Below are 57671 nucleotides of genomic sequence, written 5' to 3' on the forward strand. Positions count from 1 at the left end.
ATATATATTCAAAAATATAACATATTTATTTATGTAAAAGTTAACTTTTTTGAAAATTATTTATTTAAAAATCCCATCATCCATCCGGCATAAAAAAGCCCCTCTGTTCCTTACCGGATCAAGGGGCCTGACATGGGATTCATTTGGAAGCAAGTGCTTCTTGCCGGGGTTTCTCTTTTTTGGAAGGCGTCATTTTCTGGAAGGTGATTTTCAACAACGGCGGTGTGATGATGGTGGTCAAAATCACAACCAAAATCGTGGATGTATACCATTCGGCGGGCAACAGATGCTGACTCAATCCGAGGGACGCAATGATCAAAGCCACTTCCCCGCGTGAAATCATGCCGGAACCAATGCTGATGGAAGAAGCGGTGTTAAATCCGGTCAAACGGGCTCCCAGTCCGCAACCGATCCATTTGGACAAAACAGCCATGATGGAAAGCGTCACAATCAGTCCGATTTGATTGCCGAGCCCGTCAAACGTCACCGGCAAGCCGATGCTCACAAAGAAGATCGGAACAAACACGGAATAAGCAATCGGATTCAATTTTTCCTCAATTTCATGGCGTACTTTGGTTTGCGACAGAGAAAGGCCGGCCGCAAAAGAGCCAATGATTCCGGCAACACCCATTTCTTCCGCCATAAAGGCAAAGGCGAAGCAAATCATCAATGCGGAACTGACCACAATTTCGGATGCGCGAATGCGGGTCATCCATTTCATGGCCCACGGAACGACTTTCCATCCCAGCAAGATAATCAGGGCAAAGAACAAGATTTTTTGACCGATCACCAATCCGAGGCTGACATCCTGCAATCCGGAAAAACTCATCAAAAAGGCCAACAGCACCACCACAATGACATCATCGGCAATGGCCGCGCCCAATATGGTAACACTTTCTTTGGTTTGCAACTTTCCAAGATCCCGCAACGTCTGAACCGTGATGCTGACCGAAGTTGCCGAAAACAGCGCACCTAAAAACCAAGAGGTAAACGGTTCCATCCCGAACCAGGTTCCAATCAGATATCCTCCGACCAACGGGAGAATCACTCCCCCCACCGCCACGGCAAGAGAAGAGGTGCGGCTTTTGTTCAACTCATGAATATCGGTTTCCAGACCGGCCAAGAACATTAACAAGAGCACACCGATTTCGCTCATTTGATGGATCATTTCGCTCTCTTCAATCCATCCCAGCACCGCCGGTCCCAAAATCACACCGACGATCAATTTCCCCAAAACGGCCGGCTGTCCGATCCGGGTGCTCAAATCGCCTGCCAATTTTGTTGCAACCAAAATAAGCAGCAATTGGACAAAAAACATGGTTTCTCCACCTCACCCCTCAAGTTTTTTAAAAATTAAGTCAAAAAGAATAAAGGGAGCCTGCCGGTGACAGACTCCCCCTGAAAAACGAGATATCGTTTTTTTCAGGATAACATAAATACTTTATTTTATCAACAATTAAAATAAAATCATTCATCGCGAAATTAAATCACCCTGAACGATCAAACTTTTTCCGAAACCAACACATCCTTCCCGATTATCCGGATGAACGGGCCGGGCCGTGTCATTTTCGCACAATGTCTTACAAGCGGTTTTCCCCTTTGTCTTGATCGAGCATGAAGTATAAAATGAGTCCGGCAATGGTCATGAAAAAGCCCAGCCATTCGGTTTTTACAAAAAACAGCCCGGGATCCGGGGAAAACACCGGAAAGGAACCGGCGAACAAAACCAATCCGGAAAAAGCCAAAAAATCAGCAAACACTTCTCCCGTTCCCATTTTTCTCTGCCCCTGCCTCCAAAGCCAGTACAAAATCATGCTGTGCAGGACCGCCGCCGGCAAATGAATCCACTGAAGGCTCCAATCCCCATCCCAAAAGACGCGGATCCATTGATTCACCGCCAGTACGACTCCCATCAAAATGCCGGACAGGTCCAAACATCCACGGCGCATCCGTTTTTTCAACCGGAAAAAATAAATTCCCAAATAGACAAGTGCAATCAATACCCCCAACCAATCCCCGTTTCCGGAAGGAGGCAAGTAAACAATGGTCCAATGATATTTTAAAAACAATGAAGGTTCCAAGATCACCGCACTTAATTTCCAAACCAACATTCCCATGGCAATCGCCTGGAGGATAATATCCAAATCCCAAGCCGGCTCCAATTTCTTCTTGATCGCCAACCATCTTGACAATGCCATTCCCAAACCTCCGCCCACAAAAAACACAAGCCACTCCAAGCGAAGCAACATGGGCCCGATTTGTATCCACTCCATCATCATCCCTGCCAATCCAGCGATTTCTTCATGTTCCATGTCCGGGAAATTCTCTTCATGATAAAAAAGCCCGTGAAAATCAACGGGCAGTCCATGCGTTTTGATTTTTTAACCATGCTTGTATGATTTCTTCCCCTTGCCTGAGAAGAACTTCTTCAGCGCGTCCGATCACGGCCAGACAAGCGGCATATTGCGGATCCACTTCCAGCGGGTGACAACGGATTTGACCGACCCGGTCTTCACGGCCTTCCCACCGGGTTAACTGCGGGGAACCATCCCGGTTGGTCACCGTCAAGCGGGTCATCGGAACCGCCAACCCTTCTCCGGTCGCTTTCAAGATCGCTTCTTTCCATGTCCAGTACCGGTAAAATGCCTCTTTTCTTTCCCCCGGGGGTAATTTCTCCCATTCGCTCATTTCCTCTGCGGAAAGCACCCTTTTCACCATCTCACTTTCAACCAGTTCGGGATGGATTTGTTCAATGTCGATGCCGACCGGAGTGTGAAAGGCAATGGCGGTCAGCACCCATTTGCCTGAATGTGAAATATTCACTTCAACGGGTCCTTCATCTGTCACCCGCGGCTTACCGTGGGGCTTTCCGCAAGAAGGACAATCCCGGGAAATCTTTATCTTTCGCGGATCTTTCCCGGTGATCCGGGACAACAACAAACGCAGCAAAGCAAAAGACAAAAGCGACCGTTTTTGATCTTCTTCCTTTTGGTATGAACGAAACCGTTTTAATTCGGTATGATTCAACAGAACGGCAAGCTCCGGGACCGCCGCTGATACCGGCGTTTGATAAACCCAGACCCTTCCGGGGATCCATGAGTCCTGCTTTTGCAACGACAACCGCTCCTTTATCCGTTTACTTTCTCCTTGATGACGCGATTCAGTTCCCGGCTCAACGTCTTGAAAAAGTCATCTTTGTTTCCATGGATAAAAAAATGGTCTCCCGGATAGATGTAATGGCGGAACGAACCGTTCGAATGCCGTTCCCACTCAAGCAGTGCTTCTTCGGAAACATCCGGGTCCCGCTCGCCTCCAAAAGCAATGACCGGACACGAAAGGGGAGCTGCCGGTTTATGAACATAGCGGCTGACCACCGAAAAATCAGCGCGCAAAATCGGTAGCACAATCTCCAGTAACTCCGGATTTTGCCAGACTTCTTCCGGTGTCCCGTTTAATTCGCGCAGTTTTTTGATCAATGCTTCATCATCAGATAAATCGCCGGGGTTCTGCTCCCGGCGCGGCAAATGCGGCGCACGGCAGGCCGCTGCATAAAGCGCAACCGGGGGTTTTCCTTCTTTTTGAAACCGGACGGCCAACTCATAAGCGAGCAATGCCCCCATGCTATATCCAAAAAATGCAAAAGGGAGATCGGGTTGTCCCTTGATTTGCCGGCAAACATCTTCCACCAGGCAAGCCATATCCTCACAAAGCGGTTCGGTCAACCGGCGTCCGCGTCCCGGCAATTCCACCGGGCAAAAGTCGACTTCCACCGGCAAATATGATTTCAAGTCATGATAAATATTTGCCGAGCCGCCTGCATAAGGAAAAGCAAAAAGCCGGAGCTGTTTCAGTTGAGAATCCTTCACGTGTGTCATCCTTTCCGGAAAAATCCTGCTGTGTTCTTAAAAAAGATATTCTTCGTTAAAATGATGCATCCCTTTTTCTTCCTGCACAAAGGTACACGCCCTGTCTGTCTCTCCTTTTTTCCATATGATGATAAAGAAAAGAAAGGAGAGAGATTCTATGCCCGCCAAAAAACATTGGTTAAAGAAAAGCCGTTTGTACAAGGGGAAAATCGTGCGGATCAAACTGATCAGCGGACACACCATCACCGGTATGATCACCGGGGTAAGCAAGGGCGGCATCTACTTCAAACCACTCAGAAAAAGCAGAGACTCACAACTGAAGGCATCTTTTTTCTTCCCCTTTTTTATTCCGTTTGCCGCGATTTTGTTTATTAAACTCCTTATTTTCTAAAAAGAAACCAACCTCAGCCAAAAAGAGAAACCCGATGCAAGGACATAACAGGTGGCATACAGTGCCTGCGTGTTATGTCCTTTTTTGTTTCTTCACTCAGCAAGAATCCTTTCAACGTTTTGGGAAGGCCTCAGTGAATTCCTTTCCGTTCATGATTCAAATAATTTATCACATACAGAGTATCATGAATGTGAAAAACGGGAGGACAATATTCCCTGAAACGGGACATACCATCCTCCCGAAAATCGGATTGATTGATTTAAAAAATTGTCTAACAAACGGTTTCTTTCAGGCTTAGCGGTAAGTCACCCCGTCATATTGAACATATCCGACCGGGTCATGGGTGAAATGAATGACGGCATCACAGCAGTTATCCGGCGTTTTATACGCTTCATCCTCCGGAATGAATTCCCCTTTGATCACGATCGAAGCCCCGACGCGAAGATTGGGGATTTCACTGCCGATTCCCGATTCATCGATGCGAATCGCGACAAACGCCCGGCTGGGAATGTCACTTGCATTTCCATTTTCAATATCCAACACATTGATATTATTCACCAGAATTTGTTGATGTTCATAATCCGAATCATATCCGCGAAGCTCCGCAATCTTTGCAGAAACCGTCACGACAGTGTCCGCCGCTTCAGCTTCATACGTTACGGAAGGTTGGACTGACAAATCCGGCGCGGAAAAAACCGGTTGGGACAAAGAAATGGAGAAAATGAAGACAAAAGCCATCACGACAGACCAATAACGTTTCATGATCATTCCCCCTTTTCGTATCAGTAGGACAATATATAATATACCGAAAAAATGTTTCATTTTTGTCAAAATACATTAAAAAAATGATTTTTTATCCGGTTGATTGCGTCAGGGACCATCCGATGCGTTGCTTTTTTGCCGGCTATTGCATACATATAAATGAACATCCTGAGGCAAAGGGGATCTCTATGTATCCAAAGCATTCAACCACCTCCACCACCCGAGATGGAAACCGGTTTACCGAAGTCCATCATGAAGTTCATCATGAAGTGCACTATGAGAATCAGCCGTTTTTCAGGACGGGCAGGCCTAAGCCGGTAAACCGGAACGGTTTCAACCGGCAAACCGAAATGCCGGATCCGAAAAACAGCCTGGTGATCTTAAACGACTATCTTGAGCCTTTGGTTCCGGAAAACACACAGATCCGGGACAACCTGAAAACCTTGATCCAAGTGATCAACCTGTTCCATCTGCCTGTCATCATGACCTATGGCAGCTTGGGGTTATCGGATGCCTCGCTCATCCCCGAATGGAGAAAACTGCATTCCAAACCCGTCATCATTTCCCGTACCACCGTCAACCCCTGGGATGACTCCTGTTTTACCGGCACCATCCGGCAAGCCGGAAAAAGAAACCTTTTCTGGGCCGGAGCCATTGCAGAGATCAGTTTAACCCTGCCGGCCGCCACTGCCGTCCAACACGGTTACACCTCTTACGCCCTGATGGACGTTTCCTGCTCCCATACCGCCGGCGGCATATGGATGGTCAGCCAGCAATTGCAATCCGCGGGCGTGTTGCTGACCAACGTTTTGGAAGCCGCCGCCCGGATGCAAAAAGACTGGCGGATGCCGGCAGGAAGACAGCTGGAAATCATTCTGCAGGAATATTTAAACCGGCAAATTGAATAATGCGATCCCTCCACATGTCGGCAAGACATGTTTTTTTGTGCAGAATCCAAAGACAGCAGGAGTTTTCCGGATCAAAACGCCGTTTTTACCGGATTTCCCACTCCTTTTCGTTCTTCTTCCGGTTTTACAAGTGCTCCATTGTATGAAAAATGGAGTATATACTCTTTTTATTAATTTATATGGAGTAAATATTTCTGAGCGAGGTGCACGTGATGTTCACTTCTTCCTTTGTAAAACAAACTTCCGGCTCCGCCCGGGCTTATCAAGAAGCTTGCGAATGGTTGCCCGGGGGTGTGACCGCCAATATCAAATATTTTTCACCTTATCCGATCATGATGGAAAAAGCTGACGGGGCTTATGTATGGGATATAGACAAAAACCGTTATATTGACTACAACTTATGTTACGGAGCCCTTGTTTTGGGACACGGTCATCCGGCCGTCAACCGTGCGATCCAAACGGTTTTGAACCAATGGGGAACCACTTCGTTTGGAACCCCCCACGCTTTGGAACAAAAAATGGCCAAACACCTGGCTGACCTGTATCCCGGAATTGAGAAAGTCCGCTATACCCATTCCGGGATGGAAGCAACCCTTTTGGCCATCCGGCTGGCAACCGCATGGACCGGCAAAAAGAAAATCGTCAAGTTTGACGGGCATTATCACGGCAGTTTCGACCAAGTTTTGATCAATGTCCATCCCTCGAACTCCGTTTCCGATGCCATGCCCGTCACCACCTCCGATTCTTACGGATTGTCTGAAGACATTGTGGCGAACACACTGGTTCTCCCTTTTAATGATCTGGATCGGACCGCCGAATTTCTCCGGAAGCATCACGCGGAGATCGGTGCCGTGATCCTGGAACCGGTTCAAGCCGGATACATCCCGCCGGATCCGGAATTTTTAAAAGGCCTCCGGGAAGTGACCCGGGAGTGGAACATGGTGCTCATCTTTGATGAGATCAAAACCGGTTTTCGCGTCAGCTTGGCGGGAGCGCAAGGCTATTACGGGGTCTCCCCCGATCTGACCACACTGGGCAAAGTGTTGGGCGGCGGTTTTCCGGTCGGCGTGGTCGGGGGACGAAAAGACATCCTGGATTTATGCTCCCCCACCCGTGGAACGGACATCTTGTCCATGGAATCGGGTAATGCCGGTGAAAAACCTTTGTTTCACAGCGGGACACACAACGGTCATCCCTTAACCCTTGCAGCCGGATGGGCCACGCTGCAACTTTTGGAAAACCAGAATGTTTATTCAGCTTTGGAAGAGAATACTTTGCGTTTGCGGAGCGGAATGGAGGAAATCTTGAACCGCCACGGTCTCAACGGCAAAACGGTGGGGGTGGGCAGCATCTTTAATCTGGTGTTTACCGACCGTCCTGTCCGACAAGTTTACGATGTGTTAAACTCCAATCGTGACTTACGCAAAAAATTGGATGGTTTCTTATTGGAACAGGGGATTTATGTAAAACCCCTGAACCGCTTTTCCACCTCCGTGGCACACACCCCGGAAATCATGGATGAAACCCTGGAACAATTTGAAAAGGGGGTTTTGAAACTGATCAAACAGGAGATGATGGTTTGACAAAACAATCGGACATTTTTCAAAGAATTCGCCAGAAGAGCAGTCAGATGAGCAAAGCCCAGCGCAAAATCGCCCGCTATATCGAAAACAATCCGGATACTGCCGCTTTTTTGACCACGGCCAAACTGGCAGAACGGGCGGGAGTGGGGGAAGCCACAATTATCCGCTTCTCCACTTTCCTCGGCTATTCCGGATTCACCGATATGCAGCACAGTTTGCAAGAGCAACTGCGAAAACGGATCACCACCGTGGAGAGATTGGATCTGGCCGGTGACATTTATCCCGAGGAGCAGCGGATCGCTTATGAAATCCTGAACGACGACATCGCTAATCTCAACCAAACAATTCAAATGCTGGATGCCAAAGTCTTCGGTGAGGCGGCCAAACAAATCCATCAAGCTGATACCATCACGGTGGTCGCTCTCCGCAGTTCCCACTCATTGGGCTTTTTTCTCACCTTCTACTTGCAACTGTTAAAAAAGCATGCAGAGTTGATCACCGAATCGGACACCATGTTTGAAAAATTGTCCACCCTGACGGAAAAAGACCTGGTGATTGGCATCAGTTTTCCCCGTTACACCTCGCGAACGATCCAAGCCATGCAATTCGTCAGGAAAAGAAACGTGCCGACCTTGGCCATTACGGACGCACACAGCTCCCCATTGGCCGGCGTTTCGGATTTGTGTTTGGTGGCCGCGAGCAACCTGCCGTCGTTTCTGGACTCCTTTGTTGCCCCGTTAAGCTTGATCAACGCACTTCTGACGGCGGCCGCACGGATGAACAAAGCCGAAGTCACCCGCCACCTGAAAAACATGGAATCCTTATGGGAGATGGAAGGCATCTATCACCAGCCGGATTCTCCCAAGAAAGAATGAAAGCCTCCGGTATTGCCGGAGGTTTTTTAATTGCATAAAAAAAGCAGATCCGATGGAAATCGGATCTGCCTGTCCCAAATCCCATTAAGCTTGGTCGGTTTGACGGAATTTGGTGGCGATTTGGGTCAATGCGGTTGAAATGTTTTCCAAGAGCAAGGTGAAGTTTTTCATGTTTTGTTCAGCTTCTTGGAAATCGGAGAAGAAACGTTCTTTGGTCATACCTTTCCATTGACCTTCAAGGCCGGTGATTTGGCTTTTCAAGTGTTGGATGATTTGTTCGCTTTCTTGACGTTTTGCTTGGAATTGTTTTGCAACTTGTTCCACGTGATCCGGATCAATTTGAATTTGAGCCATTCCGTAAAACTCCTTTCATGAATGCCAAAATATATACATTGAAATTATATACAAAAATTATTGTTATAGCAATATTCTTCCTTTTGTTTTTTATATGAAAAGTAGTTAATTATGTTCATCAACACTTTCAGACGGGCTTTTTTCAACAGACGGCCAACGCTGTTTTATCCGTTCCGTCCAAGTAACCGGCGTCCATTCCCCTGAATAAGGAAGCGCTCCTTTCACTTTGGTGTAACGCCGTTTTGCAAAATACCCTTCACCGGCCCGCAAGCTTTGCTGAACCGGCCCCATGGAATAAGCCCTCGACTCCGATGTCGGAATCTTGAAGAACGACAAATCGTTCGGTTCCAGACTTGCAAACAAAAACCCGGTTTCCATGGATTTCACTTCCGCCAGCCAGTTATCACTGCTGTACGGGAAGTTTGAAGGAGTTCCGGAGATGATGATGTAGAAGTTTTTGCTCCGTCCCTGCGTTGCAATTTGGTTCAGCTGATTTTGAAGATCAAAGTTATTCATCCGTTTGCTGAAGTAATCGGCATCGTCGATCACCAGTACAATCGCCGGGCCTTCCTCTTTCTTTTCATTGGCGGCAGCCAAAACGGCTTCAAACCCTTTCGGTTTCACGCGCTTGCTCAATTTCTCATCAATTTGCTTTAAGACTTCCTTCAGTTCCTCTTCATCAGTGGCATATCCCTTCACATGCGGAAGTCCGGTCACCATGGCCAGCCCTTGATCCCCGAGGCGGAAGTCCACTAAATAAAATTCGATTTCATCCGGTGAATAAAAATAGGAAAGGGATAACATCCATGTTTGCAAGAAAGACGTTTTCCCGCCTTCCACCGGGCTTCCGACCACAAAGTAAGGACCGTCCTTCAAACTGACATAAAATGGGGTCAAATCATCCATGGAGATGGCCACCGGCGCTTCCAACGGATTCAAGGAAGTCTTGTTCTCTTCATGTTTGACAATCAGCTCTTGCAGTTCCACCACTTCCGGCAGAGAACCAATTTCTTTCGGACGTTTTCCGGTCCAAGCATCCGAAAGGAGCTGTGCTTTCTCCCGCAATGTCCGGGACCGCTCGATTTCATCCGCACCTTCGGACGGAAGTGCGCTTTGGAATTCCAGCGGAGGCACTTGTCCTTTGACAAACCCGCGTCCTTCCGGCAAACTGACCGGCGGTGTTCTTAAACGGCCCACCGCATAGTAATAATCGCTCGGGTCCGCCAGTTCAAAGGAAACCCCCAGGGAGAAGTTGTTTCTCACCCGGTCAAACATGTCGGTCAATTGGTTCATGGTGACAATGAAGTGGATCCCGAAGCCCACACCGGTACGGAGCAATTTCTCCAATTGATGATGTTCTTCCTCATACGTCGACTTGAAGCTGACATACCCGTCCAGCACCACGATGATGGCCGGAATTTTTTCCGATGCCGACTTGCGGTAAGCTTGGAAGGTTTTCGCACCGGATTCAACGATTTTTTCCCGCCGGCGCTCCATTTCCTGCGTCAGGTAACGGAACAAGCGTTTCACCCGGTCCGGTTCGTCATCCTGAATGATGGCTCCCATATGCGGGAGGTTTGCCAAATCACGGAACATGCGCCCGAAATCCAAGACGTACATATGCACATCATCCGGCGAATGTTCCAGAGCCAGTGACATCAGCAGGTTTTGCACAAACGTGGTTTTACCGGTTCCCGGCATGCCGTATACCGGCAAATGGCCTTCGTTCAGCGGAATGCGCAACGTATCCTGATTTTGGTTTTCCGGGTCGTCAAACAAACCGACTGCCGGTTCCAGCCAGTTTTCTGTCGGCTGCCAGGTTTTCCCGTCCCAACCGGGCGCATTTTCCCCGCGCAACTCTTCCAAGAAGAGCTGTTTGGGCAAAGGCGGGAGCCATGGGCCGCCAACCGGTTCGATCCCCATCTCTTTGGCTTGTTCGGCCAAATAATCCACCAGCACATCCAATTGTTTTTGTGTTCTTCCTTCTTTTTTCTTCTTCTTCACGGACAATGTCCGTTTGGTGCGGTCCACTCTTCTTCCAGTCAAGAGCACTTCCTTGATGGATGCTTCTTGATTTTGCGAAGAACCCGGGCGATAAGGAGCACCGCTCCATGCAAATTGAACCAATTCCAACAACTCATTGCTTCCCACTTGGAAATAACCGCGTCCCGGGTTGGTGATCCAGGCAGCATCCGGGATTTTCAACATTTCACGGCTGTCTGCTTCATCTTGCACCCGCAAACAAATGCGGAAACGGGCGTTACTCCAAATCTTGTCATCCACAACCCCTGCCGGTTTTTGCGTGGCCAAAATCAAGTGAACCCCCAAGGTTCTTCCTTTAGCCGCAATCGAGATCAATTCATTCATGAATTCGGGTTGCTCTTTTTTCAACTCCGCAAATTCGTCGATAATAATCACCAAATGCGGAAGCGGATTTTCTTCGGCATAGCCCGATCTTAAATACTCATCGATATGCTGAATGTTGCCTGCCTCTTTAAAAATCCGTTCGCGCCTCATCAATTCCGCTTTTAACGAAATCTTGGCCCTTTCAATGAGATTTCCGTCCAAGTTGGTAATCACGCCGGCCAAGTGCGGGAGATTTTCAAAAATATTGGACATCCCGCCCCCTTTATAGTCAATCAACAGATAAGCGATATCATGCGGATGATATTTCAACGCTTGTGCCGCGATCAAAGCCTGAATCACTTCACTTTTTCCCGAACCGGTCGTACCGGCGATCAGCCCGTGCGGACCGTGTCCTTGCCGCTCGATCTTATCGTGAATGTTCAAGCGGACTTTCTTCCCGCCGGCGCTCATTCCCACCGCAACCGGCAACGTGTTGGGGAAACGGTTCCGCTCCCAGAGGCGCTTGACATCCATTTCCTCCATCTTCTCAACTTCCAACAAGTCGAACAAAGTCAGCAATTGCGGGATTTGATTGGAACGGTTGGCTTTCAGACGGACCGGAGCCAATGCCCGCGCGGACAAATCCGCAATTTCCAACGAAACATGATCCGGATAAAACTTGTATTCCCATTTGTCCTCTTCTTTTTCGACCTTGGTATAGTTCGTCTCTTTCAGGATGCCGCCTCCCTCATGCACTTCAAGCACGGCCTGACATTGCATGGGCAAAACTTCTTTGGAGTCGGCAAGCAACAAGGTACGCGCACCGACCAAATCCGGCTCTTTCAAAATCAAAGGCAGGATTGCTTCATCTTCCAACAAACCGGGGTCGGAAATGAGAAAAACATAATAAGGGAGTTCCATCCCCATCATTTCCCGGTTTTTGTTCCGTTTCCGGCGGCGCAAAACTTCATACAAGTGATCCACCAGTTCCCGCGCTTCTTCATAATTGGATGCCAAGTACCGCACTTGGCGCTGGTCATCCCAAACATGAGGAAACCACCGGATCCAATCCCAGCGATCGGCCTCTTCCTCGTTATAAAAAGAGACGATTTTCACTTCATCCGGAGAATGGTGCGTCACGATTTGAATGATCAGGTTGCGGAAGGTGCTTAAAATCGAATCCCGGTCTCCGACAACCCCCACCACTTGCCGTTTGTTCAACGGGAGCAACACCGGGACGTCCTCCAAGAGACCGTATTCTTTTTCCAGTTCTTTGGCCTCATCGATGAGCGGTTCCCGCTCGTATTCATCCTGTTTCGGCGCCACGATCGTCAGCGTGGACGGCACATCGCCATTTCCCAACCGCAAAGACAAAAAATCGCTGTCATGCGGCGAACGTTCCCACAAGGAACTGTCTCTCCGCTGCATTCTTCTCAGGCATTCATGCGGCGAAGGATTCCATTTCCGGAGCAGTTCCGCTTGCCGGTTTTCCTTTTGTTCCAGATCCTCTTGGTATTTTTTCAAGAGATTCCGGTATTTCCTCTCCCGTTCGACCAAGTCTTGTTTGTACTTCCTTTTGTTGGACAAATAAGTGAAAAACGGAATGATATACGAAAAAGCCATCATAACGGAAGAGATGATCGAAAACATATACCAACTGGAATTGCCCAATTTCCCCGATGAAATCATGTAAATATACAACCCGATGGTGGTACAGGTCATGAGAATGGGGAAGATTAATTGCACGTAAGAAAAAGTCGGGGCCGTCGGCTTTTTGGGCGGTTCGCTGATCTCAATGACTTCCCGGGGCATCTCTTCCTTGATCCTCGGCGATCTCTGAAAAATAATGCTCATCACTTTCTCTCCTTTACCGGTTTAACCATCGGTCTTCCAAGTTTCAAGAATCCCCTTGATCTCTTCTTTTTCAATCAAGCCCAGCTGTTCGGCCAGATCGTCATGTTTTTCTTCTTCCAACGGCTTTCTTTGAATCCGGAGATAAAACCCGTCCATGACTCCATAGTTTTGAAGCGCCTTTGTTTCATCCATTTTTTCCCAAACGCTGTTTTTGTTTTTGATTTCCAAAACAAACCGGTCCTGTATGTTTTGCAGATGTTCTTCAAGCGCTTCAACCATGATTGGAATCAACTCTCCGACCGGGACATCGGTGGGAAGTTCCAGATCCACCCAGTCCTTTTTTTCGTCGGAACCGTAAATCACAGTGACAATCACACTCAACCGCCGTTCCCTCCTTTCTTTTCAAGAAACCGAAAGGGGGGGAATGAAATGATTCCCCCTCATAAAACGATCGACTCATTTTTGCAGCAATTTCCACATTTTGAAATACTTCACGCCTTTTGACTCCATCATGTGAATTATGTATGTTCCTGCATCCAAAGACAAGGAATGAACATCCTTCTATGACAATTTTTATTTTTTAAAGGAAAAATCTCCGGATTCCATTAATATAAATTTTAATCATTAAATGTATAATAATCAATACGAAAAACTCGTGTATATTTTGTGAATAAGCAATTTTCCCCACGTTGCTTCTTTTTTGCGCAATAAAGGGATGCCGGCCCAAAACCACCGGCATCCCTTTAAAATATTTCCTTTATGAAAAGAAATCTGCCAAGAAACTCAAAATGAGTCCGACGACGCCAAAGTCGGCATCCCCAAATGTGGTTTCACGGAATCCCAAGTCCCCCAACGCCGGCAACAACAGAGCCGGCAAAAAGCTGATGATGAGTCCATTGGCAAACGCGCCCAAGATTGCCCCGCGGCGCCCGCCGGTCGCATTTCCAAACACCCCTGCGGTCGCTCCGGTAAAGAAATGGGGGACAAGTCCCGGAACAATCACCCGCAGGCCGAACAGCGGCAACACAAACATGCTGACCAATCCCGCAACAAAGCTGGATAAAAAGCCGATAATCACGGCATTGGGTGCAAACGGGAACACCGTCGGACAATCCAGAGCCGGCTTGGCATCCGGCACCAGTTTTTCAGCAAATCCTTTGAAAGCGGGGACAATTTCGCCGATCAACATCCGCACCCCGGCCAACACCACATAGACCCCGGCCGCAAAGGTGACAGCCTGAATCAGGGAATACACCAAATAGTTTTGTCCGTCAGAAAGCTGCGACTCTATATACCCCGATCCGGTGAAGAGCGCCACCACAATAAACAGGATCGCCATGGTCAGGGAAACGGCCACTGACGTGTCCCTTAAAAAGCCCAGCTGCTTTGGCACTTTGATCGATTCGGTTGATTTTGACGGGTCCCCGGTCCATTTTCCGACGGCGCCTGCCACCAAATAGCCCACGGAACCAAAATGCCCCACGGCAAAATCGTCGGAACCCGTGATTTTACGGACATACGGGAACAAAATCGCAGGCGAAACCACCATCAAAATCCCCAGAATCACAGAACCGACAATCACCAACAGGGCCCCTTTCAATCCGGCCGTGGACAGAATCACCGCAATCAGACAAGCCATAAACAAGGTATGGTGTCCGGTGAGAAAGACAAATTTAAGCGGGGTAAACCGGGCCAAAACCAGGTTCATGACCATTCCGAAAACCATGATCAAAGCCGTTTGCGTCCCAAATGTGCTTTGAGCAACGGCCACAATGGCTTCATTGTTCGGAATGACCCCCGAAATGGAGAAGGCACGGTTGAACATTTTACCGAACACATCCAGCGAACTGATGATGACATTGCCGCCGGCGGTAATCAGAATAAAGCCGAGCACCGTTTTCAGCGTTCCCGAAATGACTTGAGAAACCTCTTTTTTCTGAAGCAGCAAACCGATCAAGGCAAACACGCCGACAAGGATTGCAGGCGTTGCCAAAATATCGAGAAAAACATTTAAAAATTCCATTTCCATCGCCAACTTCCTGTCCAAAATGTCAATCGAGATAAGGAGCGATTTTGGTTTTGATTTCCTCGAGATTCATTACGTTTTCCAGCGCGACAATGTTGCGGGTTCCATCATCCAGTTGCGTAATGATATCCTGCGCTCCGATATAAAGATCGGCCTCTTCCGAGCGGGCCGTCGCCAGATCAATATGCCCCACTTCCGCTTCTTTACCCAATTCATTCAATGCTTTTTTGACGTTCAGTTCCATGATAAAACTGCTGCCCAGTCCGTTTCCGCATACCACCAGGATTTTCATGATACGCCATCTCCTTTCGAATATTGGTGAATCATCTGCAAAACTTCTTCCGGGGTTTGTGCTTGGATGAGCTTCTCGATCTCCGCTTCATCGGATAACATTTCCGACAGTTGTGCAAGCGCCAGCAAATGGGATTCACTGTCCACCGCCGCCAGCACAAAGAGCAAATGCACCTTTTTCTGTTGCGGAAAAAGCACCCCTTCTTCCAATCGCAAAAAACTCATCGACAGTTGATGAACTCCGTCATCCGGCCGTGCATGAGGAATGGCCACTTTCGGTGCCAACACGACATAAGGTCCCAATTCATGAATCGAATCAATCATGGCTTGGACATATTGTTCTTTGACACAGCCTTTTTGGACCAGAGGCTTTGCAGCCAGCCGGATGGCGTCTTCCCATGAATCGGCCTTCTTGGCCAGTTGAATCGTCTGTTCGGTGATTAATTCGTTCAACATCGGTTTCTGACTCTCCTTTATTGATGAAGGAGCGAAATGGTTTTGCGCGAACAGCGAAGCCAATGCTTTGGACAAACCAGCCCGGTCATGAATGTCCGCGTACTGCTCAATGATGTTCAAGATCTGCTCCTCATTCGTGGAAAAACCGTAAATTTCCCTTGAAACTTCACTTCTTAAACGCATCTTTTCTTCCTGGGTCAAAATCGGCGGAATCAAAAACAATTTGGCCTGAGTCCGCAAGTACACCGTGGAAAAAACCAAGTCACACGGATAACGTTTGGAAAAGAATTCCCTCACTGTCACCGCATCCAAAAACAGGATATCCGGGAACAAATCCCTGAGACCGTGGGTCAGCAAATTGGAGATGGCAATGCCGTTAGGGCAAACCACCACCGCCTTAGGCCGGTTGGTCAATTCCAACCCCTGCCGCCGGAGCCAGCCCCCAAAATGCATGGTGAGGTAAGCCAATTCATCTTCCGGAACGGGTTTCCCCACTTTTTCTTCAAACGGAACAGCACATTTTTTCACCAGGAAATGGAGTGCTTCATGCTCTTCTAAAATAATGTTCTTTAAAGGGTTGGGCAGTGTCAGCCCGTATTTAATCCGGTAATAAGCCGGATCCAGATGCATGGCGATCATCGAAGCCAATTGTTCCTTTTCCGAGAAATAAAGGCATCCGATTTGCTCAAAACGCCTGATCATCTTTTCCGCCAATTCATGCATCGGCTGGTCCGCCTGAGAAAAAATGTTTCCCGACAGCAAAAGCAAAGCGATATAAGCTTGTTCCTGCCTGAAAACCGGATCGGAAAGCGGGATACGGAGCAACTTTTTCAGCAGATTTCCGGCTGCGGCAAATGCTTTTGTATTCGCGATTTCATCCCACTTTTCCGGCCATCGGACCCGGTGTCCCTCTTCGATCCTCCGGATTAAAAACATCAGCAAATACTTCAGCTGGTTCAAATGTTCATCCATATAACGGATATCCAGCCGCTGTTCCGTCTCTTCCAACTGATTTAACACCTGGTCACCGGAAACCCCCGTGTCCTGATCCAACACGGCGTTTAAAAGCATTTCGCCGTTGTCCCAGCGAATGCACTCGATCACAAGCCACCTTAACAAGTTCCTTTTTTTCCATTCCGGGCCGGCAAAACGATACCCGTCTGCCCGTGAATAGATTAAATTCACACCGGCTTTGCGGGCCTTTTTCCTCGCTTCTTTCAGATCGGCCAATGCCGTGTTCCGGCTCACGTCCAGTAAACCGGAGACATGGACGAGCGACCACGGTTCTCTTGCAATCAAAAGCGAGAGTAAGAGCATATTCACTCTTTCATTGCCGGTCCAAACATAATTTTTGTGTTCGACGGCATCCCATCTTTGCAAGTATTCCTCCAATGAAGAAGGGATGACAAATCCATGCTGCCGGACATACCGGATCGCCGGGAGGTTTTCTTCTTTCAACCAGGAATTGATCTTCTCCAAATCATAAGTGATCTGGCGCCGGGACAACCCCAGCCTTTCCTGCAATTGTCTCCATGAACTGCCCGGGCGGGATGCAATTTCACGAAGCAATCGAATACAGCGTTCATCGAGTTGCATGGATCATCCCTTTCTTTCTTCAGTATAAGGAAAAAACGCGGGAAAGAGAAAACGTTTTCATCCCAATTTTTGTCCAACCTCTTTGTACAAATTTGGGTTATGGGTTGTCCAAGTATTGCTGTTTCACCCATTCCCGCAGAACTGCGGCATGGTTGTGGATCGGATCTTTGGCTGCGTAAAGGAGGGTGACATGATCTTCTTGCAAATACCGGCAAATCCGCTCCACCCATTGTCTGCGTCCGGGATCGGCCGCCAACTCCTTCCGGTAAAGCACACGAAACTGCTCAAACCGATCCGGCCGGTGGCCAAACCATCGGCGCAACTCCGGACTCGGTGCAATCTCTTTCATCCATTCATCCAAACGGGCTTGCTCTTTTTTGACTCCGCGGGGCCACAAGCGATCAACCAAAATCCGTTTCCCATCTTCGCGGGCAGGCGGTTCATAGATCCGTTTCATTTTCAATTGATAAACCATTTCCGGCCCTCCTCCTGTTTTCAAATTATTATACCAATCCGTCAAGATCCGATTCCGGCTAAAATGTTCGCCGATTTGACGTGGAATCGCTTTGGCTGTACATTGAAAGGGAAAACAATAAATATCCATCCAAATACACGGATTTAGAGAAAGGGGCATCGCCATGGATGTACTGTCTGCCATCAAAAAGCGACGCGAAATCACAAAATTCAGACCGGATCCCATTCCCGGAGAAGCCATGAACACTTTGCTTCAATCGCTGTATTTGGCCCCGAGCGGCAATAATTTGCCTTCCCGTGAATTTATTGTGATCCAAAACAAAGAAACATTGGCGGCATTGGCTGAAACCACTCCTTATATGAAATGGCTTCAACAAGCATCAGCCGGAATCGCCATCATTTCCAATCCGAAGATCAGCAAATATTGGTTGCAAGACGCCTCCATCGCCGGGGGATACTTATGGCTTACTGCCGCGTCCTTGGGGCTCGGAGCGGCTTGGGGAGCGGTTTATCATTCCGAGGATGAAGCGGAATCGAAAAAAAGAGAGGATTATGCCCGCAAACATTTGAAAATCCCCGGCGATTACTGTGTTGTTGCCATTTTGGGACTGGGTTATCCCGCCCATGAACCGCCGGCCAAAGAAATGATTCCCATGGAACAGGTACTCCATCATGAAACATTTTAACAGGAACATGAAAAAGCCCGGTGGCGGGCTTTTTATTTTGGTTCCCTTTCTGACTTCTTCGGGCAAGTTAATGTTCATTATTTCACAAAAAATAATTATTTAATCACACTGCAAACATTGTAATTACAAGGTTTTTGAAGGGGAAAATCTAAACCCTCGCTTCTTAATGTGAAAGTTTTCACATTATGTCCATTTCTTTTCCCATCTTCCGGAAGTATACTGTAGGTGATGGATCCATCATCCCATGAAACAGTCACCAGCAGGCCGTTGGAATAAAATTGATTTTCTTTGGAAACCATTCATTATTGTATGGAAAACCAGGCCACTTTGACCGGAACGAGGTGTTCCCCATGAATCTGTGGACCCAAACTTATCATCCATTTGATAGCCCTTGGCTGTCGGCGCTGATTGCCGCCGTTCCTATCGCCTTCTTTGTGATATCTCTCACAATGTTACGCTTAAAAGGCCACATTGCGGCTGTATATACCACCTTGATTGCGTTGATGATTGCAATCTTTTTCTATCACATGCCTGTCCAGATGGCTGCCGGCGCCGCCGGTTTTGGCTTTGCATACGGGTTGTGGCCGATTGCCTGGATTGTCATCACCGCCGTCTTGCTGTACAAAATCACGGTCAAGACCGGCCAATTCGATGTCATCCGGTCCAGCATCATCGCCATTTCCCAAGACCAGCGTCTGCAACTGTTGCTGATCGGTTTTTCCTTCAACGCGTTTTTGGAAGGAGCCGCCGGGTTCGGGGTTCCGATCGCCATCTCCGCTGCACTGTTGGTGCAACTAGGTTTCAAACCTTTGCAGGCCGCTTCTCTCTGCCTGATTGCCAATGCGGCCTCCGGGGCTTATGGAGCCATCGGAATTCCGGTGATTGTCGCCGGTCAGGTATCCGGCATCGACAAAATGACGCTCTCCAAAATTCTCGGCATCCAATTGCCTGTCATCTCTTTCCTTGTCCCGTTTCTGATGGTGTGGATGATCGATCGCTTCCGGGGGATCAAAGAAACCTTTCCGGCACTGATGGCCGTGGCCGGCTCCTACACACTTACACAATATCTGACCGTGACGTGGATCGGCCCGGAACTGGCCAATATCACTTCATCGCTCATCAGCATGGGGGCGTTGGTTCTCTTGTCGAGACATTGGAAACCGAAAAAAACATTTCAACTCCAACACGGGGTGCCATCCGCACCGCCGAAGCAGGTCACCCTTTTGGAAGTGGTCAAAGCATGGTCGCCGTTTTACATCTTAACAGGAATCATCGGACTGTGGAGCAGCCATGGTTTTAAGCAATTATTTGATCCCGGCGGGCCGCTGGCTTTTCTGACCACGTATCTGAACATTCCCGGATTGCATCAAAAGATTCTCATCGCACCGCCCATTGCAGAAAAATTGACTCCTTATGATGCCATCTTAAAACTGGATTGGATCTCTTCCACCGGAACCGCCATTTTCTTCTCCGTCCTTTTGACCCTTTGGTTGTTCAGGGTGGATCTGAAAACGACGATTCAACTGGTCAAGGAAACATGGTCGGAACTGTGGAAACCGGTGATCACGATTGGTTTTGTGCTTTCCTTTGCATATGTCGCCAATTATTCAGGCATCTCCTCCACCTTGGGGTTAACCCTTGCCAAAACCGGCGGGCTCTTCCCGTTTTTCTCACCGGTTTTGGGATGGCTCGGCGTTTTCCTGACCGGGTCGGTCGTTGCAAACAACGCCCTGTTTGCCAACTTGCAACTGGTGACCGCACAACAAATCGGGGCATCCCCGGCGTGGTTGGTCGCCGCAAACACCAGCGGGGGGGTGATCGGAAAACTGTTGAGTCCGCAATCCGTGGCCATTGCCACAGCAGCTGTCGGCAAAGCGGGACAGGAATCCGATTTGTTCCGCAAGACGTTAAAAGTCAGCCTTTCCTTCCTGCTGCTGACTTGTATCTTTATCTACCTTTTGAGCTTTCTGTTCCACTAAGCTGAAACAGAAGTGGGGAGTGTTGTACGATGAAAAGAAAAATCGCTTTGATCGGGACCGGATTTGTCGGATCCAGCTATGCTTTTGCGGTGTTGAATCAAGGATTGGCCAATGAACTGGTCCTGATTGACATCAACAAGAAAAAGGCGGAAGGGGATGCGATGGATTTAAACCACGCTTCTCCCTTCGGATCACGCATTTGTGTCCGGGCCGGAGATTATGAGGACTGTCACGATGCCGATCTGGTCGTCATAACCGCCGGGGCTAACCAAAAGCCGGGAGAAACCCGTCTAGATTTGGTCTCTAAGAATGCAAAGATCTTTCAAACCATCGTTGCAGAAGTGATGAAAAGCGGTTTTGACGGCCTGTTTCTGGTCGCCACCAATCCCGTTGACATCCTGTCCTTTCTCACCATGAAATATTCCGGGTTCCCGGCTCACCGCGTCATCGGATCGGGAACTATTCTGGATACGGCACGCTTCCGCTATTTGCTCGGCGAAGCTTACCAAGTCAACCCGCAAAACGTGCACGCCTATATCATTGGCGAACACGGCGACACGGAACTTCCGGTTTGGAGCCATGCCTATATCGGCACCCGTCCGGTCTCCGATTATTTGAAAGAAGGAAAAGGCCCGGACAAAGAGCAGTTGGATCAACTGTTCACCCAAGTGCGGGATGCCGCATACCAGATCATTGATCTGAAAGGGGCCACCTACTACGCGATCGCCATGGGGCTGGTGCGTTTGACGCAAGCCATCTTCCGAGATGAAAATGCAATCCTGACCGTCTCCACGCTTCTGAAAGGAGAATACGGGCTGAAAGACATCTGTTTGGGAGTCCCGGCTGTCATTAACCGCTCCGGGGTTCGCGAAGTCATCGAACTCAATCTCACGGAAGAAGAACGAAAAAAATTGCATCATTCCGCTCATACCCTGACCCGACAACTGCAATCCCTGAAGTAATTCCCACCTTTGACCTGACCACCTCCAAATCCTGATGAAAAGCCTGTGTCCCTTTTTGGGGCACAGGCTTTCCCCTCACTCATGACCTTGGTCAAGACATGCTGAACACGGTGATCAAAGAAAAAGCGACGGCAGTGAATTTTCTCATCCAATCCCTCCAGACGGAATTTTTAAAATTCACAAACAAAAATTTTATCAAAACCCCAAACTACAAGAAACCTTTTTATCGGATGATTTTAAATTTTCCATTGTTTTGAAATGATGACTGCTCATGTCTTTTGGTATAATAACCATGACAAAACACCGGGAAAACAACACGAATGGCAGACGAGAAACCCTTTTGATTTCATTCACTGCGGTTTGCACAGAAGGTGAAAGCACCATGAAAAAAATCTTGCATCTGGATTTGGATGCCTTTTTTGCCAGCGTGGAACAACTGGATTACCCTGAACTGCGGGGAAAACCCGTCATTGTCGGCGGACTGAAGAGCCGCGGTGTGGTTTCCACCTGCAGCTATGAAGCCAGGAAATACGGCATCCACTCGGCCATGCCGACCGCCAAAGCCCGGAAACTGTGTCCAAAAGGCATTTTCTTGCCGGTAAGGTATGAACGCTACCGGGAAAAATCCCGTCAAGTACGGAACATCTACACCGAATACAGCGACCGCTTCGAAACCGTCGGATTGGATGAAGCCTATCTGGATGTCTCCCATTATGACAATGCCGTTCCCGTCGCACGCGAAATCAAGCGGCGTATCCGGGAGGAAACCGGGCTTACATGCAGCATCGGCCTTTCCTACAACAAATCCATGGCCAAAATCGCCAGTGACTTAAAAAAGCCGGATGCCTTTGTCATCATACGGCCCGGACAAGCCATGGCGGTGTTAAAAGATTTGCCGATCGGCGCTTTGCACGGGATCGGAAAAAAATCACAAAAGCGTTTGCGCGCCATGGGAGTGGAAACGGTCCGTGATTTCTGGCGCTTGTCTTTGGAAGAAGTGACGGCGATGTTTGGCAAGTTTGGGCATGATTTATATTACCGCGCCCGCGGACAGGATGACCGCGATATAGTCACCGATCGTTCCCCGAAATCCCACGGCCGGGAAATCACCTTGCCTTCAGACTTGTATGACAGGGAGGAAATCTCCCGGATCGCCCACGGCCTTCTCGCGGAGACCGAGCAAAAACTGAAAAAGAAAAAAATCCGGCCGCAAACCCTCACCCTGAAAATCAAATACGCTGATTTTACAATGCATTCCAAGCAACGAACAACAAAACCGGGCGCCGACTGGTCCAAAGTTTTGGAGGAGTTGCTGGATGCCTTTGATTATACAGCCGGCGTCCGGTTGGTCGGGGTGTCGCTGTCCAATTTTGTTGAGCCGTCTTCCGATATGTATGAACAACTAGTATTGCCTTTGGGGGAGGAATGGGTTTAAGTCCGGTTTTATTTTGAATGATTTTTCTCTGACACGAGGGCGGCGATTTTATCGAAGGTTTTGGACTCATTGGAACTGGAAACCATTTGGATCCCCATTTCCTGAATGCGCTTATAGGCTTCATCCAGCTTGTTCTGCAGTTCGGAAATCGTTTCGTGGGATGCTTGCAGTTGCTTTTTGAGGTTTTCGCATTCGGTTTCAAGGATCTTTTTGTCCGCTTCCACTTCTTTTTTGAAGGCGGCTTCGCGGATGGCCAATACTTTTTTCATCTCTGCGTCCGCTTTTTCCTTCGCTTCTTTTTTCACTTCCGCGATTTTGTCCGGGATGGAAGCCACTTCCTCTTCCAACTCTTTCATTTTCTCTTCCCGTTTCACGAGCTTTTCTTCACGTTCATCCAATTGGGCTTTATAAGCGTCCAGTTCTTTCGTCGTTTTTTCGACTTCCGCTTCAAACTCTTTCCGCTTGCTCGCCAGTTCATCTTCCAACTGGTCATATGATTGTTTTTTCTGGCGGGCAAATTCGTATTTGAATTCTTCTTCGCCTCTTTTTTTCTGCAATTCCAATGCTTCTTTTTGCTCTTTCAGCATGGTTTGGTACTCTTTGCGTGCAATCTCGATTTGCTTTTTGATCTCTTCCAGTTCGTTGGTCGCCTTTTCCTTCTCTTCGGCCAATTCTTTCTCTTGGGATAATTTCAGTTCCTGATGAGCATTGACCAATCCCGCAAGGGTGTGCGCCTGTTTCTCGATATCAAACAGTTCTTTGAGTTCGGCTTCTTTGATGGCAATGGCTTCTTTGACCGTCTGCAGGTTCTTGGTCTGTTCTTTTAAATCACTGTCGATTTTCGTCAGCAGCTGAACAACGGATTTGGATAAATCAGTGATTTTTCCCTCGATGTTTCCTTCCATCAATCGATCGGCTTTGTTGGTGATTTCGGCTTCTTTCTTCTTTTTCGCCTCTTTGGCTGCATCCAATTTTCCTTTTTCCAGTTCCGCAATTTTCTTTTCTGCTTCACGAAGCGCTTTTAAAATGGTCGCTTTTGTATCTCTTTCAGTGATTTTCTTGCTCATGATTGCTCCCCTTTTTTCCAGTGATGATAATTCTATTTTAAATTACGAACATATGTTTGTAAAGTCTTTTCTTTAAAATTTATTTCCTAAAAAATAGATCTATTATTTTGAATATTCCTCCCTTGCAGGACACTTCTCCTGAAAAACATTCAAGGACGGTTAACCCGATCAGATAACCGTCCTTGGAGGTTAATTGGCACGGGAAGCATACTCACGCAATACATATTTTAAAACTTTCCCCATGCTGTTTTTGGGAAGCTCCTCGATAAACTCCACATCGATCAACTTGTAATCCGCCAGGTTTTCACGCGCATGACGAATCACTTCGTCCTTGGTGATATCATGGCCTTCCGCTTTCACAATGTATGCCCGGGGCAATTCTCCCCAAACCGGATGCTTGACCCCCACGACGGCCACCTCCGCGATTCCTTCCATTTGCAGAAGCACGGCTTCCACTTGGGCCGGGAACACTTTTTCCCCGCCACAAACGATCATGTCGCGGAGACGGTCGATCACATACAAATACCCTTCTTCATCCATCCGTCCCAAATCTTGCGTGTGGTACCATCCGTTCTTCAATACCTTTGCCGTTTCCTCCGGATTATTCCAATAGCCGGCAAACACCTGATCCCCGCGCACCAAGATTTCCCCGATTTCTCCGGGAGCACACTCCACCCCTGTCAACGGATCGATGATTTTGATTTCCGTCAGGTATAATCCTTTCCCGACAGAATGACAGCGGTTGATGTCCATCTCCGGCAAGAAATAGGTGGCGGCACCGGTGAATTCGGTGGCTCCGTAAACCTGGATCACGGCAAATCCCAAATCGTGAAAAGCCTTGATGTAATTTTCCGGCACCAAGGAACCGCCGCAAACAATTCCTCGCAAAGAAAAAATGTCCCTATCGATAGTCTTCAACATTTCCAACATAAAGGGCAACATCGACGGCACCGACATCATCCCGGTGATCTTCTCTTCATCAATCAGGTTCCACAGTTGGGAAGGAGTAAAATTGGATGCGATCACCAAGGCCATTCCCCGGATCAGTGAATTGATGATAAACATCATGCCGCTGATATGAAAAAGCGGTGTCACAAACAAAAAACGGTCGGCCTTGCGAAGATCCAACGTGTTCACATTGGCCAATCCCGCCGCATACACATTGGCGTGTGTACTGATCACCCCTTTGGGGTTTCCGGTGGTTCCGGAAGTGTAAATAATGGTGGCAATATCGTTTTTATGGACTTCCACGTTGGGTTCTTCATCCGATTCAGTATAAAAAATGCTGTTGAATTGCTCCGACGCCCGTTCACCTTGAAAAACGCAGATCACTTTCTCCACACAATCCGGAAGCATCTCCAGGCTGTCTTTGAAATCTTCATCATATAATAAAACCTTGGCTTGACAGTCTTTTAAAATATACTGAACCTCAACCGGTTTTAACCGGCAATTCACAGGAACCGTAACCGCGCCGATTTTGGCTGCCGCTAAGTATATGATCGGAAATGCGTATGTATTTTTACAAAGCATGGCAACACGGTCTCCATGTTTCACGTTGAGACTCAGCAAATAATTGGCCAGCTGGTTCACTTTCTGCTTGTATTCGCGGAAAGTAAGGCGCTCGCCGTTATAAATGAGTGCTTCCAAGTGCGGGGACAGTTCCGCCCGGCTGTTCAGCAAATCACCAATCACCATGTCTTTTCGCCTCCTTTATTAACATTTAAAACAAATAATATATTCTTTTATTTTGCTATACAATTATAATATAAAAATAATGGCGTTTTTGAAGCAGGAACTTGCCGCTTTCCGAGAAGAAAAGCTGACCAGCAAGTCCGAACGGAACCTGCCGGTCAGCCAAACTCCACCGGAATCATGCATTTCCCAATCCGATCGGCAAAATGTATATCACCATCATTGCAAAATGAACAACGGTGCCGGCCATAATAAACAAGTGAAATATTTCATGAAAACCCAATTTGCCCGGAAAGAAATCCGGCCATTTGGTCGCATAGATGACAGCTCCGACGGTATAAAACACCCCTCCCAAAACCATCAACAAGATCGCACCGGTTGGCAGGGCATGAACCAATTTAACAAACGGAACCACGGCGATCCATCCCAAAGTCAGGTAAAATGTAGTCGAAACATAACGCGGAACGTGCATGAAAAACAGCTTCAGTACGATGCCGAGAACCGACAATCCCCATACACAGCTAAGCATCACCCATTGAAAAGTTCCGTCCAGGCCATAATAAAAGACCGGAGTGTACGAACCGGCGATCAACAAATAAATGGCGCAATGGTCCATTTTCCTGAAGATCAATTCTTTTTCGGGAGTCGTCACAACCCAATGGTACAAAGAACTGGCGCCATACAGCAAAATCACACTTACACCGTAAATCGTCATCGTCACCAGCGTCGAGGGATCGGGCCAACTGATACCGATCAGGAAAAAAAGCCCGATGACAGCCGCCAAAAACGTAATGAAATGCGTCCAGGTATTGACGGGTTCCCTCATTTTAAAAAATTTCATTCAAAAACCTCCGGTCTTTTCGTAAGGATAAACATGTTTCTCTTCATTTTACCATGAATGAACCCGGCTTTGGGAAAAAATAAAAAAGCCCGGCCTTCTTCCTCCAGGCTTCAGCTTCGGTCTTTTCCCGTTTCAATCCCCTGCCAGCGTCTGACTTTTCTCACCTCGATCCCGAATTGATCCAACGTGCGCACGACCACATGATCCACAATATCATCGATCGTTTGCGGATGGTTGTAAAATGCCGGTACCGGCGGCAAAATCGTTGCACCCATGCGCGACAGGGCCAGCATGTTTTCCAAGTGAATGTCATTCAGTGGCATTTCCCGGGTTAATAAGACCAATTTCTTCCGTTCCTTTAAAACCACGTCCGCCGCCCGGGTCACCAGATTGTCCGCAAGCCCGGCCCGGATCGAGGCCAATGTTTTCATACTGCAAGGTGCAATCACCATCCCATCGACACGAAAAGAACCGCTGGAAACCGATGCGGCCAGATTTTGTGATGAATGGCAGACTGTCGCCAACGCTTCCACTTGCGGAACCGTGTAATCCGTTTCCAATTCAATGTTCGCTCTTCCCCATTTGGATAAAATCAAATGGGTTTCCGTACCCGTTTCCCGCAAAAATTCCAACAATCGGATCCCGAAGATGGCTCCGGTCGCACCTGTGATTCCAACGACTAAACGCAAACAAAGTTCCCCCTCTGATGCATCCTGCAATTTGACTTCATCCATATGTATTGTAACAAATAAACGGCCCCGCTTCACCGCCGTGACAAAAGCCCTGCATACATCCGGTGCAGGGCTTTTTTGTCCGGTCATTTTTTTTGCGGTAACAAAAAGCCGAATTCTTCATCATACAAGCCATCTTTAAAAAGCCACACATAATCGATTTTGCCTTCTTCATCGAAGAACAGTTGAATTTTGTTCCCGTTGATTTGATAAGTTAAACTCTCAATCTCAACCCCGAAGTCGACGGCCGGTTTTTTCTTCGGAACCGGCTTGCCAAAAACCTGAATAATGTCATCTTTTGTCACCGGTATGGAATTTTCAAATTCCCGGACAGATATGGATGTTAAAACGTCATTATAAAATTTAAGCTGTATTTCCCTGTCTTTAAATTGATAGCTCAATAACTTTTCCTTATTTTGTTGGTTCACCTTTTTATGAAATAAATTATTCATATAAGTCCCGCATTTTCCGGTTAAAACATCATGATAAGCGGTCCCCAGCGGTCCGCAATCATAATTACCCAAATCGCCCCGGCTGATCCAATCATGCAATTGTTTGGCCGTCTTCACGCCACCGTCAGCGGAAATTTTCTTTGCTTGCTCAACCGGATGAACTTCCGTTTTCAACTGTGTACGCGGAGAACCGGTATAGCCGTACTTTTCTGTGGTCTCCAGATTGATATTTTCCAGTTTCCCTGTTTGTTTGTTAAAATTTAACATCAAGTCATAGACGGATAAATGATATTTATAATAAACCGTATCCGATCTCAAATTCGATTGATTCTCCGTCGTTTCAACGGGCGTCCCAAAGACCCGTTTCATTTCATCCACAGACAATGATTCCTTCGCATCATACATCACCTTGATCGCCTTCAACCGGTCATTTTCAAAGTCGAGGGTAACCAACCTGTGCCCATACTGATAGTACAAACTTGTCACAGTCGAGCTGACATCGTAAGAGTCTGACCGCGCAACCGGTTCTCCGCAGCGATTGAGTACATCGGTGATGCCGGAACCCAACGCGCCGCATTCGTACTCCGGCATGTTCCCTTCGGAAGCTAATCGCTTCAAGCTTTCCATGTAGGTTTCTTTCTTTTCGCCTTCAAACAAACTGCGCACCCACTCATTGGTCTCATCTTCATAAGCGGCGAGAACAACCGTGAGGATCACCGGAATCAAAACCACGCTGAGAAAAGAAGACACCAGGCGTATAATCTTTCTCTTTCGTCTTCGTCTGACTACATTTAAATCCTCAACAGTCACAGGATCAATTTCATTCCCCATATGCTCTCTTTCTCTCTTATCCATTCCTTTCCCACGCACTCCTCAATTTTTTTAAATAACAGATTTATTAAAACAAATTCATTTTAACATGCTTCCATCACATGATGTTAACAATCTTGTGTCATCTGCTTCGTACAAAAAAAACTCCTTCCATCGAGGAGACATCCTTGGTTCTGATGCTTTTTCATCACCCGGAGCAGGTGTCACAACCGGTTCCATGATCAAAACTTTTTCCACGATCTCTTGCGGGGAAAGTTCCGGACCATTCCAATAAATCAACCTCTCACTGACATCCATCTTGCCGGACAGAAAACCGTCATTTGACCGGCTTTTACTCCAGAAGAGACCACCAATTCCCAATGCACTCACCAGGCAGGAATGCATTTAATTTTTCTTTCATTTCTTGCAAGATCTTTGGGGATATCTCCCCGTTTTCGTCCACAAACCGCCCATGATACGTTAAATAACAAATCTCACACAGCACAACCAACGCCTTGATCCACCCTTTCAAATCAGGGGATAGTCTTTTTAATGTAATATCTCTTTGGCCATGTCGCGCATAATACACACCTTTGGATTTCATGTCGTAGATCAAAGGATCGAGACCTTTGTCTGCAATCACAATCCAATCGATTTTCCACTCCGGATCCCTTTTCATATTTTGCAGATCGTGGCTGAAATTCATCTGCAAATCCATCAGTTCCTCCGGACCGTACAATTGAACCGGATTTCCGCCAAAATCCAGCTCTCCCATCCGCGGGGCACATTCCCTGTACCAACCCGCCAGTTCTTCATCCAACCCCAACGCCTCTCGAAGCTCCCGGACAACCGTTTCATCCGTGGAGCCGACAAGCCAATCCGCACGTTTCCATGGTGGTTTTCCATTGCTCAAAAACCGGTTGCATACCACAATCTCCCATCTTTTTTTGATGATCAGGTATATGTCGTAATCCGTTTCATAACAAACGCGTCAAAGTTTTTCCCGATGAAAAGAGAATCCACCAACCACCAACTTGTTTAATTCAAGTGACCTTAAGAAAAGGATAAAATAAAATACGTATCTTTTTTCTCAAGGAGGCATGGAACATGGAAGTTTTTAGTGAATTTACAGCGGGAATAGCGGATCCGTCACACCGGGCCAGAGTGGAAGAAGTTCTCTCTTGGGTAAAAAAGAAATACCCAAACTTACAACCGGTAATCAAATGGAACCAACCGATGTTTACGGATCACGGAACTTTTATTATCGGTTTCAGCGTCGCGAAAAAACATCTTGCCGTTGCACCGGAAAAGGTTGCGATCGAACATGCCAAAGAAGAAATTGACAAAGCCGGCTATGACTATACCAAAAAGTTGATCCGCATCCCGTGGGATCGTCCGGTGGATTACGCTCTGCTTGAGAAGATCATCGAATTTAATCTTTCGGACAAAGCGGACTGCACCACTTTTTGGCGAAAATAAACAAAAATGGCGGGTGTGTCATGACAGGTTGGTCACTCAGCGCTTCTTCCACTTTCCATTCTCCCCACCCCACCACTTTAAAATCAAAAAACCCCTGCATTCCGCAGAGGTTTGATCTGGTGCTGGAGACAGGATTCGAACCTGCGACCCCTTCATTACGAGTGAAGTGCTCTGCCAGCTGAGCTACTCCAGCATGGTATTTCATTTTTGGTGGAGGCGAGCGGAGTCGAACCGCTGTCCGAAGACATCGCCACGCCAGCTTCTCCGAGCGCAGTCACTGTATTGAAGTTTCGCCTTCCATACTGCCCAGTGACAGGCGTTATGAAAGACTAGCCACTCAAGTTTCGCTTTCCGATCAGTGGCCGATCGGTCAGCTAGCCTGCTTGGTTATGAGACCCGGCAACTCCACACAGGCGATGGAGAAGCGGATCCTGGCTGGTTTAATTAAGCAGCCAGAGCGTAGTTTTCTTGTTTGCCAGTTACATTTGGCATTTGCGTTTTTAACGAGTTCGCAACCCCTCGGCTCGCTACTGACGCTCGATCTGTCCCCGTCGAATCCCAAGAACGCCCCCGAGATTCTGAGGAAATATCGAGCAATCTTTTCGCTACAGTTCTAGATTATAACATCATATAGAAAATCATGCAAGCATTTTTTAACGATAATTTTGTTCCTTGAGTTTGCGTTCGATCATGCGCTCTGCATCCCGTTTGGCGGCGGTTGCCCGTTTATCGTACAGCTTTTTCCCGCGGGCGAGTCCCAACTGCAATTTGGCAAAACCGTTTCGCAAATGAATGTCAAGCGGAACCAACGTTAACCCCTTCGTCTTGATCAAGCCGTACAATTTGTCAATCTCTTTTTTGTGCATCAGTAATTTCCGGGTCCGGGTGGGATCCACATTAAACCGGTTTCCCTGTTCAAACGGGCTGATGTGCATGCCAATCACAAAGGCTTCGCCGTTTTCTATCCGCGCATAGGCATCGCGCAAATTGACACTGCCTTTGCGGACCGACTTGATTTCTGTTCCGGTGAGAACGATGCCGGCTTCATATTGTTCTTTGATTTCATAATCATGAAATGCTTTTTTGTTTTTGGCAATCACCTTGACGCCTTTGTTTTTCATCGTTTTCACCTCGCCCCGGTTCTCCTGATAAATGAATAGCAGATTTTATTCTAACAATAAATGTTTTGTCAAGTCAATCATTTTTTCCGGTCCGTTCCAAAAGCGAAGGAAAACTCCTTCGCTTTTGGGCGGAGGGCATTTTCTTATTTTTTCTTTGCTTTATTGCGGTATTTTTTCTTTTTCTTCTTCTTTTTCTTGTGCTGCTTTTGTTCTTTGGCTTTTGCTTGGAAGGCACCGCGGTCCACTTCATAATACTTGCCTTTTTTTCCGCGCTTGTTCTCTTTTTCCCCGGATGCTTTTTTGGCTTTGATTTTCTTCCCTTTCTTTTTCAAAACCACGCCGTCGCCAGGGAAATGTTCCAACAGTTCAAAGTCGATTTTACGCTCATCAATGTTGACCCCGCTCACTTTGATCCGCACTTTGTCCCCGATGCGCATGATCCGGCCGGTCCGTTCGCCGATCAAGGAATAAGAACTTTCATCATAATGGTAATAATCATCTGTCAGGTAACTGACGTGCACCAGCCCTTCCACGGTGTTGGGCAGTTCCACAAAGATCCCGAACGAGGTCACACTGCTGATGATTCCTTCATACTCATCCCCGATCTTATCCATCATAAACTCGGCGATTTTCAAATCCTGGCTTTCTCTTTCGGCATCCACGGCGATGCGTTCGCGGATGGAAGATTGTTGGGCTGCGTCCGGGAGGATTTCGTTTAATTCGTCAATCCGCTCCACCGACAAGCTTCCTTGGGTCAACACTTCGCGGATGATCCGGTGAATCAAAAGATCCGGGTACCGGCGTATCGGCGACGTGAAATGACTGTAGAAAGGAGCCGCCAGACCAAAGTGGCCGATGCATTCCGCGGCATACTTGGCCTGTTTCATCGAACGCAACATGACGGTACTGATGACATGCTCTTCCCGTTTTCCCCGGATCTTCTCCAGCAAGGATTGGAGCGCATGCGGTTTGACCTGATCGGGGCGCCCTTTGACCGAGTAACCAAAGCTGGTGATAAATTCATAAAAAGCTTTCAGTTTCTCGGCATCCGGGTTTTCATGAATCCGGTACACGAACGGAACTTCCAAGCGGTAAAAATGCTCGGCCACGGTTTCATTGGCCTTCAGCATGAATTCTTCGATCAGTTGCTCGGCGATGGTCCGGGGACGCTTGACAATGTCCACCGGTTCTCCTTTTTCATTGATGATTACTTTTGCTTCCGCAAAGTTAAAATCGATGGCTCCCCGTTGCAACCGTTTTTGGCGAAGGGTTTTCGCAAGATCAGCCATCAGGCGGAAATCATCCACCAAAGGCCGGTACCGCTCGATCAGTTCCGTGTCTTCATCCACGACAATTTTTTTGACATCGCTGTAGGTCATGCGCTCATTGGTCCGGATCACGCTGGGATAGATGTCATAATCCACCACATTGCCTTCGGGGTCAATCTCCATGTCACACGTCATGGTCAGGCGGTCCACTTTGGGATTCAAACTGCAGATGCCATTGGACAAACGTTTGGGAAGCATGGGAATCACCCGGTCCACCAAGTAAACACTGCATCCCCGTTCATAAGCTTCCCGGTCCAAAGCAGAACCCTCTTTGACGTAGTAACTCACGTCGGCAATATGAACACCCAGACGGACATTTCCGTTTTCCAGACGTTCCACTGAAACGGCATCATCCAAATCCTTGGCATCTTCCCCGTCAATGGTCACCATGGTGCGCCCGCGCAAGTCGCGCCTTCCCTTGATTTCTTCTTCGCTGATTTCCCCGGGAATTTGCTCTGCTTCGGCCAGCACTTCTTCGGGGAATTTTTCCGGCAAACCATGTTTTCGGATGATTGACAGAATGTCGACTCCCGGATCATCCTTATGCCCGAGAATCTCGATGATTTCCCCTTCCGCGCTGTGGCGCCCGGTAATCTGGTGCAGTTTGACGACCACCTTCTGCCCGTCCCTGGCGTTCATCTGCAACTCGTGAGCGATGAAAATATCGGCCGGAATCCGTTTATCATCCGGAATCACAAAGCCGAAATGGGAGGACAAGCGGCGGAACGTTCCGACAATGCGGTCCCGTCCCCGTTTCAACACACGGACAATTTCCCCTTCCGGCCGCCGGTGGTCCGATTTTCTTTTATGAATGCGCACCAGCACCAGATCGCCATCCAACGCGCCGTTCATATCGTTGAGATGGACGTAAATATCATCCTGATGGGCCGCATCGGGAATGACAAAACCAAATCCTTTGGATGTTCCCTGCAAAGTGCCGCGCACCAGGTTGAACCGCTCCGGGACACCGTACCGTTTGGCCCGGGTTTGCACAATTTTTCCATCTTCTTCCATTTGCTGAAGCAGTTTGACAAACGCTTCCCGTTCTTCTTCCCCGATGCCGAACACTTCGATCAGTTCTTCCAGCATCAGCGGCTTATAAGCTTGTTCCAACATAAAACGCCGAATCTCTTGTTCTGTGATCATACTTCATCTGCGGTGGGGAATTCCCCGCGACAGATGCTTCACCTCACTTCTTATCGTTCATGGATGTTAAAGACACGTCCCTGATAAAGTCATCCACTTCATGAAATAGTTTTTTTCTCTCTTTGTCCAACGTGATGATGTGGGAAGATTTCTCATACCAGGACAAATGTTTGTGCCTGGATGAAATGGTCTCATAAATATATTTGGCACTTCGTGACCGGATGGTTTCATCTTGCCGCGATTGAATAATCAAAGCCGGAACTTCCACTTTGGGCAGATTTCGTTTTAACCGGCGAAGCAATTTCATCAGTTCCCCGACACTTTTGACGGGAGTCCGGTCAAACGGCACCAGATACGCATCCACTTCCGGATCGGGATGGTTTCCTTTGGGTTTAAACCGGTAAAAACGGTAAGCAAACCCGGCCAAAACCGCCCGCCGGTCCCGGACCCACACCGGAGCACACATGGGAATGACCCCGTCCATCGGCTTTTCGGCGGCAAGAAGCAGCGACAGGACGCCTCCCATCGATAAACCGGCCACAAACAAATGATCCAAGTCCGCTTTCGAGCGGATGGTATCATAAGCATCCAATGCACTTTGCCACCAGTCCCGCCACCCGGTTTTCTCCAAATCTTCGGGTGTTTTGCCATGTCCGGCCAACAAAGGCGCATAAACGGTGTAACCTTTCTCCTTGAAAAAGTCTCCCATGGGCCGCATTTCAGACGGCGTCCCGGTAAAACCATGTATCAATAGGATGCCCGTTTTTCCCCCGGAATAAAAAAAAGGTTCAGGTGAACGTTGTACCACTTTCATGACTGTGCATCCCCTTGGTTCGGATTTTATTTTTTAATATTCTAACCATAGCACACCCGGTGAAAAAATGGAAAGAAGACCGACTGCAATTTGCCATAAAAAAATCCATCCGAAGATGGACTTTTCCAAAGGATTATGGAGTCTGTTCCGTCACATAATACAGATAAACCTTTGACGTTTGCCCTTCCATGGGGACATTTAACACAAACGTGATTTCGTGGCCATTGTTGAGCGAATAGGTGACATAATAATCTCCTTCCGCTTCCACAAACCGGTCTGCTTTCCCCAACGTGTCGAGCAATTCTTCCAATGTGATCTTTTGCAGAGCGGGATCAAAGTCTTCAATCCATGTGACAGGGTTGCCCTTTTGATCGGGATCATAAATAAAGCGGATGTTCCGGTCCCAATAGTTGGCCGCCACACCGGAATCGTCATCCGGCTCGCCCCACCACTGCTGCACCTCGTCCAGCAAACTGCCCACCTGAAAAGGACCGCTGTTTAAGGTTTTCTTTTCTTGCGCCAGCCACATGATATGCTCCAAGTACACGTCTGCGTCATTGTCCGCGGACGCCGCCGCCCCGGCCGGCGACAAGGGAAGCGCAAAAACAGCAAGAAGCCCCGCGATGAATGCAAAAGTCAAAAGACGAAAATTTCTTTTCATGGAAATCCTCTTCTTCCGGCCGCAAATGACCTCTTCTGATTCCATTATACGAAGAAAAACCGGAACATCCTATAGAAAATTCATATAAATCCTTCATTTTTTCAACCCTTGTAAAAACAACAAAAAAACCACGACGTACAAACGTCGTGGTTTTTTTGCCTGGCAACGACCTACTCTCCCAGGGGTCATCCCCAAGTACCATCGGCGCTGGAGGGCTTAACTTCCGTGTTCGGGATGGGAACGGGTGGATCCCCTCCGCTATGGTCACCAGACATTTATTATAATAGCATGCCCTTATCCTTTTGGCAAGTCTTTTTTTAAAAAAATAAAATAGAATTCCTTAAAGAAGTCTCTTAAGGAATTCCGGGTTCAGATTACTTCAAAAAGAAAGCAACGACCAAAGCAACAATAATAAACAAGGCTCCCAACACCACGGTTAACCGGTGCAACAGCGCATCCAAACCGCGTGCTTTTGCTTTTCCCATCAGGTGTTCAGCTCCACCTGCAATCGCACCGGACAATCCTGCACTCTTTCCAGGTTGCAGCAGGATAACGACAATCAATCCGATGCAGATGATTGCAAGGACCCATTTTGAAACAAGCGCCACGTTCACAACCTCCTTGCCGTCTCTCTAGATGACTTTACCACATTCGAAGCGGCATTTCAATAATCCGGCGCCAACGGACAAGAAGCCGTCGGTCATTCCAACAAAAAAGGCACCGGAAACATTCCCGGTGCCTTTTATGGGATGTCATGTCATTCTTTTTCGATGGAGCGCAGGTTGTAAAAAGCGGAACGCTTCGGGTATTGAGCGATATGACCCAATTGATCTTCAATGCGGATCAATTGATTGTATTTGGCCACACGGTCCGTGCGGGAAGGTGCCCCGGTTTTGATTTGGCCGGCACCGGTTGCAACGGCGATGTCTGCAATGGTGGTGTCTTCGGTCTCCCCGGAGCGGTGGGAGATCACTGCGGTATATCCGGCGCGTTTTGCCATTTCAATCGCATCAAAGGTTTCGGTGAGTGTGCCGATTTGGTTGACTTTGATCAAAATGGAGTTGCCGACGCCTTTTTCGATTCCATCTTTGAGGCGGGTGGTATTGGTGACAAACAGGTCGTCCCCGACGAGTTGCACTTTGTCACCCAGACGCTCGGTCATTTTTTTCCATCCATCCCAGTCGTCTTCTGCCAAACCGTCTTCAATGGAGATGATCGGGTATTTTGAAATCAATTCTTCATAGAAATCGATCATTTCCTCGGAAGTGCGGCTGATGTTTTCCCCGGCAAAGTGATACTTGCCGTCACGGTAGATTTCGCTGGAAGCCACATCGAGCGCCAGCATGATTTCTTCTCCCGGTTTGTATCCGGCACGTTCAATGGCTGTGACGATCGTGGACAGTGCTTCTTCGTTGGAGCTCAAGTTCGGGGCGAATCCACCTTCGTCACCCACACCGGTTGCATAACCTTTTTCTTTCAACACTTTTTTCAGGTTATGGAAGATTTCGGCGCCGATCCGGACTGCTTCATGCATGCTTTCCGCACCGACCGGCATAATCATGAATTCTTGAATATCCACATTGTTATCGGCATGAGCGCCGCCGTTTAAAATGTTCATCATCGGAACCGGCAGCACTTTGGCGTTAAATCCGCCCAAGTAAGTATATAACGGAACTCCCAGAGCTTCTGCGGCAGCGCGCGCAACCGCCATGGATACTCCCAAAATGGCATTGGCCCCCAGGTTTCCTTTGTTTTCGGTGCCATCCAATTCAATCAGGGCACGGTCAATGGCCACTTGATCCAGTGCATCCATTCCCGTGAGTTGGGGGGCAATCACGTCATTTACGTTTTGAACGGCTTTGAGCACCCCTTTGCCCAAGAAACGCTCTTCATCCCCGTCGCGCAACTCCACGGCTTCATAAGCACCGGTCGATGCACCGGACGGTACAATGGCACGTCCCGTTGCACCGGATTCCAATACGACTTCCACTTCCACTGTCGGATTTCCGCGGGAGTCCAAAACCTCGCGGCCATAAACTTCAATGATGGTTGTCATTTGCTTGATCCCTCACTTTTATTTGGATTTGATCATCGATCTTCCTGTCATTTCTTCAGGTTGTTCAATGTTTAACAGATGGAGCAGGGTCGGAGATACATCCGCCAAGATCCCTTTTTCCCGCAGAGCCAGTCCTTTTTTCGTCACGATAAAAGGAACCGGGAAGGTGGTATGGGCCGTGTGCGGACTTCCGTCTTCATTCACCACCATGTCTGCGTTTCCGTGATCGGCGATGATCACAGCCACTCCGCCTTTTTCGATTGTCAGGTCGACCACTTTCCCCAAGCATTCGTCAACGGCTTCCACCGCCCGGATCGTCGGTTCCAGTTTTCCGGAGTGGCCCACCATGTCCGGGTTGGCGAAGTTCAAGATAATCACATCATGTTTTTCCGCCTCGATTTCCTTACAAAGCGCATCGGCCACTTCATAGGCACTCATTTCGGGCTTCAAGTCGTAAGTCGCCACTTTCGGCGAATTGATCAAAATCCGTTCTTCGCCCGGAAACTTCTCTTCCCGTCCACCGCTGAAGAAAAAAGTGACATGCGGGTATTTTTCGGTTTCTGCAATCCGCAATTGTTTCAGCTGATGCCGGCTGACCACTTCCCCGAGCGTTTGGACGAGATCAGTCGGTTTAAAAGCCACTTCCCCGTTCACCGCATCGCTGTAATGCGTCAGGCAGACATAAGCCAGGTCCTGCGGATGCCCCGGACCGCGGTCAAACCCGTCAAAGTCCGGATCAGTAAAAGCGAGGGAAAGTTGAATCGCCCGGTCCGGACGGAAATTGTAAAAAATCACTGCATCATGATCGCGGATTCGGCTGACCGGCTCTCCGTTTTCATCCACGATGACCGTCGGGACAACAAATTCGTCATAGACGGACTCTTGGTAGGAGGCTTGTACTGCTTCCACCGGATCGCCGGACCGGGGTCCGTCACCATAAACCATGGCACGATAGGATTTTTCCACCCGGTCCCACCGTTTGTCACGGTCCATCGCATAATAACGTCCTTGAACCGTGGCAATCTTGCCGACACCGGCTTCATCCATTTTTTCCTGCAACTGCCGGATGTATCGGACGGCACTGTCCGGTGCCACGTCGCGCCCGTCCAAAAACGCATGCACATAAACTTCATCCACTTTTTCTTTGGCAGCCAGGTCCAGAAGCGCGAACAAATGATTGATGTGGCTGTGCACCCCGCCATCAGAAAGCAATCCGAGCAAATGGAGGCGGCTTTGGTTCTTTTTCACGTGTTTAATGGCTTGAAGGAACGCCTCGTTTTCAAAGAAGCTGCCGTCTTCAATCGCTAAGGTCACCCGGGTCAGATCCTGATACACAATCCGTCCGGCACCAATATTCAAATGCCCCACTTCGGAGTTTCCCATTTGTCCGTCAGGCAGACCGACGGCTTCCCCGCTGGCCTCGAGCGTTGCATGCGGATATTCGTTCCAATAGCGGTCAAAGTTCGGTTTGTTGGCTTGCTTGACGGCATTTCCTTCCCGTTCTTCACGGAGGGCAAAACCATCCAAAATACACAACAACACTGGTTTCGGTCGGTTCATTGTTTCTCACCTTCACTTGCCTGACTTACCAACGATGCAAACGAATCCGGCTTCAAGCTGGCTCCGCCCACCAACGCTCCGTCAATGTTTTTCTGCTTCATGAAGGAAGCCACGTTTTCCGGTTTCACACTGCCGCCGTATTGGATCCGCACCGCTTCGGCCACGGATGAATCATACAGGTCGGAAATGGTGCTCCGGATGAAAGAGCATACTTCCTCCGCATCTTCAGCCGTGGAAGCTTTTCCGGTGCCGATGGCCCAAACCGGCTCATAAGCAATGATCGTTTTCTTCATTTCATCGGCAGAAAGCCCTTCAACTGCGGCTTTCACTTGTGCGGCAACGACTTCCATGGTTTTGCCGCTTTCTCTTTCTTCCAACACTTCCCCGACGCATACGATCGGGATCAAGCCGTGGGCGTGGGCCGCTTTGGTTTTTTTGTTCACGTCTTCATCCGTTTCATTGTAATAGGCGCGTCGCTCCGAGTGGCCCAAAATCACGTATTGCACGCCTGTGGCTTTTAACATCGGCAAACTCACTTCACCGGTATATGCGCCTTGTTCTTCATAATGGGCGTTTTGCGCACCAATTCCAATCCCGCTGTTTTTGGTCTCTTCCACCAATGCAGGCAACGCCAGGAATGGTGCACACAAAACTGTTTCCACATCTTGAGGGAGCTCAGTCTCTTTCAGCTCTTTGACAAAACGCAATGCTTCGTCAATGGTTTTGTGCATTTTCCAGTTTCCTGCAATCACTGGCTTCCGCATCGAAGCAACCTCCTGTTATTGATCTTGTAGCACCGCCACTCCCGGTAATTCTTTTCCTTCCAAAAACTCCAGGGATGCGCCTCCGCCGGTGGAAATGTGATCGACCCGATCAGCCAAACCGGACTTTTTGATGGCTGCTGCCGAATCCCCGCCACCGATAATGGTCATGGCTTCGCTTTCTGCTACGGCTTCGGCCACGGCATTGGTTCCTTTGGCAAATTGATCAAATTCAAAAACGCCCATGGGGCCATTCCAGATCACCAGCTTGGACTCTTTCACAATCGACTTGTACCGTTCTCTCGTTTTGGGGCCGATATCGACCGCTTCCATGTCTTCGGGAATCTGATCAATATCCACTGTTTTCACCGTGGAAGGATTGGGGCCGAATTCATCGACAACCACCACATCCACCGGCAGTTCAAAGCGGACTCCTTTTTCTTCGGCTTTTTGCATGAATGATTTGGCCAATTCCACTTTATCCAGATCGAACAACGATTTTCCGATTTCATATCCTTTGGCATGAACAAATGTATAAGCCAATCCTCCGCCGATGATCAAATGGTCCACTTTATCCAGCAAATTTTCAATGACGCCGATTTTGTCTTTCACTTTGGCTCCCCCGATAATCGCCGTAAACGGACGTTTCGGATGGTTGAGCGCACCGCTTAACGTTTCAATTTCCTTTTGCAACAAAAGCCCGGCAACGGCCGGCAAATATTCAGCCACCCCGGCTGTGGACGCATGCGCTCGATGAGCGGCGCCGAAGGCATCATTGACGTACAAATCGGCCAGACGGGAGAAAGCTTTGGAAAGTTCCGGGTCATTTTTTTCTTCACCGGGATGGAAACGGACGTTTTCCAAAAGCAACACTTCTCCGTTCTTTAACGCCGATACTTTTTCTTCCACTTCCGGACCTGCCACTTCATCGACTTTGATCACCGGTTGCTTTAAGTATTCCGAAAGCCTTTCAGCCACTGGATTCAGACGCAACTCCTCCACCACTTTTCCTTTCGGCCGTCCCAGATGGCTGGCAAGCACGACTTTGGCACCTTGTTCCACCAAATGGCGGATGGTGGGAAGAGCCGCACGAATCCGGGTGTCATCGGTAATTTTTCCGTTTTGCAACGGAACGTTGAAATCCACGCGGCAAAACACGCGGATTCCGCGTACATCCACATCTTTGACTGATTTCTTGTTCAAGGGGACTCCCTCCTTAATGCATGAGAAAGAGGAGAAAGGTTCTCCTCTTTTCAGGTTCAATTCCGAAATCAGTATAGCATATTTTCAATTAGTATAACTTATTGATCTTTCAACTTTACAGACCTTTGCTGGCAATGTAGCTGGCAAGGTCCACAACGCGGTTGGAGTAACCCCATTCGTTGTCGTACCAGGAAACAACTTTCACCATGTTTCCTTCCAATACCATCGTGGACAGTGCATCAATGGTGGAAGAATGAGGATCACCGTTGTAGTCGACAGACACCAGCGGCTCTTCGGAATAGTTGAGGATGCCTTTCAATTCTCCTTCTGCCGCTTTGCGCAATGCTTCATTCACTTGTTCAACGGTGACTTCCTGATCCAGTTCGGCAACCAGGTCCACAACGGATACGTTTTTGGTCGGAACCCGCATGGCAAAACCATTCAATTTCCCTTTCAATTCAGGCAGCACCAAAGAAACGGCTTTGGCAGCCCCCGTAGTGGTAGGAATGATCGATTGACCCGCTGCACGTGCACGACGCAAGTCTTTGTGAGGCAGGTCCAAAATTTGTTGGTCGTTGGTGTAAGCATGGACAGTGGTCATCAAACCGCGGCGGATGCCGAAGTTCTCATGCAATACTTTGGCAAAAGGCGCAAGACAGTTGGTGGTGCAGGATGCATTGGAAATCACGTGATGGGAAGCGGCGTCGTATTTATCATGGTTAACCCCCATCACAATCGTGATGTCTTCCCCTTTGGCCGGAGCGGAAATGATCACTTTTTTGGCCCCGCCGATCAGGTGTTTGGCAGCGTCGTCCCGGTTGGTGAAACGTCCGGTGGATTCAACAACGATGTCCACACCATAGTCTGCCCATTTGATTTGGGCCGGATCGCGTTCAGCCAACACTTTGATTTCCCGTCCGTTGACGCTGAAGCCGTTTTCGGTGGCTGCCACTTCGCCGTCGAATTTTCCATGGACCGAATCATATTTCAAAAGATGAGCCAGGGTTTTGGAGTCTGTCAAATCATTGACAGCCACCACTTCCAATTCCGGATGATTCATCATGGCCCGGAAAACGTTGCGTCCGATACGGCCAAATCCGTTAATTCCCACTTTGATCATGGTAAAATTCCTCCTTGTTATCTATGCAAAGTATCACTGAGGACGGAACCGTCCAAGCGGTTTCATTCCAGCGACAAAATCGCTTTGGCGGCTCCCTCGTCAGTAATCAAAATATCTCTGGAAACCTTGGTGCTGATGGCCCGGATGGCTTCCGCCTTACTCGAGCCGCCTGCCACCGCAATGATATTTTTGGCATTGGCCAAATCATCCAACTTCAACCCCAGGGATTGCACACGGTAAACAATCTCCCCGTTGCGGTTGAAGTAATATCCGAAAGACTCCCCTACCGCCTGTTCACGTTGCAACTTGTCCAGGATGGCTTGGCTTGATTTTCTCCGTACTGCCATGGTCATAGCATTGCCAATCCCGTGAATGACAATGTGTGCTCTTTTGAGAGACTCCAGCACTTCCTGAATATGCGGTTCGCGAAGCAACGTTTGGTAAGCCTCATCGCTGACTTGATCCGGAACATGCATCATGCGGTAATGGCCTTTGGTTTTTTTGGCCATGAGCGAAGCAATGTAGTTTGCTTCCAATTCCACCGCTTCCCCGACCCCGCCCCGGGCCGGAACAAACATGGTGGATTTGAAAGCGGAAGACGGTATCATCATCTCCGCGACGGCCAACATGGTGCTCCCTCCGGAGACGGCAATCACCTGATCCGGTTCTGCAATTTTCCGGAGGAATCGCGCACAAGCCCTTCCCATTTCTTTTTTCACCCAATCCGACCGATCCGAGTCGCCGGGAACAATGATGACTTTTTTCAAGTTGAGGCAGGACTCCAAATCGCGCTCCAATTGATTGAGTCCAAACAGCTCTTTCATCATCGGTTCCATCTCGGACAACAAATCGGCTCCGCTTTCGGTCAGCCTCATGCCGCTGGAATCAACGGCTACCAAGTCCTGTGTCCTTAAAAAATCGACTTCGGCCCGAAGCACGCGTTCGGTGAAATCCAACACACCGGAAAGGCTCCGCCGTCCCACGGGTTGCATCAACTGAATATGCCGCAGTATTTCATACCGCTTATGCATAACCCTCAGCAAGTCAGGCAATAATTGTTTCTGCAAATTAAGTAGATTTTTCATCAAACCCCCACCATCGGGACGAAATATGTCCCGTGTAGAAAAAATCGTCCCAACCACTCCAAAAAAAATCCCCGTTACTGGGATCAGTTTTATTTTATCCTAAAAACACAGCCTTTGACAAGTTTCCTCCTGCCTGATTTTATTGAACATTTACAGAAAACGCTTTCGTTTTGCAGATGATGCGATTCCCATTTCATCCCGGTATTTGGCCACGGTGCGCCGGGAAATCGAAACCCCCTGTTCCTTCAACAGATCCGCGATCTTCTGATCGGATAACGGCTTTGATTTATCCTCGTTTTCAATCATTTGCCGGATTTTTTTCTGCACCGTACTTTGCGCCATGTCCACCCCGGTGTCGGTCTGTAAACCGGAAGGGAAGAAAAAACGGAACGGAAACAAACCGTTTGGCGTCTGCATGTATTTATGCTGGGTCGCCCGGCTGACCGTCGATTCATGGAGATCCACTTCTTCGGCAATTTGCTTTAATGTAAGCGGCTTCAAATGATCAACCCCGTGCTCGAAAAAGTCACGCTGCCTCTTCACAATGGCCTGTGCGACACGGTAGATGGTGTCTCTGCGCTGCTCAATCCCCTTCATCAGCCACAAAGCGGACTGCACCCAGTTTTTCAGATACCGGCTGACCTCTTCGCCCAACTCATCTTTTTGCCGCAACAATTGCTGATAATACCGGTTCACGGTCAGATTCGGCATATCCCTTTCATTCAGGAGGATCACGTATTCATCATCCATTTTCTCGACATACACATCCGGTGATACATAACGGGGAGGGGATGAATGAAATTGAAGACCGGGTCTGGGATTGCATGATTTAATCTCTTCCACCGCCCGATGCACTTCACTCAGATCCACTTGCAAAGCATCGGCAATCTTGCGCCATTTTGCATCCGCCACATTCTGCAAATGCTCCCGGGCAATGCGGATGGCCGTTTCATTGATGCGCTCCCTCCGGCGCAACTGCAACTCCACACACTCTCCCAGCGAGCGGGCACCCACACCGGCCGGCTCCATCGATTGAATCACTTTCAAACACTTCGCAAACATCCCGTCATCGATATGCAAGCGCTTACATGCTTCGCCGGAATCCAAATCCAAATATCCCTTTTCATCCAGATTGTGTATCAGATACAGACAAACCTTCCGTTCTTTTAAAGTCAGGGAATAATCACAAAGTTGCGCTTCCAATTCATCGGCCAGCGTTTGATATCCCGTGACAAAAGACTCAAACGACGGTTCATCCGATTCTTTCCGGTAACCGGTCCTGCTTTGCCGGGGCAAGTCACGCATATACTCCATCCACCGGTCCAAATCCGGCTCTTTTTTCTCTGCTTCGGAAACATTCAAAACCGGGTTTTCCATCATTTGGTCTTCTATATATTTGCGCAAATCGGTTGCGGAGAATTGCAAAATTTGAATCGCTTGGCGCAGTTCCGGCGTCATCACCATCTTCATCCGCTGTTCCTGAATCAAGCCAAAACCCACTTGCAGAGCCATTCTCTCATCCACCTCCGCCTTCATCATACATGCAGCTCAATAATTTCTTCAATAAACAATTTCATTTATATTTTATCATAATATACCATTCATCATTTTACGCTTTTTTTACCACTCTCTTCCTCGAAAAAAAGGGCAGAAAAACACAAAAAAGGTGCTTTTGTAAAAAGCACCTTTTCTTCTGATGGTGCGCCTACCAGGATTCGAACCTGGGCACCTGGTTCCGGAGACCAGTGCTCTATCCCCTGAGCTATAGGCGCTCGTTTTTCGAGTTGACGAAAGAAATTATATCACGAAAAAAATAATCATGCAAGATGTTTTTGGGAAAAACATTTCCAATTTCCGCAGGATGCTCTACACTAAACCCAGAATACATTTCAAAAAAGAAAAGGGGAGCGGAAACATGAACCCATTTCCAACATGGCCGGATTTCAAAGACAAGGAGCTGGCATTTTTTCCGATTGGATCCACCGAGCAGCACGGATGCCATTTGCCCACCAATACCGACAGCCTCATTGCGACCGCCATCGCCCAAAGGCTGGCAATGAAACACCAAGCATTTGTCGTTCCCACCCTGCCTTACTCTTGCTCCTTCGAGCATGCGGGCTTTCCCGGCAGCATTTCCCTCCGCATCAGGACGCTGTTCTCCATTGTCCAAGATGTGCTTTCTTCTTTGGAACAATCCGGGGTCAAGCGATGCGTCATCATCAACGGGCACGGAGGAAACAAACTGCTCGCCAACATCGCCCAGGAACTCAATCAAAGCAAAACCAGACTTTTGATTGCCCCGAGCCGGAAACACTGGGAACAAGCCTACCAAAAAGCGGGATTGTCATCCACCCCCTCGCAGGACATGCATGCCGGAGAAGGGGAAACTTCCATCTTGCTCCATTTGTTGCAGGAACAAGCGGTGCAATTGGAAAAAGCGGAAGATGTGGAAGTTTCCGACCGCCCCTTGCTGGAAGTTTTGGGAATGCAGGCTTATACCAAAACGGGAACCATCGGTTATCCCACCCGGGCTTCCAAAGAAAAAGGGGAAAGGTTGTTCAATGAACTGATCCGGCAGATTGACCAAACCGTGATGGAATTTCTGCAAATATGAACCCGGCAAAAAAACTTTTTGAAAAAATATTTTTTCTCTGCAACACTTTCTCTTTTCCTTACGTCTGTTAAGTAAATGGTCCTCCTAACCAGACTATTTGTTCCCAAAGCTTTTTCGTCACGTTAGAAAAGGCCTTCTCTGTTTCTAAATTCTGTTTATGGACGAAGTCCCAGCTTCGTCCTCCCCCTTCTTTTTCTTATGGGATTCCCCTTATGACATAAATCCCTTGTATTTCAGGGCCCTTGGCGGCCCTGTTTTTTTATCCGTCAAAATTGATTTGACCTTTTTTGACCTTTTGGGTATCATAAAAGTAAAGCAACATCTATGTGGACATGAACCTTACCAAATGAAAACCATCCTTGATCCTTGAAAGGGGGGAAGGGTGCCGGGCGATCCGTGCACCCCTGATAGATGAATTTAATCCCAATGGTTGTGGAACAAACCAATCGCGGTGAACGTTCCTATGATATTTATTCCCGCCTTTTGAAAGACCGGATTATTTTGCTTGGAAGCCCGGTGACCGACGAAGTCGCCAACTTAATCGTGGCTCAACTTCTCTTTCTGGAAGCCGAAGACCCGGAGAAAGACATCCATCTGTACATCAACTCGCCGGGCGGCTCCATCACCGCGGGAATGGCCATTTATGACGCCATGCAATACGTCAAACCGGATGTCTCCACCATCTGCGTGGGATTGGCCGCATCCATGGGCGCATTCCTGCTGGCCGCCGGGAAAAAAGGAAAACGGTTTGCCCTTCCCAACAGCGAAGTCATGATCCATCAGCCGCTGGGCGGGGCGCAAGGCCAGGCTTCCGACATTGAAATCCGGGCAAAACGAATTTTGCGGACCAGAGACCGCTTGAACAAGCTGCTCTCCGAATTCACCGGGCAACCGTTGGAAAAAATTGAACGGGATACCGACCGCGATTACTTTATGAGTGCGGAAGAAGCACTGAAATACGGTTTGATCGACCAAGTCATGAAACACAAATAAGCTTTAAGCTTGGATACCAAAAGGCCTTGGGACAACCCAAGGCTTTTTTATGCTTTCCGTTCGGTTTAATAGGGCGTCTCCATCCACTTTTCCGGAGGGACAATTTCCACATGAAAGGGATTTAACGGCGTGGCCTCGTTCACTTTTTCATAAACCCGGTTGGCCAAATCCCGGTACTTCGAAGATGTAATGCGTTTTTCCGGCAAAATGTACATGATGATTTTTTGCTCTTTATACTCCACGCGGACATCTTCCACGCCTTCCACATCTCTGGCCACCTGTTTCATCTTGCTTTCCGGAAAGCTCACATTGGAGAAAGAGTGGCTGTCCTTGTCCAGCCCCTCCCGTTCCGAGGGCTTCTCAAAGCGTTGGCAGGCAAACAACATGACGGATAAAAGACAGAGAAAAAGACAAAAAAACCGCTTCACAAAGAACACCTCCCTTCCTAGTTTGATGAAGGAAAGCGTTCTTTATGCGCAAAAAAGCCGAAGCAACGGCTTCGACCTGTTATTCATAATCCTCTGCTTTCAACCTTTGTTCCGTCAATACCAGGCTACCCATCAGGATAAAATGGAACACCGCGGCCATGCCCGGAAATTTCAGGGCATATGCCAAACCGCCTCCGATCACGGTCAATACGATCCCTGAAATCAAAACGGGCCAGCGCAACTTTTTCCACACCAAATAACCGGAAATAATGAGCGGTATCATCACAAGCATCAACACAACCGGAAATTGGATCTGTTGCGGCACATATTGCACCACTCCGCTCACTTTTTTCGGGACAATTTCCACCCACAAAAAATTGGTGAAGATTCCGAGCACCGTCAAGAAAAAAGTATACAGGTGATACACAACATGGGTCACAAAGTATTCCGACCATTCAATACGGATACGCCGCATAATATCAAGGGATACATACACCAGCGTCGGGATCAGCAAAACATGAAGCAAATAACGGACAATGCTCAGCATCTCAAATAATTCGGATTGTCCCATCCAGATTCCAAGCGACAAAACAAAATTGTCATAAACGAATGCCAAAATGATGAATAAAACCCATGAAGTTCCCCAAAAAAAAGATTCCCGAAAGGAACGGAAACTCCAGATAAACAATGCCAGATATCCAATTGTCAAAACCGGATAAAGGAAAGCATCCATAATTTCCTCCAATCATATGTATCCTTCCAAGGGTTTCTCAGTCGGTTATCCAAACGTCCTCCCCTGATTTAATTCCATCATAGTCAAAATTTAACAATTCATACCCGGAAAATGTGACATGCTTTCAACGATTCCGTGTCATTTTTGACATTCTTTCCCATTTCATGAAAGCGGGCTTGTTTTCTTCCGAAAACGCCCGCTTCCTCTTTTTACTCCGGTCTGCTGACCAATTCCACCAGTTTTTCCACCGCTTCTTCCTCATCGGATCCTTCCGCGGTGATGGTGATTTCCGTACCGCGGGAGACCGCCAGGCTCATGATCCCCATGATGCTTTTGGCATTCACTTTTTTATTCCCTTTGACCACAAAAATCTCGGAAGCAAACTTGTTCGCTTCTTGCACAAACAAAGCCGCCGGTCGGGCATGAAGTCCGGTTTCCAACTGAACGGTTACTTTTTTTTCTACCATCAGAATCCTCCTTACTTCACAATTTCTTCGCAATTTCCTCCAATTTGCGGAGACGGTGGTTAATAGCCGACTTGCTGATCTTTCCATCCGGCAACAACTGGCCCAATTCCGCCAGGTTGGCTTCCGGATATTTCAAACGGGCTTCAGCGACTTCCCGCAATTTCTTCGGCAATTGTTCCAAACCGATTTCCCGGTCAATCCGTTTGATGTTTTCGATTTGGCGCATGGCAGCCTGGATCGTTTTGTTTAAATTCGCCGTTTCACAATTGACCAGCCGATTCACCGAATTTCTCATATCTTTCATGATGCGTGCGTTCTCAAATTCGAGCAAAGAAGGATGCGCGCCGATGATATTTAAAAACTCCCCGATTTTGTCCCCTTCTTTAATATAAACCACAAAGCCTTTTTTGCGCTCAATCACTTTGGCATGCAAATGAAACTGATTCATCAGTTCGCAAAGCGATTGACTATGGTCTTGGTAAGTCGATACAATTTCCAAATGATAAGAAGCACTGTCCGGGTTGTTCACCGAACCGGCGGCCAAAAACGCCCCCCTTAAATAAGCTCTTTTGCAGCAAGGCCGGCCAATGAGGGTTTGGGAAATTCCTTCGACCCTTTCCCATGAATTTTTCTTCATGATATGCAGTTCTTCCAAAATCCGGCTCGTGTCCGAAGTCAGGCGTATCAAATAAACATTGTTTTTCTTCAAGCGGACTTTTTTGCGCACCAACACCTCGGGATGAATCTGATACAAACTTTTGACCAAAGAAAAAATGTATCGCGCCGTCGACGGGTTTTCAGTCACAATATCGATCATGGGTTTTTTGTGCATAATGTGAACCGTGCCGTTCATCCGGACCAATGCCGACAGCTCAGCCGTCTTGCAACAAATCTCCGACTGAAGCTGTGTCAATTCTTTTTTGATCATCGCAGTAAATGACATAGAACATCCCTTCTTTTAACCACTTTGCCGCTTTTTCATGCGCTCATGTATCAAGCGGAAAATGTGTCCGCTGATCCGTTCGGCGTCATGGCGCAATACAGACTGATACAACAGCAAGTTATCGGCAACGACATGGCAGCCGAGACGGTGAATCTCTTTCATGTCCGGCAAAACCATCTTTTGGCCCCGTTCGGCATATTGCTGTTGGATGGCAAGCGGTGGGACCTCATTATTGATGATGGCCACATCAAACAAGCGTTCACCAACGTGATCATAAATGGCTTGGATGTGATCACTGGCAGAAAACCCGTCAGTCTCCCCGGGTTGCGTCATGACATTGCAAACATAAATCTTGCAGGCATCGGACTTGCAGATCATCCGGCTCATGTCTTTGACCAGCAAGTTGGGAAGAATGCTGGTGTACAAACTCCCAGGCCCGACCACGATGCCATCCGCCGCCTCGATGGCTTCCAACGCCTCGGGAAGGGGATGCGGATCAGGCGGGTTTAAAAAAACACGGCGAATCGGCTTTCCGGTTTGCGGAATTTGCGACTCTCCCTCGACAATGCTTCCGTCCTTCATTTCCGCCATCAACACAACATCCTGCTCACTGGCAGGGAGAACCCGCCCGCGCACCGCCAGAACGCGGCTCATTTCTTTGACCGCTTGCGTGAAATCCCCCGTGATTTCTTTCATCGCGGCGATCATTAAATTCCCCAATGTGTGCCCTGCCAAACCATCCCCGTTTTTGAACCGGTATTGCAAAACACTTTCCAACAGAGGTTCCGTATCTGCAAGCGCAATCAAAACATTACGGATATCGCCGGGGGGAGGCATCCGTAAATCATTGCGCAGCCGCCCCGAACTGCCTCCGTCGTCTGCCACGGTCACAATGGCCGTGATCTCAATGGGCAGCTTTTTCAAACCACGCAAAATAACGGACAATCCTGTACCGCCACCAATGCAAACCACACGCGGACGCCTAAATACATTCGAATTCAGGTTCTTCTTTGCCGACAATGCTATCCGCCTTTCTTCATGTCTCGATGTGCGATTCGACAATGCTCCTGTTTGTTGAAAGTCTGATACAAATGCTCTGCAATGGCCACAGAACGATGTTTTCCTCCCGTGCATCCGATTCCGATCACCAGTTGCGACTTTCCTTCCCGCGCATACCGGGGGATCAAAAACTCCAACAAAGTCGTCAACTTCTCCAGAAACTGTTTGGTTTCCGCCCACTTCATGACGTATTCGGCCACTTCGGGGTCCCGTCCGGTTTGCGGACGAAGGGAGTCAACATAATGGGGATTTGGCAAAAAGCGCACATCGAAAATAAGATCAGCATCGATGGGGATGCCATGTTTAAATCCAAAGGATACAAAGGTCACCATCATCTTGGCCGAATCTTTTTCCGAAATCATGACGGCGATTTTTTCCTTCAGCTCGGAAGGCTTCAAATCACTCGTATCGATGAGATAGTGTGCACGGCCCTTGATTTCTTCCAACAACTTGCGCTCTTTCAAAATGGCATCTAACGGCGTGCTGCCGGGATAAAGCGGATGGCGACGCCTCGTCTCCTTAAACCTTCGGACCAGTGTGTTGTCATCAGCGTCTAAAAAGATAATCCGGGGATGAATCCCGTGATTTTTCACCAACAGATCCAGTGAATCAAGCAAAGAAGAAAAAAACTCACGGCCTCTTAAGTCAATCACCACAGCCACTTTATGGTATTTGCTCTTCGATTCTTTCAGAAGCTCTGCAAATTTGGGCAGCAAGATCGGCGGCAAATTGTCTATGCAAAAGTAGCCTTGATCTTCCAAGCTTTGCATCGCTACGGACTTTCCAGCTCCGGACATACCGGTGATGACAACCATATTCACTTCTTGTTTTTTTTCCACGGCCATCACCTCTGAGGCAACCATTTCCTCTTATTATACATTATTTTCTTGTCCTTGCTAAAAGACCCGCAGCCCCGATGAATCCGGCTTGGTTGCCCAACCGCGCCAACTCAATCCGCACGCCTTGGCCAGCATTTTGTTGCACCTGCTTCCGGTAGTGGTTTTCCAAAGGCTTCAGCAAAGCATCCCCCGCCTTGGAAACACCGCCTCCGATGATAAACAGCGAAGGATTTACCACGACCGAAAGAATGGCCATCGCCCGGGCAAGCGCATCAACGGCCCTTTCCACCGTTGTCTTGGCCAGGGAATCTCCTTTTTCCGCTTCGGCGAAAATTTCTTTGGTTGACAATGTTCCGTTTTGAAGCGGAAGAACAAGCGAAGAGGTTTCCCCCGCCTCCACCGCTTCACGAACCAGCCGGACCATTCCGGTCGCCGATGCGATCGTCTCCAAACATCCGGCTCGTCCGCAGTTACACAACACCCCGTCCGGATCAATCGGAATATGCCCGATCTCCCCGGCAATGCCCCGGGCTCCGTGCAAAAGCTTGCCGCCGGCAATAATGCCTCCGCCCACACCGGTTCCGAGTGTGATCAACACCACATTTTGTTCGCCGGCACCGGCACCGGCCCATACTTCCCCAAGCGCGGCAACATTGGCATCATTATCAATCTTCACAGGAACTCCAAACGCCGACTCCAGCTGGTCACGAATCGGGACATCCCGCCAACCCAGGTTGGTCAAATACTTGACAACACCGCCGGGTATATCGAGAAAGCCAGGCAAACCCACACCCACTCCCCCGATTTCCTCCCACGGCACCCGGGCCTCTTGGGCCAAGTCCTGTGTATGGCGTACCATCCGGCGAATAACGCCGTCCGGGCCTTCTTCTTTTAGTGTAGGTTTTTCTATATCTTTGATCACATTTCCGTTCTGATGAACCAATCCGATTTTCATATTGGTTCCACCCAGATCGATTCCGACGAAATACTGCTTCACGTCCACACCCCTCATCGTTCCGGCTGGATTGATTCTTTTTTTCAAAATGTTTCAATAGCTATATTTTTATTCATTTTATAATATCATGATTAATTTATGTCATCAATGTAGAACTAAACCGCCGGCAAACACCGGCGGTTTAGGATTCCAAATTCGAAGCTTTTCCTTTTTACACCTGGCTCAAAAAGCTTTCGATTTGTTCTTTTGTCTTGGCATGGCGACTCGGCAACCGGTCGACTTCTTTTCCGTCACGATAAACGATAAAGGTCGGGATTCCTTTTACATTGTATTCATCGGCAATTTCCCTGGATTCATCCACATCCAGCTCTGCAAATTCAAACCGCCCGGAAAAGCGTTCGGTGATCTCAGGCAAATCGGGCGCGATCCGTTTGCAATCAATACACCACTTTGCACTGAATTCCACCACTTTGTCCCCTTCTGCAATAAAGTCGTGAAAGCTTCCTTTGCCCACTTTTTTCACAACGATCCCTCCCTTTTCCTCAGGAAAAACATTCTTTGGCGATGGTTTCCAACTGTTTGGCAAGCCGGGATACCGTTGACATGGATACTTCATATTTTTTGGCCAGTTCACGCTGCGTCACGGCCACCCCGTGATATTTTGCCGTCAAATATTCCAGAGCCGCCGCCCATCCTTCCACTTTCCGGACTACCGAAAAGTCACGGTTTCTTGCAGCCCATTCGAACCACAACCGCTCGATCTCCTTACAGAGATGGGCGGTGGATGTTTCCTGAACATGCTCCAGACAGCATTCCAACACTTTTTTCCACTTATGATTCACTTCAATGACCGAAGGAAGGGTTTCTTCCGTTTCTCCGCTTTCCGTGCGGCTCAATTCGCGAAGCACCATTTGCGCCAACTCTTTCAATTCTTCGTCTTCTTCCGGCTGTGACACAAACTGCTTCAACAACTGTTTCACTTCATCATCCGAAAACCAGGTCAAAAACTTGATGACCTGCCTTTTCGTTTGATGATCGCCCCGGCTCAAAGCCCAGAAAAAAGCAGAGCGCAAAAGCAGATTGCTCTGTAATTGCTTGACAATCTCCTCATTGGGTCCGAACAGTTCCATCCGGTTTAATTGTTCTTCAAAAGGAAGCTGGTAATGATAAGGGAGCTTTGGCGGTTGATCCAGCTTTACCCATTGGTCCATATGTTTGTAATAGAAAGCCGCAATCGCTTCCCTGCCTTCGAGATTCATTGCCTTTTTCCAATATTGCCGGGCTTTTTCAAAGAGACCGCAGTTCCAAGCCGCAACCGCCGTGTAATGGTAAAGTCCGGGTTCCTGAATCCCGTCAACTTTCAAAAGGCGGGAAAACAATGCGTACGCCACTTCATGTTCTCCCAAAATTCCCAGCGTGGTTGCCAATTTATAAGTATTTTCCTGATGAAACGGAACCAGTTTTTTCAACATATCAATAATGGCCCGTTCCTTTTTTTCGTCACCGAGATTCCGGGACAAAACCGCCAGATTGCACAATGCATGCAGATTATTGGGATCGATCTTCAGCACATGTTCAATCAATCCCGTCGCCTTTTCCAAGTCCCCCGTGTAATAATAAGCCAACGCCAGATTGTTTTTCGCCGCCAAAAACTCCGGATGCGCCTCGGAAATTTCTTCGAGCAGCTGTATGGCCTGCAGAAATTTCCCTTCTTCCAAATAACCGCGTGCTTTTTCATGATCCTCAACATAACCGGGCTGGTTCACCGGCTTCCATTCTTTTGGGGGGACGTCCGAGCTCCTGGGCAATCATGTAAAGCATTTCTTCTGCTTCTTCTGCAAAGTCTCCGTAAGGGTCCCGGCTCAAATATTGCAACAAGTATTCTTCGGCCAGTTCCAAATCGCCCATGTTGGCCGCGTTATTCGCCATATAAAACCAGCATTCATATAAATCAGGATCCACTTCTTCCAAAACGGACATCAGCACTTGATTGGACTCTTCAAAGCGCCCCAGTTCCGAAAGAATGCCGGCCAGGTTGCAGTGATTCACCGGATTTCCCGGTTCCTTTTCCGTCGCCAAACGAAAATATTTGACCGCTTTGTCGTAACGGTGGCGGTCAAGGTAATATAAAGCCCGTTCAAAGAAAAAACCGGCATCCATCCGCAAACGGATGACCTTTTTATTTTTTTGGCGGTCTGCTCCGGCCTGTGATTTTCTCATGAATTTCCCCTCCACCCAGCACAATGTTTTCGCCAGGCTGGTGTGTGGTTTTTTGGTAGTATACCAAATTCGTATCATTCTCAGGGTGCTTGTCAACGATTTGACATAAAATGATGCAAATACAGAAATAAATTTCAAAACCCGAACAAGAAAGCCATGAAAGAAGTTGTTTCATTATTTTATTCAATTATAGCGCAAACACAAGGGGATCACCAAGAATCCTGGCAAAAAAATGGATAATATTTCTAAACGGATCCGACAAATTTTAACAGCCATCTTTTTAACATGGATCCATATAAATATTACAACAAAACATCGATATATGGAGGGTCACAAACAAAATAAAAACAAGGGAACGCACGCTCCCTTGTCTGAATGCTTAAATATTTGCTATTGATTCCGGTCTTTTAATACACGAAGCACCTCATCCAGAGGCAATTTTTGTTCCCGCAACAAAACAAACAAGTGATAAAGGAGATCAGCCGTTTCATTGCTCAACTCTTCGGCGCTGCGGTTTTTGGCGGCAATGATCACCTCGGAAGCTTCCTCACCGACTTTTTTCAAGATCTTGTCCAATCCTTTGTCAAACAAATAAGCCGTATAAGAGCCTTCGGGCCGTTCCGCTTCTTTTTTGGCAATCACCGATTCCAACCGATTGATAATCTGAAAACGGCCGGACAAGTCCGGATCTTCCGGTTGTTCCTCAAAACAAGAGTAGGTTCCTTGATGGCAAGACGGCCCCGCCGGAAGCACCTTCACCAAAATCGCATCCCTGTCGCAGTCCGCCTGGACAGACACCACTTCCTGCACATTTCCGGAAGTTTCCCCTTTATGCCAAAGTTGATTGCGGGAACGGCTGTAAAACCAGGCTTCCTTTGTCTTCAGCGTCAATTCCAATGCTTCGCGGTTCATATAAGCCAGGGTCAACACTTCTTTGCTGGCCGCATCCTGCAGAATCGCCGGCACCAGCCCTTTTTCATCAAATTGAATATCATCCGGATGGATCAACGCACATTCACCCCGTTTTCTTTTAAAGCCTTTTTCACTTGATCGATTCCGACTTCTTGAAAATGAAAAATAGAAGCCGCCAACGCCGCATCCGCTTCGGTTTCCAGAAACACTTCCACAAAATGCTCCACTTTGCCGGCCCCGCCTGACGCAATCACCGGGACGCCCGCTTTTTCGGCAATCAGCCGGGTCAGCGGCAGATCATAGCCGTTCTTGTGCCCGTCCCGGTCCATACTGGTCAGCAAAATCTCCCCGGCCCCTCTTGCGACGGCTTCCACGGCCCAGTCCACCGCCCGCTTATCTGTCCGCTTCCGGCCGCCGTGTGTATAAACAAACCAGTCTTTCTCCTCCGGGTCATACTTGGCATCAATGGCAATCACGACGCATTGGCGGCCAAACCGTTCGGCGCCTGATTCGATCAATTCGGGATTCAACACGGCAGACGTATTGACCGACACTTTGTCCGCTCCCGACCGCAAAATGTCATACATGTCTTCCTCCGTACGGATTCCCCCGCCCACGGTGAAAGGGATTCTCAGCTGTTCCGCTGCCCTTTTCACCACATCCAGCATGGTTTTGCGCCCCTCGTGGGAAGCGGAGATATCCAAAAAAACGAGTTCATCCGCCTGGTTCCGGTCATAATAAGCCGCCAGTTCCACCGGATCGCCCGCATCCTTTAAATCAACAAAAGAAACCCCTTTGACCACACGGCCGTCTTTGACATCCAAACAAGGAATGATGCGCTTGGTAATCATGAATTCGCCTCCTTTGTCACACGGATGGCTGACGGAAAGTGGATCGCACCGGTGTACAACGCTCTTCCGACAATGGCCCCCTTCACGCCTTCGTGTTGGTAAGAAGCCAATTGTTTCAGGTCCGCCACCCGGTGAACCCCCCCGGACGCGATCACCGTTTTCCCGCAGGCGGCCGCCAGATCCCGCACGGCCCCGATATTCGGCCCGGTCAGCATTCCGTCTCTTGAGATGTCTGTAAAGATAAACGTTTCCGCACCCCATTCACTCATTTGTTGTGCCAATTCCCCCGCTTTCACCCGGGATGTCTTCAGCCAGCCGTGGGTGGCGACAAATCCGTCCCTGGCATCCAAACCGATGGCAATATGTCCGGGATAAAGCTTCAATGCCTCTTTCACAAACGCCTGGTCATCAATGGCTGCGGAACCGATGACCACCCGGCGGACGCCCCAATTTAAAAGCCGCTCCAACCGCTCCATATTCCGGACGCCCCCGCCGATTTGAACCGGAACCGGAGAGGATTCCACAATCTTTTGAATGATGGAGGCATTTTCCATCCCTCCCGAACGCGCCGCATCCAAATCCACGATATGGAGCCATTTCGCTCCCTGATTGATAAACGTTTGTGCCACTTTCAGCGGATCTTCGCTGTACACCGTTTCCTGACGGTAATCTCCTTGTTTGAGCCGGACGCACTTGCCGCCCCTTAAATCGATGGCCGGATAGATGACAAAACTCATGATGTCCCCACCTTTTCACTGAGCTTGGCAAACCGTTCCAACAATTTGAGTCCCAGCTCACCGCTTTTTTCCGGATGAAATTGCATGCCGTAAATGTTTCCGCGGGTCACCACCGCCGCCACTGTCTGGTGGTAATCGGTGGTGGCAATCACATCTTCGGGATTGTCCGCTTGGACATGATAGGAATGGGCAAAGTAAACATGTCCTTCTTCCAACCCCTGAAATAAAGGATGCGGATGCTTGAAGCACAGCCAATTCCACCCCATATGCGGAATCCGGTAATCCCCTTCAAACCGGACCACGTGACCGGGCAGCAGATTTAATCCCTGATGATAGCCATGTTCATCACTGCTGGTGAACAACAATTGCATTCCCAGACAAATCCCCAAAACCGGTTTGTTCCGGCGGGCAGCTTCCTTGATCACCGCGGCCAGATCCCTTTGGGTCAGTTCATACATCGCCTTGCCGAACGCGCCTACTCCCGGCAGGATAATGGCATCCGCCTGAAGAATCGTTTCCCGGTCCGACGTAATGGCACTCTCATAGCCCATCCGTTCCAATGCTTTGGACACACTGTGCAAATTTCCCATTCCGTAATCGACAATGACAATCATCACAAGACTCCTTTCGATGAAGGAATTCCCTGTACGCGGGGATCGATCTGCACCGCATCATCCAATGCTCTCCCCAATGCTTTGAAACAAGCTTCGATCATATGGTGGGTGTTTTTGCCATAGTGAAGGATCACATGCAAAGTGATACGCGCTTCAAGCGCCAATTTCCAAAAGAATTCATGGACAAGCTCCGTGTCAAACCGCCCCACTTTCTCACTCGGAAATTCAGCACGAAATTCCAGATGGGGACGGTTGGACAAATCGACCACCACCTGGCCCAACGCCTCATCCATCGGAACAAAAGCATTCCCGTAGCGGCGGATTCCCCTTTTGTCCCCGAGCGCTTCCCGCAACGCCTGCCCCAGACAGATGGCGATGTCTTCCACGGTATGGTGATCATCAATATGGGTATCTCCTTTGGCTTCGACAAACAAATCAAATTTCCCGTGTTTTGCAAACAGATCCAGCATGTGTTCCAAAAACGGGACGCCTGTCTTCAAATTGGTTTGCCCCATCCCGTCCAATTGCAGGGCCA

At 48.4% G+C, this 57671-nt stretch carries 56 protein-coding genes, 2 tRNA genes, 1 rRNA gene and 1 other RNA gene (1 of these 60 running past the window's edge); 11 read left to right on the forward strand and 49 right to left on the reverse strand.

Features of this window, described 5'->3' with window-relative positions:
• Positions 1 to 139 precede the first annotated feature (139 nt).
• The 4 genes from H1R82_RS00550 to H1R82_RS00565 form a co-directional block, all read right to left on the reverse strand.
• On the reverse strand, positions 140 to 1318 hold the full coding sequence (locus H1R82_RS00550; protein ID WP_181731456.1) for a cation:proton antiporter: 1179 nt from the start codon (positions 1316 to 1318) through the stop codon (positions 140 to 142).
• Between the two features lie 262 nt (positions 1319 to 1580).
• A complete protein-coding gene (locus H1R82_RS00555) occupies positions 1581 to 2312 on the reverse strand; it encodes a hypothetical protein (RefSeq protein ID WP_181731455.1) in 732 nt (243 codons plus the stop codon).
• A gap of 40 nt (positions 2313 to 2352) precedes the next feature.
• Positions 2353 to 3114: a 4'-phosphopantetheinyl transferase family protein gene (locus H1R82_RS00560; RefSeq protein ID WP_181731454.1), complete on the reverse strand. Its 762-nt coding sequence runs from the start codon at positions 3112 to 3114 to the stop codon at positions 2353 to 2355.
• A 14-nt stretch (positions 3115 to 3128) separates the two neighbouring features.
• Positions 3129 to 3866, reverse strand: coding sequence for a thioesterase II family protein (locus tag H1R82_RS00565; protein WP_181731453.1), 738 nt, complete (start codon positions 3864 to 3866; stop codon positions 3129 to 3131).
• A 157-nt stretch (positions 3867 to 4023) separates the two neighbouring features.
• Between H1R82_RS00565 and H1R82_RS00570 the strand changes: the two genes are divergently transcribed.
• Positions 4024 to 4257: a hypothetical protein gene (locus tag H1R82_RS00570; RefSeq protein WP_181731452.1), complete on the forward strand. Its 234-nt coding sequence runs from the start codon at positions 4024 to 4026 to the stop codon at positions 4255 to 4257.
• Positions 4258 to 4551: 294 nt separating this feature from the next.
• Here H1R82_RS00570 and H1R82_RS00575 read toward each other — a convergent pair whose 3' ends face one another.
• On the reverse strand, positions 4552 to 5019 hold the full coding sequence (locus H1R82_RS00575) for a hypothetical protein (protein WP_181731451.1): 468 nt from the start codon (positions 5017 to 5019) through the stop codon (positions 4552 to 4554).
• Positions 5020 to 5207: 188 nt separating this feature from the next.
• On the opposite strand from H1R82_RS00575, the gene H1R82_RS00580 reads away from it, so the two are divergent.
• From H1R82_RS00580 to H1R82_RS00590, 3 genes are all read left to right on the forward strand, one after another.
• Entirely contained in the window at positions 5208 to 5927 is a 720-nt protein-coding gene (locus H1R82_RS00580) for a cysteine hydrolase family protein (protein ID WP_181731450.1), read from the forward strand.
• A gap of 212 nt (positions 5928 to 6139) precedes the next feature.
• Complete coding sequence (locus tag H1R82_RS00585; RefSeq protein WP_181731449.1) at positions 6140 to 7510, forward strand: aspartate aminotransferase family protein; 1371 nt, start codon at positions 6140 to 6142, stop codon at positions 7508 to 7510.
• Positions 7507 to 8385 carry a MurR/RpiR family transcriptional regulator gene (locus H1R82_RS00590; RefSeq protein ID WP_181731448.1) on the forward strand — a complete coding sequence of 293 codons (879 nt, stop codon included), beginning with the start codon at positions 7507 to 7509 and terminating at the stop codon, positions 8383 to 8385. The genes H1R82_RS00585 and H1R82_RS00590 overlap by 4 nt, the downstream gene beginning before the upstream one ends.
• A gap of 84 nt (positions 8386 to 8469) precedes the next feature.
• Here the strand turns inward: H1R82_RS00590 and H1R82_RS00595 are convergent, their stop codons facing one another.
• The 7 genes from H1R82_RS00595 to H1R82_RS00625 form a co-directional block, all read right to left on the reverse strand.
• The gene (locus H1R82_RS00595) at positions 8470 to 8739 is read right to left on the reverse strand and encodes a WXG100 family type VII secretion target (protein WP_181731447.1); all 270 of its coding nucleotides are present in this window, start codon (positions 8737 to 8739) and stop codon (positions 8470 to 8472) included.
• A 105-nt stretch (positions 8740 to 8844) separates the two neighbouring features.
• Positions 8845 to 12939, reverse strand: a complete 4095-nt coding sequence (essC, locus tag H1R82_RS00600) for a type VII secretion protein EssC (protein ID WP_181731446.1) — start codon at positions 12937 to 12939, stop codon at positions 8845 to 8847.
• Between the two features lie 21 nt (positions 12940 to 12960).
• A complete protein-coding gene (locus H1R82_RS00605) occupies positions 12961 to 13314 on the reverse strand; it encodes an EsaB/YukD family protein (RefSeq protein WP_309544766.1) in 354 nt (117 codons plus the stop codon).
• Positions 13315 to 13696: 382 nt separating this feature from the next.
• Positions 13697 to 14962 (reverse strand): PTS ascorbate transporter subunit IIC, encoded by a 1266-nt coding sequence (gene ulaA, locus H1R82_RS00610; RefSeq protein WP_181731622.1) that lies wholly within the window; start codon positions 14960 to 14962, stop codon positions 13697 to 13699.
• A 28-nt stretch (positions 14963 to 14990) separates the two neighbouring features.
• Complete coding sequence (locus H1R82_RS00615; RefSeq protein WP_181731444.1) at positions 14991 to 15257, reverse strand: PTS sugar transporter subunit IIB; 267 nt, start codon at positions 15255 to 15257, stop codon at positions 14991 to 14993.
• A complete protein-coding gene (locus tag H1R82_RS00620; RefSeq protein ID WP_181731443.1) occupies positions 15254 to 17308 on the reverse strand; it encodes a BglG family transcription antiterminator in 2055 nt (684 codons plus the stop codon). The genes H1R82_RS00615 and H1R82_RS00620 overlap by 4 nt, the downstream gene beginning before the upstream one ends.
• 97 nt (positions 17309 to 17405) lie before the next feature.
• Complete coding sequence (locus H1R82_RS00625; RefSeq protein WP_181731442.1) at positions 17406 to 17783, reverse strand: DUF488 domain-containing protein; 378 nt, start codon at positions 17781 to 17783, stop codon at positions 17406 to 17408.
• A 163-nt stretch (positions 17784 to 17946) separates the two neighbouring features.
• On the opposite strand from H1R82_RS00625, the gene H1R82_RS00630 reads away from it, so the two are divergent.
• The 4 genes from H1R82_RS00630 to H1R82_RS00645 all read left to right on the forward strand — a co-directional run bounded on the left by H1R82_RS00630 (position 17947) and on the right by H1R82_RS00645 (position 22844).
• A complete protein-coding gene (locus H1R82_RS00630; RefSeq protein WP_181731441.1) occupies positions 17947 to 18468 on the forward strand; it encodes a nitroreductase family protein in 522 nt (173 codons plus the stop codon).
• A gap of 350 nt (positions 18469 to 18818) precedes the next feature.
• Positions 18819 to 20447, forward strand: a complete 1629-nt coding sequence (locus H1R82_RS00635; RefSeq protein WP_181731440.1) for a lactate permease LctP family transporter — start codon at positions 18819 to 18821, stop codon at positions 20445 to 20447.
• A gap of 29 nt (positions 20448 to 20476) precedes the next feature.
• Complete coding sequence (locus H1R82_RS00640; protein WP_181731439.1) at positions 20477 to 21409, forward strand: L-lactate dehydrogenase; 933 nt, start codon at positions 20477 to 20479, stop codon at positions 21407 to 21409.
• Between the two features lie 382 nt (positions 21410 to 21791).
• A complete protein-coding gene (locus H1R82_RS00645; RefSeq protein WP_181731438.1) occupies positions 21792 to 22844 on the forward strand; it encodes a DNA polymerase IV in 1053 nt (350 codons plus the stop codon).
• A gap of 8 nt (positions 22845 to 22852) precedes the next feature.
• On the opposite strand, the gene H1R82_RS00650 is transcribed toward H1R82_RS00645, so the two are convergent.
• From H1R82_RS00650 to H1R82_RS00675, 6 genes are all read right to left on the reverse strand, one after another.
• Positions 22853 to 23911 carry a coiled-coil domain-containing protein gene (locus H1R82_RS00650; protein ID WP_181731437.1) on the reverse strand — a complete coding sequence of 353 codons (1059 nt, stop codon included), beginning with the start codon at positions 23909 to 23911 and terminating at the stop codon, positions 22853 to 22855.
• Positions 23912 to 24100: 189 nt separating this feature from the next.
• Entirely contained in the window at positions 24101 to 25606 is a 1506-nt protein-coding gene (locus tag H1R82_RS00655) for a class I adenylate-forming enzyme family protein (protein ID WP_181731436.1), read from the reverse strand.
• 175 nt (positions 25607 to 25781) lie between these two features.
• Positions 25782 to 26444 carry a PAQR family membrane homeostasis protein TrhA gene (trhA, locus tag H1R82_RS00660; RefSeq protein ID WP_181731435.1) on the reverse strand — a complete coding sequence of 221 codons (663 nt, stop codon included), beginning with the start codon at positions 26442 to 26444 and terminating at the stop codon, positions 25782 to 25784.
• Between the two features lie 110 nt (positions 26445 to 26554).
• Positions 26555 to 27133, reverse strand: a complete 579-nt coding sequence (locus H1R82_RS00665) for a non-oxidative hydroxyarylic acid decarboxylases subunit B (protein ID WP_269747554.1) — start codon at positions 27131 to 27133, stop codon at positions 26555 to 26557.
• 128 nt (positions 27134 to 27261) lie between these two features.
• Positions 27262 to 28482: a DUF4309 domain-containing protein gene (locus H1R82_RS00670; RefSeq protein WP_181731433.1), complete on the reverse strand. Its 1221-nt coding sequence runs from the start codon at positions 28480 to 28482 to the stop codon at positions 27262 to 27264.
• A gap of 307 nt (positions 28483 to 28789) precedes the next feature.
• A complete protein-coding gene (locus H1R82_RS00675) occupies positions 28790 to 29368 on the reverse strand; it encodes a hypothetical protein (RefSeq protein WP_181731432.1) in 579 nt (192 codons plus the stop codon).
• A 176-nt stretch (positions 29369 to 29544) separates the two neighbouring features.
• On the opposite strand from H1R82_RS00675, the gene H1R82_RS00680 reads away from it, so the two are divergent.
• Positions 29545 to 29916, forward strand: a complete 372-nt coding sequence (locus tag H1R82_RS00680) for an iron chaperone (RefSeq protein ID WP_181731431.1) — start codon at positions 29545 to 29547, stop codon at positions 29914 to 29916.
• Positions 29917 to 30033: 117 nt separating this feature from the next.
• Here H1R82_RS00680 and H1R82_RS00685 read toward each other — a convergent pair.
• The 16 genes from H1R82_RS00685 to H1R82_RS00760 form a co-directional block, all read right to left on the reverse strand.
• A tRNA-Thr gene (locus H1R82_RS00685) sits at positions 30034 to 30109 on the reverse strand.
• A 15-nt stretch (positions 30110 to 30124) separates the two neighbouring features.
• Positions 30125 to 30488, reverse strand: a transfer-messenger RNA (tmRNA) gene (gene ssrA, locus H1R82_RS00690).
• Positions 30489 to 30569: 81 nt separating this feature from the next.
• Entirely contained in the window at positions 30570 to 31037 is a 468-nt protein-coding gene (smpB, locus tag H1R82_RS00695) for an SsrA-binding protein SmpB (RefSeq protein WP_037996146.1), read from the reverse strand.
• 143 nt (positions 31038 to 31180) lie between these two features.
• A complete protein-coding gene (gene rnr / locus H1R82_RS00700) occupies positions 31181 to 33511 on the reverse strand; it encodes a ribonuclease R (protein ID WP_181731430.1) in 2331 nt (776 codons plus the stop codon).
• Between the two features lie 43 nt (positions 33512 to 33554).
• A complete protein-coding gene (locus tag H1R82_RS00705; protein ID WP_181731429.1) occupies positions 33555 to 34325 on the reverse strand; it encodes an alpha/beta hydrolase in 771 nt (256 codons plus the stop codon).
• A gap of 133 nt (positions 34326 to 34458) precedes the next feature.
• Positions 34459 to 34986, reverse strand: a complete 528-nt coding sequence (locus H1R82_RS00710; protein WP_181731428.1) for a DUF4309 domain-containing protein — start codon at positions 34984 to 34986, stop codon at positions 34459 to 34461.
• A 157-nt stretch (positions 34987 to 35143) separates the two neighbouring features.
• A 5S ribosomal RNA gene (gene rrf / locus H1R82_RS00715) occupies positions 35144 to 35258 on the reverse strand.
• A 102-nt stretch (positions 35259 to 35360) separates the two neighbouring features.
• Entirely contained in the window at positions 35361 to 35594 is a 234-nt protein-coding gene (secG, locus tag H1R82_RS00720) for a preprotein translocase subunit SecG (protein WP_181731427.1), read from the reverse strand.
• Positions 35595 to 35743: 149 nt separating this feature from the next.
• Positions 35744 to 37042: a phosphopyruvate hydratase gene (gene eno / locus H1R82_RS00725; protein WP_181731426.1), complete on the reverse strand. Its 1299-nt coding sequence runs from the start codon at positions 37040 to 37042 to the stop codon at positions 35744 to 35746.
• Positions 37043 to 37060: 18 nt separating this feature from the next.
• Positions 37061 to 38602 (reverse strand): 2,3-bisphosphoglycerate-independent phosphoglycerate mutase, encoded by a 1542-nt coding sequence (gene gpmI, locus H1R82_RS00730; protein ID WP_181731425.1) that lies wholly within the window; start codon positions 38600 to 38602, stop codon positions 37061 to 37063.
• Positions 38599 to 39366 carry a triose-phosphate isomerase gene (tpiA, locus tag H1R82_RS00735; RefSeq protein WP_181731424.1) on the reverse strand — a complete coding sequence of 256 codons (768 nt, stop codon included), beginning with the start codon at positions 39364 to 39366 and terminating at the stop codon, positions 38599 to 38601. The genes gpmI and tpiA overlap by 4 nt, the downstream gene beginning before the upstream one ends.
• 15 nt (positions 39367 to 39381) lie before the next feature.
• Positions 39382 to 40566 (reverse strand): phosphoglycerate kinase, encoded by a 1185-nt coding sequence (locus H1R82_RS00740; RefSeq protein ID WP_181731423.1) that lies wholly within the window; start codon positions 40564 to 40566, stop codon positions 39382 to 39384.
• A gap of 115 nt (positions 40567 to 40681) precedes the next feature.
• A complete protein-coding gene (gene gap / locus H1R82_RS00745) occupies positions 40682 to 41686 on the reverse strand; it encodes a type I glyceraldehyde-3-phosphate dehydrogenase (RefSeq protein ID WP_181731422.1) in 1005 nt (334 codons plus the stop codon).
• A gap of 62 nt (positions 41687 to 41748) precedes the next feature.
• Positions 41749 to 42771, reverse strand: coding sequence for a sugar-binding transcriptional regulator (locus H1R82_RS00750; RefSeq protein WP_181731421.1), 1023 nt, complete (start codon positions 42769 to 42771; stop codon positions 41749 to 41751).
• A 150-nt stretch (positions 42772 to 42921) separates the two neighbouring features.
• Positions 42922 to 44283 carry an RNA polymerase factor sigma-54 gene (gene rpoN / locus H1R82_RS00755; protein WP_181731420.1) on the reverse strand — a complete coding sequence of 454 codons (1362 nt, stop codon included), beginning with the start codon at positions 44281 to 44283 and terminating at the stop codon, positions 42922 to 42924.
• Between the two features lie 185 nt (positions 44284 to 44468).
• Positions 44469 to 44543: transfer RNA gene (locus H1R82_RS00760), tRNA-Arg, on the reverse strand.
• Positions 44544 to 44686: 143 nt separating this feature from the next.
• On the opposite strand from H1R82_RS00760, the gene H1R82_RS00765 reads away from it, so the two are divergent.
• Both H1R82_RS00765 and clpP read left to right on the forward strand, forming a co-directional pair.
• Positions 44687 to 45385, forward strand: a complete 699-nt coding sequence (locus H1R82_RS00765; RefSeq protein ID WP_181731419.1) for a creatininase family protein — start codon at positions 44687 to 44689, stop codon at positions 45383 to 45385.
• 411 nt (positions 45386 to 45796) lie between these two features.
• The gene (gene clpP / locus H1R82_RS00770) at positions 45797 to 46378 is read left to right on the forward strand and encodes an ATP-dependent Clp endopeptidase proteolytic subunit ClpP (protein ID WP_037997422.1); all 582 of its coding nucleotides are present in this window, start codon (positions 45797 to 45799) and stop codon (positions 46376 to 46378) included.
• A gap of 65 nt (positions 46379 to 46443) precedes the next feature.
• Here clpP and H1R82_RS00775 read toward each other — a convergent pair whose 3' ends face one another.
• The 15 genes from H1R82_RS00775 to hisB form a co-directional block, all read right to left on the reverse strand.
• Positions 46444 to 46806, reverse strand: a complete 363-nt coding sequence (locus H1R82_RS00775) for a hypothetical protein (RefSeq protein WP_181731418.1) — start codon at positions 46804 to 46806, stop codon at positions 46444 to 46446.
• A gap of 79 nt (positions 46807 to 46885) precedes the next feature.
• Positions 46886 to 47539, reverse strand: a complete 654-nt coding sequence (locus H1R82_RS00780; RefSeq protein WP_181731417.1) for a hypothetical protein — start codon at positions 47537 to 47539, stop codon at positions 46886 to 46888.
• Positions 47540 to 47748: 209 nt separating this feature from the next.
• Positions 47749 to 48006, reverse strand: coding sequence for an HPr family phosphocarrier protein (locus tag H1R82_RS00785; protein WP_181731416.1), 258 nt, complete (start codon positions 48004 to 48006; stop codon positions 47749 to 47751).
• A gap of 16 nt (positions 48007 to 48022) precedes the next feature.
• A complete protein-coding gene (whiA, locus tag H1R82_RS00790) occupies positions 48023 to 48949 on the reverse strand; it encodes a DNA-binding protein WhiA (RefSeq protein ID WP_181731415.1) in 927 nt (308 codons plus the stop codon).
• A gap of 15 nt (positions 48950 to 48964) precedes the next feature.
• Complete coding sequence (gene mgfK / locus H1R82_RS00795) at positions 48965 to 49969, reverse strand: gluconeogenesis morphogenetic factor MgfK (protein WP_232333922.1); 1005 nt, start codon at positions 49967 to 49969, stop codon at positions 48965 to 48967.
• A 2-nt stretch (positions 49970 to 49971) separates the two neighbouring features.
• Positions 49972 to 50853: an RNase adapter RapZ gene (gene rapZ / locus H1R82_RS00800; RefSeq protein ID WP_181731621.1), complete on the reverse strand. Its 882-nt coding sequence runs from the start codon at positions 50851 to 50853 to the stop codon at positions 49972 to 49974.
• A 34-nt stretch (positions 50854 to 50887) separates the two neighbouring features.
• Complete coding sequence (locus H1R82_RS00805; RefSeq protein WP_309544760.1) at positions 50888 to 51844, reverse strand: ROK family glucokinase; 957 nt, start codon at positions 51842 to 51844, stop codon at positions 50888 to 50890.
• A gap of 169 nt (positions 51845 to 52013) precedes the next feature.
• Entirely contained in the window at positions 52014 to 52325 is a 312-nt protein-coding gene (locus tag H1R82_RS00810; protein ID WP_309544761.1) for a thioredoxin family protein, read from the reverse strand.
• A gap of 19 nt (positions 52326 to 52344) precedes the next feature.
• Positions 52345 to 53568: a tetratricopeptide repeat protein gene (locus H1R82_RS00815; protein WP_309544762.1), complete on the reverse strand. Its 1224-nt coding sequence runs from the start codon at positions 53566 to 53568 to the stop codon at positions 52345 to 52347.
• Entirely contained in the window at positions 53546 to 54022 is a 477-nt protein-coding gene (locus H1R82_RS14520; protein ID WP_232333921.1) for a tetratricopeptide repeat protein, read from the reverse strand. The genes H1R82_RS00815 and H1R82_RS14520 overlap by 23 nt, the downstream gene beginning before the upstream one ends.
• 390 nt (positions 54023 to 54412) lie before the next feature.
• A complete protein-coding gene (gene hisIE, locus H1R82_RS00820; RefSeq protein WP_181731411.1) occupies positions 54413 to 55030 on the reverse strand; it encodes a bifunctional phosphoribosyl-AMP cyclohydrolase/phosphoribosyl-ATP diphosphatase HisIE in 618 nt (205 codons plus the stop codon).
• On the reverse strand, positions 55027 to 55785 hold the full coding sequence (gene hisF, locus H1R82_RS00825) for an imidazole glycerol phosphate synthase subunit HisF (protein WP_181731410.1): 759 nt from the start codon (positions 55783 to 55785) through the stop codon (positions 55027 to 55029). The genes hisIE and hisF overlap by 4 nt, the downstream gene beginning before the upstream one ends.
• Positions 55782 to 56522, reverse strand: a complete 741-nt coding sequence (hisA, locus tag H1R82_RS00830) for a 1-(5-phosphoribosyl)-5-[(5-phosphoribosylamino)methylideneamino]imidazole-4-carboxamide isomerase (RefSeq protein WP_181731409.1) — start codon at positions 56520 to 56522, stop codon at positions 55782 to 55784. Before hisA ends, hisF begins: the two co-directional genes overlap by 4 nt.
• On the reverse strand, positions 56519 to 57136 hold the full coding sequence (gene hisH, locus H1R82_RS00835; protein ID WP_181731408.1) for an imidazole glycerol phosphate synthase subunit HisH: 618 nt from the start codon (positions 57134 to 57136) through the stop codon (positions 56519 to 56521). Before hisH ends, hisA begins: the two co-directional genes overlap by 4 nt.
• Positions 57136 to 57671: the 3' portion of an imidazoleglycerol-phosphate dehydratase HisB gene (hisB, locus tag H1R82_RS00840; RefSeq protein ID WP_181731620.1), read on the reverse strand. It continues 43 nt past the right edge of the window; only the last 536 of its 579 coding nucleotides appear in the window; its start codon lies beyond the right edge, outside the window; the stop codon is at positions 57136 to 57138. Before hisB ends, hisH begins: the two co-directional genes overlap by 1 nt.

Origin of the sequence: Thermoactinomyces intermedius (genome assembly GCF_013912365.1) — a bacterium.
GTDB lineage: Bacteria > Bacillota > Bacilli > Thermoactinomycetales > Thermoactinomycetaceae > Thermoactinomyces > Thermoactinomyces intermedius.

Excerpts from the sequence above, each read along its gene's own strand:
- H1R82_RS00550 (WP_181731456.1), bottom strand. The coding sequence starts at position 1,318 with ATGTTTTTTGTCCAATTGCTGCTTATTTTGGTTGCAACAAAATTGGCA.
- H1R82_RS00555 (WP_181731455.1), bottom strand. The coding sequence starts at position 2,312 with ATGGAACATGAAGAAATCGCTGGATTGGCAGGGATGATGATGGAGTGG.
- H1R82_RS00570 (WP_181731452.1), top strand. The coding sequence starts at position 4,024 with ATGCCCGCCAAAAAACATTGGTTAAAGAAAAGCCGTTTGTACAAGGGG.
- H1R82_RS00575 (WP_181731451.1), bottom strand. The coding sequence starts at position 5,019 with ATGAAACGTTATTGGTCTGTCGTGATGGCTTTTGTCTTCATTTTCTCC.
- H1R82_RS00580 (WP_181731450.1), top strand. The coding sequence starts at position 5,208 with ATGTATCCAAAGCATTCAACCACCTCCACCACCCGAGATGGAAACCGG.
- H1R82_RS00585 (WP_181731449.1), top strand. The coding sequence starts at position 6,140 with ATGTTCACTTCTTCCTTTGTAAAACAAACTTCCGGCTCCGCCCGGGCT.
- H1R82_RS00595 (WP_181731447.1), bottom strand. The coding sequence starts at position 8,739 with ATGGCTCAAATTCAAATTGATCCGGATCACGTGGAACAAGTTGCAAAA.
- essC (WP_181731446.1), bottom strand. The coding sequence starts at position 12,939 with ATGAGCATTATTTTTCAGAGATCGCCGAGGATCAAGGAAGAGATGCCC.
- ulaA (WP_181731622.1), bottom strand. The coding sequence starts at position 14,962 with ATGGAATTTTTAAATGTTTTTCTCGATATTTTGGCAACGCCTGCAATC.
- H1R82_RS00615 (WP_181731444.1), bottom strand. The coding sequence starts at position 15,257 with ATGAAAATCCTGGTGGTATGCGGAAACGGACTGGGCAGCAGTTTTATC.
- H1R82_RS00620 (WP_181731443.1), bottom strand. The coding sequence starts at position 17,308 with ATGCAACTCGATGAACGCTGTATTCGATTGCTTCGTGAAATTGCATCC.
- H1R82_RS00625 (WP_181731442.1), bottom strand. The coding sequence starts at position 17,783 with ATGGTTTATCAATTGAAAATGAAACGGATCTATGAACCGCCTGCCCGC.
- H1R82_RS00630 (WP_181731441.1), top strand. The coding sequence starts at position 17,947 with ATGGATGTACTGTCTGCCATCAAAAAGCGACGCGAAATCACAAAATTC.
- H1R82_RS00635 (WP_181731440.1), top strand. The coding sequence starts at position 18,819 with ATGAATCTGTGGACCCAAACTTATCATCCATTTGATAGCCCTTGGCTG.
- H1R82_RS00640 (WP_181731439.1), top strand. The coding sequence starts at position 20,477 with ATGAAAAGAAAAATCGCTTTGATCGGGACCGGATTTGTCGGATCCAGC.
- H1R82_RS00645 (WP_181731438.1), top strand. The coding sequence starts at position 21,792 with ATGAAAAAAATCTTGCATCTGGATTTGGATGCCTTTTTTGCCAGCGTG.
- H1R82_RS00650 (WP_181731437.1), bottom strand. The coding sequence starts at position 23,911 with ATGAGCAAGAAAATCACTGAAAGAGATACAAAAGCGACCATTTTAAAA.
- H1R82_RS00655 (WP_181731436.1), bottom strand. The coding sequence starts at position 25,606 with ATGGTGATTGGTGATTTGCTGAACAGCCGGGCGGAACTGTCCCCGCAC.
- trhA (WP_181731435.1), bottom strand. The coding sequence starts at position 26,444 with ATGAAATTTTTTAAAATGAGGGAACCCGTCAATACCTGGACGCATTTC.
- H1R82_RS00670 (WP_181731433.1), bottom strand. The coding sequence starts at position 28,482 with ATGGATAAGAGAGAAAGAGAGCATATGGGGAATGAAATTGATCCTGTG.
- H1R82_RS00680 (WP_181731431.1), top strand. The coding sequence starts at position 29,545 with ATGGAAGTTTTTAGTGAATTTACAGCGGGAATAGCGGATCCGTCACAC.
- smpB (WP_037996146.1), bottom strand. The coding sequence starts at position 31,037 with ATGAAAAACAAAGGCGTCAAGGTGATTGCCAAAAACAAAAAAGCATTT.
- rnr (WP_181731430.1), bottom strand. The coding sequence starts at position 33,511 with ATGATCACAGAACAAGAGATTCGGCGTTTTATGTTGGAACAAGCTTAT.
- H1R82_RS00705 (WP_181731429.1), bottom strand. The coding sequence starts at position 34,325 with ATGAAAGTGGTACAACGTTCACCTGAACCTTTTTTTTATTCCGGGGGA.
- H1R82_RS00710 (WP_181731428.1), bottom strand. The coding sequence starts at position 34,986 with ATGAAAAGAAATTTTCGTCTTTTGACTTTTGCATTCATCGCGGGGCTT.
- eno (WP_181731426.1), bottom strand. The coding sequence starts at position 37,042 with ATGACAACCATCATTGAAGTTTATGGCCGCGAGGTTTTGGACTCCCGC.
- gpmI (WP_181731425.1), bottom strand. The coding sequence starts at position 38,602 with ATGAACCGACCGAAACCAGTGTTGTTGTGTATTTTGGATGGTTTTGCC.
- tpiA (WP_181731424.1), bottom strand. The coding sequence starts at position 39,366 with ATGCGGAAGCCAGTGATTGCAGGAAACTGGAAAATGCACAAAACCATT.
- gap (WP_181731422.1), bottom strand. The coding sequence starts at position 41,686 with ATGATCAAAGTGGGAATTAACGGATTTGGCCGTATCGGACGCAACGTT.
- H1R82_RS00750 (WP_181731421.1), bottom strand. The coding sequence starts at position 42,771 with ATGAAAAATCTACTTAATTTGCAGAAACAATTATTGCCTGACTTGCTG.
- rpoN (WP_181731420.1), bottom strand. The coding sequence starts at position 44,283 with ATGGCTCTGCAAGTGGGTTTTGGCTTGATTCAGGAACAGCGGATGAAG.
- H1R82_RS00765 (WP_181731419.1), top strand. The coding sequence starts at position 44,687 with ATGAACCCATTTCCAACATGGCCGGATTTCAAAGACAAGGAGCTGGCA.
- clpP (WP_037997422.1), top strand. The coding sequence starts at position 45,797 with ATGAATTTAATCCCAATGGTTGTGGAACAAACCAATCGCGGTGAACGT.
- H1R82_RS00780 (WP_181731417.1), bottom strand. The coding sequence starts at position 47,539 with ATGGATGCTTTCCTTTATCCGGTTTTGACAATTGGATATCTGGCATTG.
- H1R82_RS00785 (WP_181731416.1), bottom strand. The coding sequence starts at position 48,006 with ATGGTAGAAAAAAAAGTAACCGTTCAGTTGGAAACCGGACTTCATGCC.
- whiA (WP_181731415.1), bottom strand. The coding sequence starts at position 48,949 with ATGTCATTTACTGCGATGATCAAAAAAGAATTGACACAGCTTCAGTCG.
- rapZ (WP_181731621.1), bottom strand. The coding sequence starts at position 50,853 with ATGGCCGTGGAAAAAAAACAAGAAGTGAATATGGTTGTCATCACCGGT.
- H1R82_RS14520 (WP_232333921.1), bottom strand. The coding sequence starts at position 54,022 with ATGAGAAAATCACAGGCCGGAGCAGACCGCCAAAAAAATAAAAAGGTC.
- hisF (WP_181731410.1), bottom strand. The coding sequence starts at position 55,785 with ATGATTACCAAGCGCATCATTCCTTGTTTGGATGTCAAAGACGGCCGT.
- hisA (WP_181731409.1), bottom strand. The coding sequence starts at position 56,522 with ATGAGTTTTGTCATCTATCCGGCCATCGATTTAAGGGGCGGCAAGTGC.
- hisH (WP_181731408.1), bottom strand. The coding sequence starts at position 57,136 with ATGATTGTCATTGTCGATTACGGAATGGGAAATTTGCACAGTGTGTCC.